The 54,855-nt window shown below is 74.0% G+C and carries 52 protein-coding genes and 1 pseudogene; 24 read left to right on the plus strand and 29 right to left on the minus strand.

Annotated elements, in window-relative coordinates; genetic code table 11:
* The 4 genes and pseudogenes from ACFQ79_RS20685 to ACFQ79_RS20700 form a co-directional block, all read right to left on the minus strand.
* A pseudogene (locus ACFQ79_RS20685) lies at window positions 1-295 on the minus strand (hypothetical protein); the annotation flags it as partial.
* A gap of 161 nt (window positions 296-456) precedes the next feature.
* Window positions 457-792, minus strand: a complete 336-nt coding sequence (locus tag ACFQ79_RS20690; RefSeq protein WP_383585541.1) for a hypothetical protein — start codon at window positions 790-792, stop codon at window positions 457-459.
* An 86-nt stretch (window positions 793-878) separates the two neighbouring features.
* Complete coding sequence (locus ACFQ79_RS20695; RefSeq protein WP_383585543.1) at window positions 879-2,708, minus strand: bifunctional serine/threonine-protein kinase/glutamate ABC transporter substrate-binding protein; 1,830 nt, start codon at window positions 2,706-2,708, stop codon at window positions 879-881.
* A gap of 189 nt (window positions 2,709-2,897) precedes the next feature.
* Window positions 2,898-3,506 (minus strand): methyltransferase domain-containing protein, encoded by a 609-nt coding sequence (locus ACFQ79_RS20700; RefSeq protein WP_383585546.1) that lies wholly within the window; start codon window positions 3,504-3,506, stop codon window positions 2,898-2,900.
* 177 nt (window positions 3,507-3,683) lie between these two features.
* On the opposite strand from ACFQ79_RS20700, the gene ACFQ79_RS20705 reads away from it, so the two are divergent.
* Genes ACFQ79_RS20705 through ACFQ79_RS20725 form a run of 5 tightly spaced genes read left to right on the plus strand, consistent with a single transcriptional unit; the run spans window position 3,684 to window position 9,253 of the window.
* On the plus strand, window positions 3,684-4,511 hold the full coding sequence (locus ACFQ79_RS20705; protein WP_383585549.1) for an MHYT domain-containing protein: 828 nt from the start codon (window positions 3,684-3,686) through the stop codon (window positions 4,509-4,511).
* A 54-nt stretch (window positions 4,512-4,565) separates the two neighbouring features.
* Window positions 4,566-7,781: a nitrate- and nitrite sensing domain-containing protein gene (locus ACFQ79_RS20710; RefSeq protein WP_383585552.1), complete on the plus strand. Its 3,216-nt coding sequence runs from the start codon at window positions 4,566-4,568 to the stop codon at window positions 7,779-7,781.
* Window positions 7,778-8,212: a roadblock/LC7 domain-containing protein gene (locus tag ACFQ79_RS20715; protein ID WP_073905453.1), complete on the plus strand. Its 435-nt coding sequence runs from the start codon at window positions 7,778-7,780 to the stop codon at window positions 8,210-8,212. The genes ACFQ79_RS20710 and ACFQ79_RS20715 overlap by 4 nt, the downstream gene beginning before the upstream one ends.
* Window positions 8,213-8,226: 14 nt before the next feature.
* Window positions 8,227-8,643, plus strand: coding sequence for a DUF742 domain-containing protein (locus ACFQ79_RS20720; RefSeq protein ID WP_030316908.1), 417 nt, complete (start codon window positions 8,227-8,229; stop codon window positions 8,641-8,643).
* Window positions 8,624-9,253 (plus strand): ATP/GTP-binding protein, encoded by a 630-nt coding sequence (locus ACFQ79_RS20725; RefSeq protein WP_383585555.1) that lies wholly within the window; start codon window positions 8,624-8,626, stop codon window positions 9,251-9,253. Before ACFQ79_RS20720 ends, ACFQ79_RS20725 begins: the two co-directional genes overlap by 20 nt.
* Window positions 9,254-9,278: 25 nt before the next feature.
* On the opposite strand, the gene ACFQ79_RS20730 is transcribed toward ACFQ79_RS20725, so the two are convergent.
* A complete protein-coding gene (locus tag ACFQ79_RS20730) occupies window positions 9,279-9,704 on the minus strand; it encodes a PPOX class F420-dependent oxidoreductase (RefSeq protein WP_383585557.1) in 426 nt (141 codons plus the stop codon).
* A 152-nt stretch (window positions 9,705-9,856) separates the two neighbouring features.
* Here ACFQ79_RS20730 and ACFQ79_RS20735 point away from each other — a divergent pair, with 152 nt between their 5' ends.
* The 7 genes from ACFQ79_RS20735 to ACFQ79_RS20765 all read left to right on the plus strand — a co-directional run bounded on the left by ACFQ79_RS20735 (window position 9,857) and on the right by ACFQ79_RS20765 (window position 16,190).
* The gene (locus ACFQ79_RS20735) at window positions 9,857-10,270 is read left to right on the plus strand and encodes a roadblock/LC7 domain-containing protein (RefSeq protein ID WP_073905463.1); all 414 of its coding nucleotides are present in this window, start codon (window positions 9,857-9,859) and stop codon (window positions 10,268-10,270) included.
* A gap of 161 nt (window positions 10,271-10,431) precedes the next feature.
* Entirely contained in the window at window positions 10,432-11,622 is a 1,191-nt protein-coding gene (locus ACFQ79_RS20740) for a DUF6397 family protein (RefSeq protein ID WP_383585560.1), read from the plus strand.
* Between the two features lie 50 nt (window positions 11,623-11,672).
* On the plus strand, window positions 11,673-13,220 hold the full coding sequence (locus ACFQ79_RS20745) for an ATP-dependent DNA ligase (protein ID WP_383585562.1): 1,548 nt from the start codon (window positions 11,673-11,675) through the stop codon (window positions 13,218-13,220).
* Between the two features lie 41 nt (window positions 13,221-13,261).
* The gene (locus ACFQ79_RS20750) at window positions 13,262-13,714 is read left to right on the plus strand and encodes a hypothetical protein (RefSeq protein WP_383585564.1); all 453 of its coding nucleotides are present in this window, start codon (window positions 13,262-13,264) and stop codon (window positions 13,712-13,714) included.
* A gap of 229 nt (window positions 13,715-13,943) precedes the next feature.
* Window positions 13,944-14,729 (plus strand): polysaccharide deacetylase family protein, encoded by a 786-nt coding sequence (locus ACFQ79_RS20755; protein WP_383585566.1) that lies wholly within the window; start codon window positions 13,944-13,946, stop codon window positions 14,727-14,729.
* A 379-nt stretch (window positions 14,730-15,108) separates the two neighbouring features.
* Window positions 15,109-15,822, plus strand: coding sequence for a hypothetical protein (locus tag ACFQ79_RS20760; RefSeq protein WP_383585568.1), 714 nt, complete (start codon window positions 15,109-15,111; stop codon window positions 15,820-15,822).
* Window positions 15,819-16,190 (plus strand): peptidase inhibitor family I36 protein, encoded by a 372-nt coding sequence (locus ACFQ79_RS20765; protein ID WP_383585570.1) that lies wholly within the window; start codon window positions 15,819-15,821, stop codon window positions 16,188-16,190. The genes ACFQ79_RS20760 and ACFQ79_RS20765 overlap by 4 nt, the downstream gene beginning before the upstream one ends.
* Before the next feature lie 94 nt (window positions 16,191-16,284).
* Here ACFQ79_RS20765 and ACFQ79_RS20770 read toward each other — a convergent pair whose 3' ends face one another.
* The 4 genes from ACFQ79_RS20770 to ACFQ79_RS20785 all read right to left on the minus strand — a co-directional run bounded on the left by ACFQ79_RS20770 (window position 16,285) and on the right by ACFQ79_RS20785 (window position 19,426).
* Window positions 16,285-17,472, minus strand: coding sequence for a globin domain-containing protein (locus ACFQ79_RS20770; RefSeq protein WP_383585572.1), 1,188 nt, complete (start codon window positions 17,470-17,472; stop codon window positions 16,285-16,287).
* Between the two features lie 70 nt (window positions 17,473-17,542).
* A complete protein-coding gene (locus ACFQ79_RS20775; protein ID WP_383585574.1) occupies window positions 17,543-17,986 on the minus strand; it encodes an RrF2 family transcriptional regulator in 444 nt (147 codons plus the stop codon).
* Window positions 17,987-18,064: 78 nt separating this feature from the next.
* Window positions 18,065-18,991 (minus strand): hypothetical protein, encoded by a 927-nt coding sequence (locus ACFQ79_RS20780; protein ID WP_383585575.1) that lies wholly within the window; start codon window positions 18,989-18,991, stop codon window positions 18,065-18,067.
* A 36-nt stretch (window positions 18,992-19,027) separates the two neighbouring features.
* Entirely contained in the window at window positions 19,028-19,426 is a 399-nt protein-coding gene (locus ACFQ79_RS20785) for an SHOCT domain-containing protein (protein WP_383585577.1), read from the minus strand.
* Between the two features lie 189 nt (window positions 19,427-19,615).
* Between ACFQ79_RS20785 and ACFQ79_RS20790 the strand changes: the two genes are divergently transcribed.
* Window positions 19,616-19,783 (plus strand): SHOCT domain-containing protein, encoded by a 168-nt coding sequence (locus ACFQ79_RS20790; RefSeq protein WP_383585579.1) that lies wholly within the window; start codon window positions 19,616-19,618, stop codon window positions 19,781-19,783.
* Window positions 19,784-19,873: 90 nt separating this feature from the next.
* Here ACFQ79_RS20790 and ACFQ79_RS20795 read toward each other — a convergent pair whose 3' ends face one another.
* Together ACFQ79_RS20795 and ACFQ79_RS20800 are read right to left on the minus strand one after the other, a co-directional pair.
* Complete coding sequence (locus ACFQ79_RS20795) at window positions 19,874-20,323, minus strand: peroxiredoxin (RefSeq protein WP_030316940.1); 450 nt, start codon at window positions 20,321-20,323, stop codon at window positions 19,874-19,876.
* A gap of 126 nt (window positions 20,324-20,449) precedes the next feature.
* Window positions 20,450-21,079: a PadR family transcriptional regulator gene (locus tag ACFQ79_RS20800; protein ID WP_383585580.1), complete on the minus strand. Its 630-nt coding sequence runs from the start codon at window positions 21,077-21,079 to the stop codon at window positions 20,450-20,452.
* Between the two features lie 147 nt (window positions 21,080-21,226).
* Here ACFQ79_RS20800 and ACFQ79_RS20805 point away from each other — a divergent pair, with 147 nt between their 5' ends.
* Both ACFQ79_RS20805 and ACFQ79_RS20810 read left to right on the plus strand, forming a co-directional pair.
* Window positions 21,227-21,712, plus strand: a complete 486-nt coding sequence (locus ACFQ79_RS20805; protein WP_383585582.1) for an SRPBCC family protein — start codon at window positions 21,227-21,229, stop codon at window positions 21,710-21,712.
* A gap of 229 nt (window positions 21,713-21,941) precedes the next feature.
* Window positions 21,942-23,300 (plus strand): Ig-like domain-containing protein, encoded by a 1,359-nt coding sequence (locus ACFQ79_RS20810; protein ID WP_383585584.1) that lies wholly within the window; start codon window positions 21,942-21,944, stop codon window positions 23,298-23,300.
* A gap of 202 nt (window positions 23,301-23,502) precedes the next feature.
* Here the strand turns inward: ACFQ79_RS20810 and ACFQ79_RS20815 are convergent, their stop codons facing one another.
* Window positions 23,503-24,909 carry a threonine/serine exporter ThrE family protein gene (locus tag ACFQ79_RS20815; RefSeq protein ID WP_383585586.1) on the minus strand — a complete coding sequence of 469 codons (1,407 nt, stop codon included), beginning with the start codon at window positions 24,907-24,909 and terminating at the stop codon, window positions 23,503-23,505.
* A gap of 68 nt (window positions 24,910-24,977) precedes the next feature.
* On the minus strand, window positions 24,978-26,588 hold the full coding sequence (locus ACFQ79_RS20820; RefSeq protein ID WP_383585588.1) for a PHB depolymerase family esterase: 1,611 nt from the start codon (window positions 26,586-26,588) through the stop codon (window positions 24,978-24,980).
* Window positions 26,589-26,757: 169 nt separating this feature from the next.
* Between ACFQ79_RS20820 and ACFQ79_RS20825 the strand changes: the two genes are divergently transcribed.
* On the plus strand, window positions 26,758-27,276 hold the full coding sequence (locus ACFQ79_RS20825; RefSeq protein ID WP_383585590.1) for a tetratricopeptide repeat protein: 519 nt from the start codon (window positions 26,758-26,760) through the stop codon (window positions 27,274-27,276).
* Between the two features lie 119 nt (window positions 27,277-27,395).
* Here the strand turns inward: ACFQ79_RS20825 and ACFQ79_RS20830 are convergent, their stop codons facing one another.
* A complete protein-coding gene (locus ACFQ79_RS20830) occupies window positions 27,396-27,713 on the minus strand; it encodes a cupin (RefSeq protein WP_187624761.1) in 318 nt (105 codons plus the stop codon).
* Window positions 27,710-28,984 (minus strand): MFS transporter, encoded by a 1,275-nt coding sequence (locus ACFQ79_RS20835; RefSeq protein ID WP_383585592.1) that lies wholly within the window; start codon window positions 28,982-28,984, stop codon window positions 27,710-27,712. Before ACFQ79_RS20835 ends, ACFQ79_RS20830 begins: the two co-directional genes overlap by 4 nt.
* 129 nt (window positions 28,985-29,113) lie before the next feature.
* On the opposite strand from ACFQ79_RS20835, the gene ACFQ79_RS20840 reads away from it, so the two are divergent.
* Complete coding sequence (locus ACFQ79_RS20840; protein WP_383585594.1) at window positions 29,114-30,004, plus strand: LysR substrate-binding domain-containing protein; 891 nt, start codon at window positions 29,114-29,116, stop codon at window positions 30,002-30,004.
* 10 nt (window positions 30,005-30,014) lie between these two features.
* Here ACFQ79_RS20840 and ACFQ79_RS20845 read toward each other — a convergent pair whose 3' ends face one another.
* The 7 genes from ACFQ79_RS20845 to ACFQ79_RS20875 all read right to left on the minus strand — a co-directional run bounded on the left by ACFQ79_RS20845 (window position 30,015) and on the right by ACFQ79_RS20875 (window position 38,956).
* Entirely contained in the window at window positions 30,015-31,355 is a 1,341-nt protein-coding gene (locus ACFQ79_RS20845) for a M20 family metallopeptidase (protein WP_383585597.1), read from the minus strand.
* A gap of 108 nt (window positions 31,356-31,463) precedes the next feature.
* Window positions 31,464-32,828 carry a VWA-like domain-containing protein gene (locus ACFQ79_RS20850; protein ID WP_383585600.1) on the minus strand — a complete coding sequence of 455 codons (1,365 nt, stop codon included), beginning with the start codon at window positions 32,826-32,828 and terminating at the stop codon, window positions 31,464-31,466.
* A complete protein-coding gene (locus tag ACFQ79_RS20855; RefSeq protein ID WP_383585602.1) occupies window positions 32,825-34,081 on the minus strand; it encodes an AAA family ATPase in 1,257 nt (418 codons plus the stop codon). The genes ACFQ79_RS20850 and ACFQ79_RS20855 overlap by 4 nt, the downstream gene beginning before the upstream one ends.
* A 110-nt stretch (window positions 34,082-34,191) precedes the next feature.
* Window positions 34,192-35,655 carry a hypothetical protein gene (locus tag ACFQ79_RS20860; RefSeq protein WP_383585604.1) on the minus strand — a complete coding sequence of 488 codons (1,464 nt, stop codon included), beginning with the start codon at window positions 35,653-35,655 and terminating at the stop codon, window positions 34,192-34,194.
* Between the two features lie 194 nt (window positions 35,656-35,849).
* Window positions 35,850-37,505, minus strand: a complete 1,656-nt coding sequence (locus tag ACFQ79_RS20865; protein WP_383585606.1) for an acyl-CoA dehydrogenase family protein — start codon at window positions 37,503-37,505, stop codon at window positions 35,850-35,852.
* Window positions 37,489-38,106 (minus strand): TetR/AcrR family transcriptional regulator, encoded by a 618-nt coding sequence (locus tag ACFQ79_RS20870; RefSeq protein ID WP_383585608.1) that lies wholly within the window; start codon window positions 38,104-38,106, stop codon window positions 37,489-37,491. Before ACFQ79_RS20870 ends, ACFQ79_RS20865 begins: the two co-directional genes overlap by 17 nt.
* Before the next feature lie 265 nt (window positions 38,107-38,371).
* Window positions 38,372-38,956, minus strand: a complete 585-nt coding sequence (locus ACFQ79_RS20875; protein ID WP_015038477.1) for a TMEM165/GDT1 family protein — start codon at window positions 38,954-38,956, stop codon at window positions 38,372-38,374.
* A gap of 298 nt (window positions 38,957-39,254) precedes the next feature.
* On the opposite strand from ACFQ79_RS20875, the gene ACFQ79_RS20880 reads away from it, so the two are divergent.
* The 4 genes from ACFQ79_RS20880 (at window position 39,255) to ACFQ79_RS20895 (ending at window position 44,598) form a co-directional block, all read left to right on the plus strand.
* The gene (locus tag ACFQ79_RS20880) at window positions 39,255-39,908 is read left to right on the plus strand and encodes a TetR/AcrR family transcriptional regulator (RefSeq protein WP_383585611.1); all 654 of its coding nucleotides are present in this window, start codon (window positions 39,255-39,257) and stop codon (window positions 39,906-39,908) included.
* Entirely contained in the window at window positions 39,905-41,380 is a 1,476-nt protein-coding gene (locus tag ACFQ79_RS20885; RefSeq protein WP_383585614.1) for an MFS transporter, read from the plus strand. Before ACFQ79_RS20880 ends, ACFQ79_RS20885 begins: the two co-directional genes overlap by 4 nt.
* Before the next feature lies 1 nt (window position 41,381).
* Complete coding sequence (locus ACFQ79_RS20890; protein WP_383585616.1) at window positions 41,382-42,494, plus strand: PP2C family protein-serine/threonine phosphatase; 1,113 nt, start codon at window positions 41,382-41,384, stop codon at window positions 42,492-42,494.
* 178 nt (window positions 42,495-42,672) lie between these two features.
* Window positions 42,673-44,598: a CocE/NonD family hydrolase gene (locus ACFQ79_RS20895; protein WP_383585618.1), complete on the plus strand. Its 1,926-nt coding sequence runs from the start codon at window positions 42,673-42,675 to the stop codon at window positions 44,596-44,598.
* A gap of 115 nt (window positions 44,599-44,713) precedes the next feature.
* Here ACFQ79_RS20895 and ACFQ79_RS20900 read toward each other — a convergent pair whose 3' ends face one another.
* Together ACFQ79_RS20900 and ACFQ79_RS20905 are read right to left on the minus strand one after the other, a co-directional pair.
* Entirely contained in the window at window positions 44,714-46,078 is a 1,365-nt protein-coding gene (locus tag ACFQ79_RS20900; protein WP_383585621.1) for an NtaA/DmoA family FMN-dependent monooxygenase, read from the minus strand.
* Window positions 46,075-47,199: an LLM class flavin-dependent oxidoreductase gene (locus ACFQ79_RS20905; protein ID WP_383585624.1), complete on the minus strand. Its 1,125-nt coding sequence runs from the start codon at window positions 47,197-47,199 to the stop codon at window positions 46,075-46,077. The genes ACFQ79_RS20900 and ACFQ79_RS20905 overlap by 4 nt, the downstream gene beginning before the upstream one ends.
* 517 nt (window positions 47,200-47,716) lie before the next feature.
* On the opposite strand from ACFQ79_RS20905, the gene ACFQ79_RS20910 reads away from it, so the two are divergent.
* Window positions 47,717-48,886, plus strand: a complete 1,170-nt coding sequence (locus ACFQ79_RS20910; protein WP_383585627.1) for an alpha/beta hydrolase family protein — start codon at window positions 47,717-47,719, stop codon at window positions 48,884-48,886.
* A 56-nt stretch (window positions 48,887-48,942) separates the two neighbouring features.
* Here ACFQ79_RS20910 and ACFQ79_RS20915 read toward each other — a convergent pair whose 3' ends face one another.
* The 4 genes from ACFQ79_RS20915 to ACFQ79_RS20930 form a co-directional block, all read right to left on the minus strand.
* Entirely contained in the window at window positions 48,943-49,527 is a 585-nt protein-coding gene (locus ACFQ79_RS20915; RefSeq protein ID WP_383585630.1) for a nucleosidase, read from the minus strand.
* Window positions 49,528-49,592: 65 nt separating this feature from the next.
* Window positions 49,593-49,802: a DNA-binding protein gene (locus tag ACFQ79_RS20920; protein WP_383585633.1), complete on the minus strand. Its 210-nt coding sequence runs from the start codon at window positions 49,800-49,802 to the stop codon at window positions 49,593-49,595.
* A gap of 62 nt (window positions 49,803-49,864) precedes the next feature.
* Window positions 49,865-51,280 carry a VWA domain-containing protein gene (locus ACFQ79_RS20925; RefSeq protein ID WP_383585635.1) on the minus strand — a complete coding sequence of 472 codons (1,416 nt, stop codon included), beginning with the start codon at window positions 51,278-51,280 and terminating at the stop codon, window positions 49,865-49,867.
* On the minus strand, window positions 51,277-52,146 hold the full coding sequence (locus ACFQ79_RS20930) for an AAA family ATPase (RefSeq protein WP_383585637.1): 870 nt from the start codon (window positions 52,144-52,146) through the stop codon (window positions 51,277-51,279). Before ACFQ79_RS20930 ends, ACFQ79_RS20925 begins: the two co-directional genes overlap by 4 nt.
* A gap of 181 nt (window positions 52,147-52,327) precedes the next feature.
* Here ACFQ79_RS20930 and ACFQ79_RS20935 point away from each other — a divergent pair, with 181 nt between their 5' ends.
* A complete protein-coding gene (locus ACFQ79_RS20935; protein ID WP_383585640.1) occupies window positions 52,328-53,746 on the plus strand; it encodes a PP2C family protein-serine/threonine phosphatase in 1,419 nt (472 codons plus the stop codon).
* Between the two features lie 102 nt (window positions 53,747-53,848).
* Complete coding sequence (locus tag ACFQ79_RS20940) at window positions 53,849-54,214, plus strand: luciferase family protein (RefSeq protein ID WP_383585643.1); 366 nt, start codon at window positions 53,849-53,851, stop codon at window positions 54,212-54,214.
* Window positions 54,215-54,266: 52 nt separating this feature from the next.
* Here the strand turns inward: ACFQ79_RS20940 and ACFQ79_RS20945 are convergent, their stop codons facing one another.
* Window positions 54,267-54,782 carry a PaaI family thioesterase gene (locus tag ACFQ79_RS20945; protein ID WP_383585646.1) on the minus strand — a complete coding sequence of 172 codons (516 nt, stop codon included), beginning with the start codon at window positions 54,780-54,782 and terminating at the stop codon, window positions 54,267-54,269.
* Window positions 54,783-54,855 lie beyond the last annotated feature (73 nt).

The following is a 54,855-nucleotide window of genomic DNA, read 5'->3' on the forward strand; positions in this document are numbered from 1 at the left end:
CCTCGCCGGGGGAGAGGTCGTAGGCCATGCCGCAGTCCCAGGAGGAGATGGCCACCGCGACGAGCGACACGTCGTCGACGACGACCGTCCACCGAGCGCCGAGCCCGTCCTGGCCGAACACGAGCCCGTACCCCTCGGCGTACGGCTCGAGCCCGAGGGCAGCGCACGCCGCCGGGTAGTCGTCGCCGAGCACGCTCGGGAAACGCGCGGGCGTCAGCAGTGCCGCGGTCAGCACGAACAGCGCGTCGGCAGCGCCTTCGGCCTCGGCCTCGGCGATCGGGTCCGTCCCAGCCACGCATGCCTCCCCATCTGGTTGTCGGCGCACCTTAACCAGTGAGTAGGGAGGCCTGTCCATAGCCAGGCGCCGTGACCTGCATCGCCGTACGCGCGCGGGCCTGGCGGCAGGCCGCGGCGCCGCCGCGTCCGCCGTGCTCCGGCCCGCCCGCACCGCCGGTCCTAGGCGTCGGCCGCGGGTCGCCGCACCGGGTCCTCCCGCAGGCCCAGCAGCGAGCGGGCCACGGCCCTCGGCGACTCGTCGCGTTCCCGGGCGAGGGTGAGGAGGGCCCGGCAGGCCAGTTCGTTGACCCCGAAGGACAGCATGCCGGGAGAGACCCGGCTGGCCGCCTCCTCCGCCCGCGCCGGATCGTCCTCGGCGCACGCGGCCACGTACTCGGCGGCCGCCTCGAAGAGGTTGTGCCCCTGCCGGGGGCGCGGTGGCGCCGGCGCGGCGGCCTCCGGTGCCCGCCGGGCGGACGGAAGGAGCCTGCGCAGTCTTTCGGATACCCGTGCCACGCCGCACCGCCTTTCCCGGGCACGACTGCCCGGCACATCCACGGTAGTCAGTGAAGTGCCGGGAAAGAAGGGTGCGTTGGGGTCGGCTAGGAAGCCCCGCCGCTGGTGGACCACTGCTGGACCGGCGGCGAGGCGTTCTTCAGGAGCGGGAGGTTCCTCTCGACGGCCTGCTTCCAGGCGCCGTCGTCGATCATCTTCCGGAGCGCCCGACTGACGGCGCCGTTCGCATCGCCGCCCTCCGGAACGCCGATGCCGTAGGGCTCGTCGCTGACGCTGAAACCGGCGAGCCTGAACCGGCCCTTGTACGCGTCGCGCGCGGCGTACCCGGCGAGCAGCGTGTTGTCGGTGGTGACGGCGTCGACGGCCCCCGAGGCCAGGTCGTCGATGCACCGGGCGTAGCTGTCGTAGGTCACGACCTGTGCCTGGGGGGCGAGCTTCGTCCGGATCAGGAGCGCGGTGCTGGAACCCGTGGCCGTGCAGACCTTTCGGCCGTCGAGATCCGTCGGGCGCTTGACCGTGGTGTCGTTCGCGGGGAGCAGGACGTCCTGATGGGCCATGAAGTAGGGACCGACGAAGTCGACCTTCTTGTCCCGCAGGGAGTTGAAGGTGTACGTGGCCACGACCAGGTCGACATCACCACGGGTGAGGAGCGACTCGCGCGTGGAGCTCCGGGCCTCCTTCCAGACGATGTCGGCGGGATCGTGCCCGAGGACCCGGGCGACGTAGGTCGCCACGTCCACGTCGAGGCCCGCGTACGTGCCGTCCGGGTTCTTGAAGCCGAGTCCGGGCTGGTCGAACTTGATTCCGATGGTGATCCTGGGCCCGCCGCCGGTCGGGGTCGCCCCGGAGGCGCCCGTGGAGGGGGTGGCGGGTGCCGACGGCGAGGAGGACCCCTGGCCGCTCGGCTTGCCCTCGACGCGGTCGCCGCCTCCGTCGTCCTTCCCGCCGCCGAGCGGGAGGAGGTTCCAGACGAGCACACCGCTGAGGACGACGGCCGCCCCCGCCACCGCCGCGTACACCCCGCCGCGCCGCTTGTGCGCCGTGGGCGGCCCGGACGGTACCGGGGGTGCGAGGGGGAAGGCGGTGGCGGTGTCCGCGCCGGATTCCTCCTGAACCCGGGCGAGCATCCGGTCCAGTGCCTCGCCGTCGGGGCGCGCCGCCGGATCCCGTACCAGCACACTCGTCAGAACCCGCGTCAGCGGCCCGGCCCGCCGGGGCGGCGGCACCTCCTCGCCGAGGACGGCCGCGAGCGTGGCGAGCGTGTTCGCCCGGCGCAGCGGATGGTGGCCTTCCACCGCGACGTACAGCGTCATGGCCAGGGACCAGAGGTCGGCGGCCGGCCCGCCCTCCTCGCCGCTGACGCGTTCGGGCGCCATGTAGTCGGGCGTGCCGATGATGGACCCGGCGGCGGTGAGGGCGGTGGCCCCGTGGATCGCGGCGATGCCGAAGTCGGTCAGGACCGGCTGTCCGTCCGGCCGCAGCAGGACGTTCGGCGGCTTGATGTCCCGGTGCTGGATGCCCACCGCGTGGGCCGCCCGCAGCCCCGCGAGGATCCCGCGCCCCAGCGTCGCCGCCTCGCCCACGGTGAGTCCGCCGCGGTCGAGGCGGTCCTGGAGGGAACCGCCGGGGACCAGTTCCATGACGAGCCAGGGGTACGTGCCCTCGCCGCCGTCCACGATGTGATGGATGGTCACCACCTGGGGGTGGGCCACGCGCGCGAGTGCCCGGGCCTCACGCAGCACCCTGGTACGGAGTTCGCGGGCGGCCCAGGGGTCGTACTCGGCCAGCGCGGGATCGGGCGGGCGGACCTCCTTGAGGGCCACCTCACGGTGGAGCACCAGGTCCCGCGCGCGCCACACGGTGCCCATGCCGCCCCCGCCGAGCCGCTCCACCAGCTCGAACCGATCGTCGACCACCCGCACCACTCGCAGCCCCCAGTCACGTCGCAGACCCCGACCCGACTCTGCCACACCCGGCCGAGGGATCCGGCCGGATCAAGGACGGGCCATAGGGGGCCGGGGGAGGGCCGCGCGACGGCCGGTCGTCGAGGGCGGTGCGGGGCACGATGATCCGCGAGGGCGGTGCGGGGCACGACGATCCGCGCCTCAGTCCTCCCGTACGCCCATGGCCAGGTAGCGCGCGTCCTCGTCGACGTAACCGACGAGCCGCCAGCCCGCCTCGGCGAGCACGGGGCGCAGTCGGGGTTCGGCGCGCAGGTCGTCCGGGGTGATCTGCCGGCCGTGGCGGGCGGCGAGGGCCGCCCGCCCGATCGGGTGGAAGAGCGCGAGCCGGCCGCCGGGACGTACGACACGGGCGAGTTCACGCAGACCGGCGACGGGTTCGGCCAGGTGCGAGACGAGTCCGGCCCCGAAGACCGCGTCGAGCGCGCCGTCGCGCACCGGCAGGCGTCCGACGTCGGTGAGCAGCAGCGTCGCCGTCCCCGCCGTGCCGCCGCGCCCGGCGGCGACGGCCCGCTCGAGCATCTCGGGGGTGAGGTCGGCGCCGAGCACGGTTCCGGACGGGCCGACGGCGGCGCGGAGGGGAGTGAGGGCACGCCCGGTCCCGCAGCCGGCGTCGAGCACCGCGTCGCCCGGGCGAAGGCCGAGCTCGTTCACGGCGGCCGCGTACGCGGGACCGTCGTCGGGGAACCGGCTGTCCCAGCCGGCGGCGCGGGGGCCGAAGAACTCTCGGACGTGTGTGGGGTCGTCGCTCATGCGCTCATGATTCCGTACCCGGAGGAGTGACCGTCGTGTGTGAACATTTTGTGTGCATCATCTGCGTGCGCGTTCGAGCCCGGTGCGATCGTTCGGGATCATCTCTCTGTCATATTCCATCAGCTTTCGAAATGCGCCCCTGGTGCGCCCCCTGATGCGCACTAGCGTCCGGGAGCCATGGGACACCTGGACCACGCCACCTTCGGCTGGCTGACACCTGCACTGTCGTACGCGATGGCCTGCGTCGGCGCCGCCCTCGGGCTGCGCTGCACCGTACGCGCCCTCGACGCGACCGGCCGCTCGCGGCGCAACTGGCTGCTCACGGCGGCCTCCGCGATCGGCACCGGCATCTGGACGATGCACTTCGTGGCGATGCTCGGCTTCGGCGTGACCGGCACCGACATCCGCTACAACGTTCCACTCACCATCCTGAGCCTGGTCGTCGCCATGGCCGTCGTCGGAATCGGAGTGTTCGCCGTCGGCTACGGACGCGACCGGGTCCGCTCCCTCCTGATCGGCGGACTCACCACGGGTGTCGGCGTGGCGAGCATGCACTACATGGGAATGGCCGCCCTCCGGCTCCACGGCGAGGTCCGCTTCGACCCCCTGCTCGTCGGCCTCTCCGTGCTCATCGCCGTCGTCGCCGCCACCGCGGCCCTGTGGGCGGCCCTCAACATCCACTCACCCGCCGCCGTGGCCGTCGCCTCGCTCGTGATGGGCGCGGCCGTCAGCAGCATGCACTACACCGGCATGTTCGCCGTACGGGTGGACGTGGCCCCCTCGACCGCCACCCTCCCCGGCGCCACGGTCATGCAGTTCATCTTCCCGCTCGCCGTCGGCCTCGGCTCGTACCTCTTCATCACCTCCGCCTTCGTCGCCCTCTCGCCGACGGCCAGGGAGCGTGCGGCGTACGCCTCCGCCGGCCGCCTCACCGACGAGCGCGCGGTGGACGTGGCACCTCCCGGCTTCCGGACCGCCGAATCCGCCCGTACACCCGCGAGCTGAACCGAACCCCCCACACCACGCACCAGAGACCGTCGCAGCCGGAACGAGGAGGCCATGCGAACTCCCCGCAGGACCAACGACGCCAAGGCGCCGGCGCCGCCGTCGGCGGCCGCGCGCGGGCGGCGCGCACATGCAGGGCCGCCCGCCGACGAGCCGGGCGAGCCCACGCCCGAGGCCTTCCCCGGCAACGGACACCCGGCCTCCGCCGGCCACCTGGCCGGCACGGGACACGCGGCAGGGGGCCACACGGCCGGCACGGGACACGCGGCCGGCCCGGGACAGGCGGCCGGCACCGGTCGCAAGGACACCGCCGGCCGTCCGGCCGCCACCGGACACCACGCGACCGTCCACGGACCGTCCGCGAGCCACGCCGCCGCGGCGCGCGGACCCGGCGCCCCGAGTCGCGGCCTGCGTCCCCGCACCGTCCGCGCCAAGATCGTCTCCCTCCTGATGGTCCCGGTCGTGTCGCTCCTCGCGCTGTGGGGCTTCGCCACCGTCACCACGGCCCAGGACGTCGCCCGGATCCGCCAGCTCCAGCGCGTCGACGCCGAGATCCGCGAGCCCGTTACGGCCGCCCTCGCCGCGCTCCAGGCCGAACGGCGCGCCGCCGTACGGCAGATCGCCGCACCCGGTACCGCCCGGGCCGCCGAACTCAAGGACCGGATACGCCGTACGGACGAGGCCGTCGACCGCCTCCGTCTGGACGACACGCACACGGTCGGCGACACCGGGGACCTCCCCGGCGACGTCGGGCAGCGGGTCAGCGCCTTCGTCGGCAAGGTCGCCGGCCTCGCCCGGCTCCGCACCGCCGCCACCGACGGACGCGCCGACGGGAACCAGGTGTACGAGGAGTACACCGCGGCGGTCTCCGCCGCCTTCGCCGTAGGCGGCGCCCTCACCGGCATCCAGGACACTCGGCAGGGCTCCGACGCGCGCGTACTCCTGGAATTCGGCAGGGCCGGCGAGATGCTGTCCCGCGAGGACGCCCTCCTCACCGTCGCCCATCTCACCGGCCGGTTCTCGGAGGAAGGGCTCCGCGCCTTCTCCGGGGCCGTCGAGACCCGACGCACCCTCACCGCCTCCGCCACCGCCGACCTGCCCGCCGCCGAGCGCGCCGCGTGGGACCGGCTCGCCGCCGGCGGAGACCACGCACGGCTCACCCGGGCCGAGGACCGCATCCGCGCCGAGAGCCCGGGCCGTACCGCCGCCCAGGCGGTCCCCAGCGCCGACTGGGACGACACCCTCGCGGCCGTACGGAACGGACTCACCGCGATCGAGACCGACGCCCGCACCGCCGCCGCCGACCGCTCCGACCCCTTCGCCGGCGGTGTCCTCACCGCGGGCGGCGCGGCGGTGACCTTCGGCCTCGCGGCCGTCGCCGCCTCCCTCGTCATCTCCGTCCGGATCGGCCGCGGCCTGGTCGTCGAACTCGTCAGCCTCCGCAACACCGCCCTCGGCATCGCGCGCGGCAAACTCCCCGACGCGATGCGCCGGCTGCGCGCCGGGGAGGAGATCGACGTCCAGGCCGAGACACCGCCCGGTCCCGTGTCCCAGGACGAGATCGGCCAGGTCGGCGAGGCCCTCACCACCGTCCACCGCGCGGCCCTCTCCGCCGCCGTCGAGCGCGCCGAACTCGCCAGCGGCATCTCCGGCGTCTTCGTCAACCTCGCCCGGCGCAGCCAGGTCCTCGTGCACCGCCAGCTCAACCTCCTGGACAGCATGGAGCGGCGCGCCGACGACCCCAACGAACTCGGCGACCTCTTCCGGCTCGACCACCTCACCACCCGGATGCGCCGGCACGCGGAGAGCCTGATCATCCTCTCCGGCGCCGCGCCCGGCCGTGCCTGGCGGATGCCCGTCCCCCTCACCAACGTCGTCCGCGCCGCCGTCTCCGAGATCGAGGACTACGCGCGCGTGGAGGTGCGACGACTCCCCGAAACGGCCGTCGTCGGCGGCGCCGTCGCCGACCTCACCCACCTCCTGGCCGAACTCATCGAGAACGCGGCCCAGTTCTCCCCGCCCCACACCAAGGTCCGGGTCAGCGGCGAGCCCGTCGGCAACGGGTACGCCCTGGAGATCGAGGACCGGGGACTCGGCATGGGCAAGGACACCCTCGCCGAGGCCAACGCCCGCATCGCCCAGTCCGAGGCCCTCGACCTCTTCGACAGCGACCGGCTCGGCCTCTTCGTGGTCAGCAGGCTCTCCTCCCGCCACGACATCAAGGTCCAGCTGCGGACCTCCCCGTACGGCGGCACCACGGCCGTCGTGCTGCTTCCGACCGACCTCCTCCAGGGCGCCCTGCCCCCGGGGCGCAGTGCGGGGGCGACCGGCCACGGAGCCGACACGCCCCATGCCGGAACCCCGCAGGTACGCGATCCCCGGACGGCAGCCCCCGACCGGGGAGAGCCGGGCGCGGACCACCGGCAGAGCGGCGACGACCGGACGACGGGCGACCGGTTCGGCGCGGACGGACCCGGCTCCCACCGGCTCGGCTCCGACCGGCGCACGGACGAAGCGCGCGCCGCACGCGAACGCGAGGAGGCGCAGCGCGCCGAGGCCCGCCGCTTCGGCCGTCCCCAGGCACCCCGGCCGCCGGCGCAGGCCGGTCCGCCCGCCCCCGCCCTGGGGGGAGGCGCCCCGGCCGGGACCGTCCCGGCGCCCCGCAGGACCGCCCCGCAGCCACCGGGCGCCGCGCGGCCCGGGATCCTGCCCAGGGAGACGAGCGGCGCCCGGCCGCCGGTCCCGCCGCATGCTCCCGCCTCCCCGCGCCCGCAGTCCCTGCCGCGCCCCACCGCCGTGCCCGCGCTCGCGCCGCCCGCGGAGCCCGCACCGCCGCCGGCCGGGGTCACCGAACTGCGCCGCCGCGGCCCCTCCGTACCGCCCCGGGGGCCCTCCGTACCGCCGCCGGCGCGGCAACAGCCGCCCGGCACGCACGCGGGTGCCACGGGTCCCGCGGGCGCCGCCCGGCACGCCGGACACGGCGACGACGCGGAGGGCGAGCTGCCGCGCCGGGTACGGCAGGCGAGCCTGGTCCCGCAGCTGCGCGAAGCACCCGCCTCGGCGCCGGTGTTCGTACCGGCCGAGGCTGAGACGGACGCCCGCACCCCGGAAGCGGTACGGGACCGCATGGCGGCCTACCGCGACGGCTGGCAGCGGGGCGGCGGCGCGGCCCCGGGCAGTAGACGCCCCCTCGGCACCGGCACAGGTCACGAACCCGGCCGCGGCACGACCCCCCTCGACGACCCCCGCCCCGAAGGAGACCAGCGATGATCGACCACGAGAGGATCTCCCACCACCGGTCCGGCGAGCTCGACTGGCTCCTCGACGACCTCGTCATGCGGGTCAGGGAGGTCCGCCACACCGTGGTGCTCTCCAACGACGGACTCGCCGTCGGGGCCTCCAACGGGCTCAGCCGCGAGGACGCGGAACACCTGGCCGCCATCGCCTCCGGATTCAACAGCCTCGCCAAGGGCGCGGGCCGCCAGTTCCACACGGGCGGCGTCCGGCAGACCATGGTCGAGATGGACGACGGCTTCCTCTTCGTCGCCGCGGCGGGGGACGGCTCCTGCCTCGCCGTCCTCGCCTCGGTGAGCGCCGACATCGGCCTCATCGCGTACGAGATGGCCCGCCTCGTCAAACGCGTCGGCGAGCACCTGCACACCCCGCCGCGGCTCACGGTGACCCCGCCGGCCGTCGGCTGACCCGGAGAAGGCCCATGAACGAGGACAGCACCGGCGGCGGCCCGTCCGTGCCGGGCAGTCAGTGGTACGACGCCGACGCCGGACCGCTCGTGCGCCCGTACGCGATGACCGGTGGCCGGACCAAACCCGGGCCCAGCAACGTACGGTTCGACCTCATCGCCCTCGTCGTCGTCGACGACGACCCGCCCGGACCGGCCGAGGAGTCCCTCCTCGGCCCCGAACACCGGTCCCTGCTCGCCCTGTGCCGGGCCGAGACCCAGTCGGTCGCGGAGCTCTCCGCCGACGCCGACCTGCCCGTCGGCGTCGTCCGGGTCCTCCTCGGCGACCTCCTCGAATCGGGCTTCGTACGCGTCAGCCGGCCCGTACCGCCCGCACAGCTCCCCGACGAAAGAATCCTGAGGGAAGTAATCGATGGCCTACGAGCGCTCTGAGAGCACCGGCGCGGACGACAGCGGGGACGACGGCGCGGACACCACCGCCCTCGCCCTGAAGATCCTGGTCGCCGGTGGGTTCGGCGTGGGCAAGACCACCCTCGTCGGCGCGGTCAGCGAGATCCGGCCGCTCCGCACCGAGGAACAGCTCAGCCGTGCCGGGGAGTCGGTCGACGACACCGGGGGAGTCGACCAGAAGACGACCACGACCGTCGCCATGGACTTCGGCCGCATCACCATCCGCTCCGGGCTCTCCCTGTACCTCTTCGGGACGCCCGGCCAGGACCGGTTCTGGTTCCTGTGGGACGAGCTGTCACAGGGCGCCCTCGGGGCGGTCGTCCTCGCCGACACGCGACGACTCGAGGACTGTTTCCCGGCCGTCGACTACTTCGAGCACCGGAAGATCCCGTTCGTGGTCGCCGTCAACTGCTTCACGGGCGCGCGTACCTACGGCGCCGCCGACGTCTCCCGCGCACTCGACCTGGACCGGGGCACGCCCGTCGTCCTGTGCGACGCGCGCGACCGCGACTCCGGGAAGGAAGTACTCATCCGGCTCGTCGAGTACGCCGGGCGGATGCACACCGCCCGGCTCCTCGACACGGTCGGCTGAGCCGCCGCACCGCGCCCCGGGCCGGTCAGTCGGCCACGCCGGCCTGGGCGATCACCTTCTGGATGCGTACCCGGACGAGCAGTTCGCCCGGGACCGCGTTGCGCTCCCCGAACTCGTCCGCCCGGTCCTCGCCCATGTAGCGGGCGCCGATACGGCCTGCCCAGTGGCGCAAGTCGTCAGGGTTCTCGGTGAGTTCGGCGTGACCGCTGAGTGAGACGAAGGCGAACGGCGGCGTGTCGTCGTCGACGCACAGGGAGACGCGTCCGTCGCGTGCGAGGTTGCGGCCCTTCACCGTCTCCTTGCCCGTGTTGAACACGAACTCGTCCCCGTCCAGGAGGAACCAGACCGGTACGACGTGCGGACTGCCGTCGTCGCGCACGGTCGCCAGCTTGCCGGTACGGGTCCCCTCGGACACGAAGGTCCGCCACTGATCATCGGTCATCCTCGTCATGTCCCCATCCTGCGGCACGCGCGGGCGTGGTGCAGTGCTTGCCCCGTTCACGACAGTGCGTAAGGCTTGCGGGGATACGGCGGACCACTGCGGCACGGGGACCACGGGACAACCGGGTCGTCGGGGCGCACCACCCAGGGGGAGGACCACTGATGGCGTTGGACAAGGGACTGGACTGGCTGCTCGACGACCTGACCCAGCGAGTCGGGTTCATACGGCACGCGCTCGTGCTGTCGAACGACGGCCTGGTGACAGGCGCGAGCAGCGGACTCGCACGCGAGGACGCCGAACACCTCGCGGCCGTCTCCTCGGGACTGCACAGCCTCGCCCGTGGCTCGGGCCGGCACTTCAGGGCGGGCCGGGCGCGCCAGACGATGGTCGAGTTCGACGAGGCGCTGCTCTTCGTGACGGCGGCGGGCGAAGGCAGCTGCCTCTGCGTCCTGAGCGCGGCCGAAGCGGACGTCGGCCAGGTGGCGTACGAGATGACGCTGCTGGTCAACCGCGTCGGCGAGCACCTCGGCGTGGCAGCCCGGCAGCCGGGGCGCCCGGAGGGCGGCCTGATCTGACGCCGCGGCCGCCGTCCTGAGGGCGTTGTCTAAAAGGGGTTGTCCACAGGGCGTTGTCCACAGGCCGTGCGGGAGTCGTCACTCTGCGTTACGTTCTCGGTGGTGGGTCGGAGAGATCCGCGACACGGAGAGAACACGGACGTACGGGGGAGGGCCACGCGATGACGGTGGACGAGGGGACGCGCACGGTGACGGTGACACCGGGGCGGGCCGCGCAGGAACTGGAACTGGGGCGCGACGAGTTCCGGCTCGCGGTCCAGCTAGGCCTGGTCAGGACGGTGCCGGCGGGCGAGGGCGGACGACGGCGGGTCGAGCGGCGCGAGCTCGACCGGCTCAGGGCCGCGCCCGACTTTCCCGTCGGGCTGCGCGACCGGGTGCGCGCGGTCGGCACGGCGGAGGCCGCGGCGCTCCTGGAGATCACCCCGGAGCGCTTCACCAGGCTGGCCCGGACGGGGCACGTCAGTCCCGTGCGGTTCTCCCTGAACCGCTACCGGGCGGTGGTCTGGACGTACCTCGCGGAAGACGTCGCCGAACTCGGCCTCACCTGCCCGGCGCTGCTCACCGGGCGACTGCCCGTGGACCTCCGCGAACGGCTGGCCGCGCACGAGGACCTGCGCCCCAGGAACTGGCGGGCGCGACGGCTCGGCGCGCTCCTTCGCGCAACGGACGAACCCTGGGCCCAGGCCGCCGCCATGGCGTCCATGCTCGACCCGGTCCAGGTGGCCGAGGTCGTCGACGACCCGTACGAGCGCGCCCACCTCGACAGGCTGCGCCCGCCGGCGCCGCCGGGCATGCCGGTGCGGGCGGCGGGCCGCGACATCGCCGAGCGGATCACCCGGGCCGACGACCCGGACGAGATCCTCTGGCACCGCCTGAGCCTGGCGCTGGCGCTCGACGAGGCCCGGACGGCGCAGCCCGCGCCGTATCCGGGTGATGCGGGCCGCTCGGGCGCGGCCGGGGCACGGCACGGTGCCGGAACGCCCGAGCGGGGGCGGCGGCGGTCGGCTCCCTCGCCGGCGCCCGAACCGCCCCTACTGTCTGGATCGCCCCTGCTGCCCGTACCGCTGCCAGCCGTACCCCTGCCGCCCGTACCCCTGCCGCGCGTACCGGCCGTGCCGGCCCTGCCGTCAGCGGTGCCCGTGGGTCCCGGTCCGGCTCCGGCTCCGGTTTCAGCTCCGGCTCCGGCTCCGCATGTCGCTCCGGCTCCTGCGGCGGCGAGGCGGCCGACTGCGATGGACCGTCCGCCCAGCCGTCCGGCCGCCCGCACCGGGCTTCTCGACCGGCTGCGGCGCCGGAGGGCCGCGGGCGGCGGGCGGGCCGGTGGACGGAAGCGTCCGGCGTCCTGGCCCTGACGGGCGACGCGTGGCGTGCGGCGCGGGCGCGAGGTGGGGAGGATGGGCTCATGCTGCTCGCCCGTGTTGCGGAGGTGTCCCGGGAGATTGCCGCCGCCTCGGCGCGCTCGCGCAAGATCAGGCTCCTCGCCGAGCTGTTCGCGGAGGCCGAGGCCGAGGAGAGCCCCCTCGTCATCGCGTATCTCTCCGGCCGGCTCCCGCAGGGACGGATCGGGGTCGGCTGGAGCGTGCTCAAGGAGGTGGTCCCACCCGCGGTCCCGCCCGCCGAACGGCCCGGACTCACGCTCGGGCGCGTCGACGAGACGATGACGGAACTCGCGGCGGTCGCGGGAGCAGGCTCCCGGGCCGAGCGCACCCGGCTCGTCCATGCCCTCTTCGCCGCGGCCACCCACGACGAACAACAGCTCCTGTTGCGGCTGCTCACCGGGGAGGTGCGCCAGGGGGCTCTCGACGCCGTCGCTCTGGAAGGCGTCGCCCAGGCCGCAGCCGTGCCCGCCGCCGAGCTGCGGCGTGCCGTGATGCTCGAAGGCTCGCTGCCCCCGGTCGCGCAGGCTGTGCTCGCCGAAGGTGCCCCCGCGCTCGACCGGTTCACCCTCCGGGTCGGCAACCCCGTACAGCCGATGCTCGCGCACACCGCGGCCTCCGTCACCGAGGCGATCGGCGCTCTCGGGCCCTGTGTCGTCGAGGAGAAGCTCGACGGCATCCGGGTCCAGGTGCACCGGCGGGGTGAGGACGTCCGGGTCCACACCCGTTCGCTCGACGACATCACCGACCGGCTGCCCGAAGTGGTCGCGACCGCGCGCGCCGTCCCGGCCGACGGCTTCATCCTGGACGGGGAGGTGATCGCGCTCGACCCCGGCACTGGACGGCCCGTGTCGTTCCAGTCCATCGCCTCCCGGGTCGGATCCCGCACCGACGTCGCAGGGGCGCACGCCGCCCTCCCCCTCACCGCGGTCTTCTTCGACGTGCTCGCGGCCGACGGCGAGGGACTGATCGACCGGCCGGGCCGGGAACGGCACGCGGTCCTCGCCCGACTGCTCCCCGAATCGCAGCGCGTCCGCCGCCTCGCCTTGACGGATCCGGCGGACCCCGGGCAGGTGGAGGCAGCCGAGCGGTTCTTCACCGACACGCTGGCCAGGGGACACGAAGGCGTCCTGGTCAAGGCGCTGGACGCGCCCTACGTGGCCGGCCGCAGGGGACGCACCTGGCTGAAGGTGAAGCCCGTCCACACCGTCGACCTCGTCGTCCTCGCCGTCGAGCGGGGCCACGGGCGCAGAACCGGGCTGCTCTCCAACCTGCACCTCGGCGCCCGCGGGGCCGACGGCGGTTTCGTCATGCTCGGCAAGACCTTCAAAGGACTCACCGACGACATGCTGCGCTGGCAGACCGAGCGGCTGCGTGAACTGGCCGTGGAGGACGACGGATTCACCGTGCGGGTACGGCCCGAGCTCGTTGTCGAGATCGCCTACGACGGACTCCAGGCCTCGACGCGCTACCCGGGCGGTGTCACCCTCCGCTTCGCCCGCGTCCTGCGGCACCGCCCCGACAAGCGGGCCTCCGATGCCGACACCGTCGAGGACATCGTCGGCCGCTCCTGAGCGGAGGCCGTCGGCCCTCGCGGGACGACGCCCCGCGAGGGATGCTGGAGACGTGGCACGACGAGTGCCGGCACGACGAGCGCGGGGCGCCACGAGCGACCGGCGGCCGCGAGGAGATGAGCGACGTGTACGACTTGCACATCGACACCGACGTGACCGTGCAGCTCAGTGGCTGCAGCCGGGAGGACGCGCAGGCCGTCTTCGGCGTCCTCGACGGTGTCTACGAGCTCGAGGACATGACGGCCCCGGGGCCCCAGGCGGCGGCCGCACCGTCGCCGACCGTCTGGACGGCCACCTTCGACACGGCGGGCGGACGCCACCAGGAGGTGCGTCCCACCCATCTGACCTCCCCGGTCGGCGCCACGCTCAGCGGCGGATACCACGCCGTCAACGAGGTCGAGAAGGTGCTCGCCGCCGGCTTCGACATCCAGTCCCAGCAGTCCGTCTCCGGTGACCAGGAGACCGAGGCCCGACTGTTGCTCGCCTCCCGCTGAGCCCGAGGCGCTGAGCCTGAGGCGCTGAGCCCGAGGCGCTGAAGCGCGAACTCCCCGGACGGAGCGGACGGGCGCCGTCCGGGGTTGACGTGTGCCCGTGCGCTTGAAGGACCCCCCTGCCTTCCTCGGTATACACCGTGTGTAGAGTTCTCCGTCTGCCGTGAGTGCCGCCCTGACCAGGCGGTTTCCGGCCGTACCGAAGACATCACCGGGGAAAGCGGGTTCCACCATGTTCCGATCCAGGCTGGGCCGACGCAGGGGGACGGCCACTGCCCTGATCGCCGCGGCGTCATTGATGCTGACCCTCGGCGGCTGCGGGGTCGACACCGTCACTCCGCAGGACGCCCGGGCGGAGGGCGGAACGGACGACAAGGCGGGCGCCGCCGCCCGCCGCGTCGACTGCGCTCAGGTGAAGTGCATCGCGCTGACCTTCGACGCCGGGCCGGGCAAGGACACTCCCCGGCTGCTCGACATCCTCAAGGAGAAGCAGGTCCCCGCGACCTTCTTCCTGCTCGGCAGCAAGCACGTCGACCGCTATCCGAAGGTGGTCAAGCGCATAGCCGACGAGGGGCACGAGGTCGCCAACCACACCTGGACCCATCGGATCCTCACCGATCTCGACGAGTCGGAGGTCCGCGAGGAGCTGTCCCGCACCCAGGACGCCGTCGAGAGGATCACCGGCCGGAGGCCCACCCTCATGCGCCCGCCCCAGGGCCGCACCGACGGAGCCGTGTCCGACGTCAGCAGGGAACTCGGGCTCGCCCAGATTCTGTGGAGCATCACCGCCAAGGACTACTCCACCACCGACTCCGCCCTCATACGGCAGCGCGTGCTCGAGCAGGCGCACGGCGACGGGATCATCCTCCTCCACGACATCTACGACGGCACCGTCCCGGCCGTTCCGTCCATCATCGACGAGCTCAAGCGGCGGGGCTTCACCTTCGTGACCGTGCCCGAACTGCTGGCCCCGGGCGAGGCCGAACCGGGTGCCGTGTACCGCCCCGAGAAGGACTGACGAGACCACCCGAAAACCGGGTGAGGTGACTCACACCGCCCACGGGGGCATGCTCGGAACATTCGGGAAACGTTCATCGTTCATACGTATGTGACACCGAAGGGGCCCGGTCCCCTAGGTCCCCCCCATGTGGTGACCGCCCTTCGCGTCACGGCAGATCGGCCCCGGTTGGAATCCCCCGTCCAACCGGGGCTCTGTCGTTCCCGGTCACCCCTGCGCACGGCATGACAGCGGCGCGTGAGCGGCGCGCACCCCGGCGCGTTCGACCCGTTCGAGTGAGCCCCGGCATGGTGGCTCAGCCCTCGGGCAGTGATCATCCCGAGCGCCGATTCGATCACCCGCCGGCCGCTCCGACCAGGGACGATCGAAGGGGGACCCCATGTTCCACACGACCTCGCGCACTCGCCACGCGCTGCTGACCGCGGCCGCCGCGCTCCTGCTGTCCGGCTGTACCGCCGTCGGGACCGGTGCCCCCGCGACCTCCGGCGTCCCCTCCGGCAGGACGGCCCAGGACGCGCTCCTCAAGGCCGCCGAGCACCGGCTCGTCGTGGACTGCCTGAGCGGCCGGGGGCTCTCCCTGACGCCCAGGCCCCGTGCCCCGGACGAGGAGCGCGAGCTCCAGGCGGCGCTGTTCGGTGCCGGTCCCCGAGAGCTCTCCGTCACGCTCTCCACGGGCGCCACCGTCACCGCGCACGAGGACGGCTGCGTCGCAGGTGCCCGGCAGCGGCTCTACGGCGACCAGCGCCGCTGGTTCCGGGCCCAGGTCGTCATCGGCAACCTGCGTGCCGAGGCCCAGGCCCGGATGCGCGCCGACCCCACCCACCAAGCGGCACTCGCCCGGTGGACCCGCTGTGTGACGCCACCCGAAGGCCCCCGCCCCGACCGCCCCGATCCGGCCGTCGCCGCCCGCTGCTCCCGCGAGAGCGGACTCGACGAGGTCCGCGCGCGGCTCGAGGCAGCCGAGCTGGCCACGGTGCGTGCGCTGCGGCGGGACGAGCTCACCACATACCGGCAGCTGCGCGACCGCGCACTGCGGCAGGCAGTCGAACTGCCCGCGCCCACCCACCCGCAGAAAGGCACCACCCTCTCGTGAAGCGACTTCTCGTCACCACCGCCGCGGCCCTGTTCGCCGCCACCGCCGGTCTCGCCCTCGCGACCTCGGCCGGCGCGGCCGAATGTCCCAGCGGTGAGTTCTGCGTCTGGCAGGACTCGAACTTCGGTGGCCAGCGCGCCAACTGGAGTGGGGACGACGGCTGGTGGGAGAGCTGGATCTCCGACACCGACTCCTCCTGGGCCAACCACGGCATCTCGGGACCCGGCATCAAGGACCACGTCAAGGTCTACGAGAGCGCCTGGCAGGGCGGCGGCATGACCATCTGTCTCGCCCCGGGCCAGGAGGTCGGCTACAACGGTGCGGCCAACGACCGGGGTGATTCCCACACCTGGTCGATGGGCTGCTGACACCCGCTCCACGCGCCCTCCCCGCGTCGTGGAACGGCCGCCCGTGCCCCTCCCCGCCGTTCACCGGGCGGGGAGGGGGCGGTGCGGCTGCCCGTCAGTTCTCGTGGCCCAGCCACAGATCGGGGCCGAAGACCTCGTAGTGGATGTCGGCTGCAGCGACGCCCCGGCCGACGAGATCGCCGCGGACCGCGCGGAGGAAGGGCAGCGGTCCGCAGAGGTACGCCGTGACGCCGGTCGGCAGGTCGAGCGCCGTGACGTCGGCGCGGCCCGCCCGGGCTCCGGACTCGCCCGGCTCCTCGTACCAGAGGTGCAGCGCCCCCTGCGGCAGCGCGTCCACGAGGCGGCGCAGTTCGGCGGCGTGCGCGTGGGAAGCGGGCGTGCGGTCGGCGTGGACGACGACGACCGGCCGGGTCGACCCCGTGGACGCCAGGTGGTCGAGCATCGCCAGCATCGGGGTGCTGCCGATCCCCGCGGAGGCGAGAAGCAGCGGGCTCTCGCCCTCGGGCAGCACCAGGTCGCCGAACGGCGCGGAGACCTCCACTGTGTCGCCCGCGCGGGCGTGATCGTGCAGCCAGGACGAGACCTCGCCGGCCGGGTCGCCGTCGACCCGCTTGACGGTGATCCGCCACTGCGGGCGGCCGGGCGCGGCGGACAGGCTGTACTGGCGGATCTGCCGGGCGCCGTCGGGCAGGGCGACCCGGACGCTCACGTACTGGCCGGGGCGGAAGGCCGCCGTGGGCGTCCCGTCGGTGTGCCGCAGCACGAAGGAGACGGTGTCGGGCGTCTCCTCCCGCCGCTCGGCCACCTCCATCGACCGCCAGACCTGGCCCTCGGCGACACCCGCCTGCTGGTAGAGCCGGGTCTCCACCGCGATCAGCGCGTTGGCCATCAACCAGTACACCTCGTCCCAGGCCCGTGCGACCTCGGGCGTGACCGCGTCCCCGAGGACCTCGACGATCGCGGCGAAGAGGTGCTCGTGCACCGTCTTGTACTGCGCGGAGGTGACGCCGAGCGAGGCGTGCTTGTGAGCGATCCGCGACAGCATCACGTCGGGACGCTCGTCGGGCCGTTCGAGGAGGGCCACGGCGAAGGCCGCTATGGAGCCCGCGAGCGCCTGCCGCTGCTCGCCGCTCGCCTGGTTGCCCCGGTTGAACAGGTCGCGCAGGAGCTCGGGATGGGCGGCGAAGAGGCGGCCGTAGAACCGCTCGGTGATCCGGTCGAGCGCGCCGCCGACGACGGGCAGAGTGGCGCGGACGACCGGGACGGCCTGCTCGGACAGCATGGGTACTCGCAATCTGGTAGATGATCTACGTATTTAAAGGTGTGCGTGCGCGCCGTCGGGCGCGTACGGCTCAGAGGGTGGGTCGTGGGCTGAGGGAGAGCAGCAGGGGGCCGGTGGGGGAGTCGACCAGCTCCGCCACGGTCAACGGGTCGAGCGCGCGGTAGAACGCCTCCTGCGCCTCGCGCAGCGCCCCCCGCAACCGGCAGGCCGTCCGCAGCGGGCACGGGGGATCGCCTTCGCAGGCGACGACCTCTTCCTCGCCCTCCAGGGTGCGGGCCAGCCAGCCCACCGAGGAGCGGCGACCCCGTTCCGTGAGGGCCAGCCCGCCGCCGCGGCCGCGCCGCGCCTCCACCACGCCGAGGTGCTGGAGCCGGGTGACCACCTTCGCCATGTGGGCGTAGGGCACGTCCATCGACTCCGCCACCTCGCGGGTGGTGACGGATTCCTCCGGTGCGGTGACCGCCAGGCGCATCACGGCGCGGAGTGCCAGGTCGGTGAACTTCGTCAGCCTCACGCCATGACCGTATCAAAGCGGTATCCCGCATGCGTATTAAGGGTCCCCCGTGTGGATGCGAAGGATGCCGTGCACGAGTCAGGGGCGTCGCCGGTAGTGCCGCCACAGCCACCAACCGCCCGAGACCAGGCAGCTGGTGGTGAGGACGATCCCCACGACCGGCCACCGGCCGCCCGCGATGTGGATGTCCGTGACGACCACCAGAAAGAGGGCGACCGCCGGCAGCACCATGGAACCCATGGCCTTCAGGCCCGCACGGGCCATGACGGGGTCGAGCCGGACACCGCGCGAGGAGCGCGGGTCGGGCGACCCGGCGTAGAAGACGGTGGCCCGATCGGTCACGCGCGTGGTGCCCCGGTAGTACCCGACGGCCATGTACGGGAGCCAGACCAGCGGTGCCACCAGGCCGACCAGGAACACGGCGCCGAGGAGCGCCCACCTGCCGATGCGGACCCATCGGCCGGCCTCGTCGCCCGGCGTGACGAGGCCGAGGAGCTTCGCCATCCGGACGATCAGGTCCCGGAACGCCGCCACGCGTCCCCGGCCGCCTCCGCTTCCCGGCCGGGTGCCGGCCGGATCGAGCGCGACCCGCGCGGTCTCGGTGTCCCCGTACACCCCCTGCAGGACGAGGAGTTCGGCACCGCGCTGCGGGTCCGTGGAGTCCAGCCCGTCGACGGCGGCGATCTCGAGGACGGTGCGCACCTGGGTGAGGAGCGCGCCGCAGAAGGCCAGGGGGATGAGCAGCAGGAAGGGCCCGCCGACGAACGCGCCCTCCGCCGTCACGGCCCGTCGTCCACGGGTCACGACCAGGGCGCGCAAGGCGGCCGCGTCGGCCTCGGGGTGGGCCTCACGGAGGCGGGCCACGCTCGGACCGGCCCCGGGGCCCAGATGGCGCAGAGCGAAGGACGCGAGCGACTCCGGAAGCCTGCCGGGCTCCGCCAGGACCTCCTTCAGAAGGGATCCGGCGAGCCCGGCGGCCGGTGCCGCCCGCGTCCTCTTCCGCACGTCCGGGTGCGCCTTCCTCTCCTGCGCTCCGGAAGCTCAGGCCAGGACCTTGGCCTTCGCCTTCTCGAACTCCTCTGGCGTGATCGCGCCCTTGTCCTTCAGTTCCGCCAGCCGGGCCAGCTCGTGGGCGGCGCCGCCACTGCCCTCCTGCGGGCCTGCGGTCTTGCGGATGTAGTCCTGGAACGCGGCCTCGCTGTCCTTGGCCCGCTTGACGTCACGCTCGCCCATGCCCTTGCCCCGGGCGATGACGTAGATCAGCACGCCGAGGTACGGGAGGACGATGCAGAAGATCAGCCAACCGGCCTTCGCCCAGCCGTTCAGGGAGTGGTCCCGGAAGATGTCGCCGATCACCTTGAAGAGCAGGAACAGCCACATGATCCAGAGGAAGAACCACAGCATGGTCCAGAAGAGGTCGAGGAGAGGGTAGTCGTCCATACCGGCGCACTCCGTTCCCGCACCGGCCGGGGAGGCCGGGCATGGAGCGAGTTTCACCCAGCCCGGCCGCCTCCGCATGTCGTGGCCGCTCCACGTGCGGGCCCCCGGCGCGTGTGGCCCCTCCACGTGCGGGCTCCCGGCCGCCGTGTTCGGATGGAGGCCGCCTGCCGCACGAGGGATCGGAGCGCCATGGGGCCGGTGGAATGTGTCGTGCTCGCCTTCCCGGGGGAGCGCACGGCCTCCGGCGGGGCGCCCTCGGTGAGCGATCAGCTCGTCCGGCTCGGCGAACTCGCCCGGCAAGGGCTGCTCACCCCCGAGGAGTTCGCGGCCGCCAAGGCCGGCCTCCTGGGCATCTGAGGGATTCAGGGAGTCCGAGGGATCCGGGGCGCCGGAGGGATTGGGGGCGCCCGAGGGATTGGGGGCGTCCGAGCGGTTCGGGGTCGCGCTTCAGGCGCCGCGCAGGGCCGCGAGCGCGCGGTCGGCGTGGGCGCTCATGCGCAGTTCGCTGCGTACGACCTCCCGCACCCGCCGGTCCTGGCCGATCACGAACGTCACCCGCTTCGTCGGCGCGAGCGAGAACCCGCGCTTCACGCCGAACCGGTCGCGTACGGCGCCGTCCGGGTCCGACAGCAGGGGATAGCCGAGGGAGTGGCGCTCGGCGAACTCCTGCTGCCGCTCCACCGGGTCCGTGCTGATGCCGACGGGCAGGGCGCCGACGGCGCGGAACTCGGCCGCGAGATCCCGGAAGTGGCAGGCCTCGGCGGTGCAGCCGGGGGTGAGTGCGGCCGGGTAGAAGAAGAGGACGACGGGTCCTTCGGCCAGCAGGCCGCTCAGGGAACGTGCGGCTCCCGTCTCGTCCGGCAGGCTGAAGTCCTCGACGAGGTCACCAACGTTCATAGAGGCCCGTCCCCGATCCGTACGTGCTCCGCCACCAGCGCGTCCGGTGGCCGGGCGGTGACGTTACCGCACGGTAGGACGCGCCGTCACCCTTTCGGGTGCCCGGTCGAGCACCGTCGGGCACGGTCAGGCCCGGGGCGCCGCAGGGACCGTCGCGGCAGCCGTCCCGGCCGCGGCCTTCTCTGCCGCCGCTCCGCCGCGGGCCCTGACGCGCCGGTCGAGCACGGTGAGGGCGCGTTCGCCCCAGCGCAGGTTCTCCTCCTCGAAGAACCGGCCGCGCATCAGCGTCAGGTACGGGCCGACCCGCTCCGCCTCGTCGAGGTACGTCTCCTCGTCGCGACCGGCGAGCATCCACTCCCGCAGCCGGTCGTAGCGGGCCAGCTTGGCCCGCGACGTCTCCATCCGCTGGGCCACGAACGCGCGGACGGCCGCCGTGTCACCCCCGTCGCAGGCCTGGACCTGGACCAGCAGCTCGTCCCGTACGGCGCTGGGGCGCGGCGGCGTGGCGGTGTAGGCGGCCAGATCCCGCATCCCCGGCTCGGTGAGGCTGAACATCCGCTTGTTGGGACGCCGTTCCTGCTCCACCACACGCGCCGTGATCAGGCCGGCTTCGGCGAGCTTGTCCAGCTCGCGGTAGAGCTGCTGCGGAGTGGCTGCCCAGAAGTTGGCGACGGACACGTCGAAGATCTTGGCAAGGTCGTATCCGGATGCCTCGCCCTCCAGGAGAGCTGCGAGGACGGCGTGCTTGAGCGACATTCCGACACGCTAGCAGCACGTTGAATAGTTTCCTCCGCACCTATTCAACCGGCGATCCCCAGGCCGGACGGGGGTCCTAAGCTGGCACGTCCGTCCGGCGCCTGCCTAGGCTGGAGGGAGGGGACGGCAGATCCGAGGGGCAACGCGATGGACAGCCACACGTTTGTCTATACCACCTATATCCGGACCACCCCCGACGAGCTCTGGCAGGCGCTCACGGACCCGGCTTTCACCCGGCGGTACTGGGGTGTGGCCTTCGAGAGCGAGTGGACCCCCGGTGCCCCCATGGTCTGGGACGAGGTGGGCCGCCGGACCGTCGACCCCGATCAGGTGGTCCTGGAGGCCGAGCCCGGCCGCCTCCTGTCGTACACCTGGCACACCTTCACGCCGGCGTGGGCGGAGGCCGTACGGCTCGGACGGGAGGTGTACGAGCGGCTCGCCCGGGAGCCCCGGTCCAAGGTGACCTTTCGGATCGAGCCCTCGGGTGACACGGTCAAGCTCACGGTCACCCACGGCGACCTGGACCCCGACGGCCTGATGAAGGGGATGATCGGCGAGGGCTGGCCCGCGCTGATCTCCAGCCTCAAGTCCCTTCTGGAGACGGGCGAGGAACTCCCTGAACCGCCCCGCTGAGCCGGTCGCCTTCCGCTTCGCCGGGCCGGTGGGAACCGCTTCGCCGAGCCGGTGGGAACCGCTTCGCCGGGCCGGTCGGCATCCGCGTCGCTGACCCATTCGAGTCGTCTCGGCCGCCACTCCGGCGCCACGCCCGGCCCCTTGATCATCTGTTTCTCCTTTCATCCGATTTGATGCTGCGGTCGGCACCGCCTGCCGACGTCCTGGCCCTCGTCGGAAAGGGAAGGGTGTGTCGGACGCGTCGTCACGCAGACATGTACGGGGGTGGGGAGCGCTCTCCCTGGCCGTCGGAGCCGTTCTCGTCAGTACGGCGGCCCAGTCGCCGGCCGATTCCGACGCGCGTTCCCTCGCGGCACCGGAACCCACCGCCCTCGTCACGGTGGACGGCTGCGTCGCCGCGGGAGGGCTCTGCTCCGCACCCCGCCACACCGTCGAGCTCCGGGGCGGACGGGTTCTGGCAGGGAAGGCGGTCACCCTCGGAGACCGGGTCTCCGGACCCGTGGAACTCGCCCTGCGCACCCCCGGCGTACTCGCCGACGTCACCGTCACCGATCAGCGCGGCCGCCGCGTCGCAGGGGCCCCGAGCGTCGACGGCACCCGCTGGACCAGTACCACGTCACTCCCCGCGGGCGCCCGGTACGCGGCCCGCCTCGTCGTCGAGCGGGCCGGGGCCCAGGGCCGCGAGCGGCACGTGGCGCGCCTGGACCTCCGTACGCTCGCCGCCCCCGCAGGGGAACGCCTCACCGTCGCCTTCGGCCCCGACGACGGAGGCACGTTCGGCGTGGGCCAGCCGGTCACCGCCGAACTCAGCCATCCCGTACCGGCGGACGAGACCCAGGCCCGCCGCGTCGTCGAACGCGGCCTCCTGGTGCGGACCGAACCCCATGTCGAGGGCGCCTGGTACTGGGTCGACTCCGACACCCTCCACTACCGGCCCCGCGCTTACTGGCCCGCCCGCACCACGGTCCGGGTGCGCAGCGGCCTGGACGGGGCCAGGGTCTTCGGCGGGCTGTACGGCGGCCGCTCACGGCCCGTCACCTTCACCACCGGGGCCCGGATCGAAGCCGTCACCGACGTCGCCGCCCTCACGACGACCGTCTTCCGCGACGGCGAGCCGCTCCGCAGCTTCCCGGTCACCACCGGCAAGGCCGGTTACCGGACCCGGGGCGGCACCAAGGTCGTCCTCGGCAAGGAGCCGCTCGTCCGGATGCGAGGCGACTCCATCGGCATCGCCCGGGGCAACAGCGACTACTTCGACCTGAAGGTCCGCTGGGCCACCCGGGTGACCTGGAGCGGCGAGTACCTGCACGCGGCGCCCTGGTCCCTCGACGCGCAGGGCAGCGAGAACGTGAGCCACGGCTGCACCGGCATGAGCACCGAGGACGCCGCCTGGCTGTTCTCCACGGTGCGTGAGGGCGATCTCGTCCGTGTGGTCAACGGGTACGGCGAACCCATGACCCCCTTCGACAACGGCTTCGGCGACTGGAACCTCAGCTGGCCCGACTGGCGCCGGGGCAGCGCCTTCGCCTCCGGCGCCGCGGCCCCCCGATCCGGAAGTGACGGGTCCGCCCTCCGCCCGGCACTGTGACCCGACCCGACCCGACCCGACCCGACCCGACCCGACCCGACCCGACGCGACCCGACCCGACCCGACGCGACCCGACCCGACCCGACCGGACCCGACCCGACGCGTCCCTCCCCGTCCCCACGCGATCCGGAAACCCGGACCGTCCCCCCGACCGCCCCCCGACCGCCCCCCCGCCCGGCCCGCTCGGCGGCCCGGCACCGGTTCAGCGCCCCGGCGTCGGCCCGCCCGCCTCGGGCGACCTCTCCGGCGCGGTGGGAACCGACGCCGGTGAGGGCTCACCGATGCTCAGCCTCGGGCGCCGCTGCAGCCCCGCGCCGACCAGGACGCCCAGGGCGATCGCGGCCACGGTGATCACCGTGGTCACCAGACTGTCCAGGCCGCCCCCGGTGTCCCCCTCCACGATGATCTCCGAGACGCTCGTGAGTCCGATGGCGCCGGGCACGAGCAGCCAGAAGCAGGGCAGGAAGATCACCTGGTCCGGAGTGTGCGAGTGGCGAGAGATCCAGCGCGCCATCAGGGGCAGCAGCATGCCGGCAGCGAAGGCGCCGAAGGTCACCCCGGCGAACTCGGAGGCCGCCGACTGCACGAACCGTTCGGCGACCAGGGCGCCGAGCAGCCAAAGGGTGACCCGTGGCGGGGCGGAGAAGTACAGCAGGAACCCGAAGCCGAGCAGCAGGACCCCGACCCAGGGCGCCCAGGTGCCGAGCGGTCCGGCCGCCGTCCCGGACGACGGGTGGGGCGTGACGAGTTCGGTGCCGACGAGGATGCCGAGGGCCAGGAGCAGCAGCACGTTCAGGGCGCCGGCCAGCCGGGCGATGCCCGACAGCGCGGCACCGGTGGCGAGTTCGATGGCGCCGAGCGTCAGCGCGGCTCCGGGCAGGAAGGCGATCAGCGGCGGGACGTACAGCACGGTCGGCGCCTCGTGCAGCAGCGGGCCCGCCCAGCGCAGCGAGGCCGCCGTGACGAGGATCGCGGCGACCACCGGCAGCGCGGTACGGGCAGCGGGGAGCCGGTCCCCGAAGAGGCGCAGCAGACCGACGCCCGCGCCGAGCACCGTGTAGCCGACGACGGCCGGGACGGTCGCGTGCCGCATGACGCCCAGACCCACGGTGAGCAGGACGTAGCCGAGTACGGTGGCCGCCGGACTGAACGGCTCCGGGCGTTCCCTGAGTTCCCGGAGCGCCCGTGACACGTCCTCGAACGGCACGGCCTCCGCGCGCATCCGCTTCACCAGCGACTGCAGCGCCTCCACCTGGTCGAGCCGCAGGTCGGGCCCTTCGACCGGGGCGAGGTCCAGCTCGCCGCCCCGGCCGTCGGGGCCGCCGCCGACCCGGACGAAGAGGCCGGTGGGGACCACGAAGGACCGCACCCGCATTCCGTAGCGCGCGGCCACGTCGTGCAGCGCGCGCTCCACCTCGGCCGTCTGCTCCCCGGCCCGCAGCAGCTCGGCGCCGAGCTCGCAGAGGAGCGAGGCCAGGTCCCTCAGCCGCTCCCGGCCGGCGTCCTCCGCCTCCGGCACGGTGAGGGCGTCCCTGCCGCGTCGCCGTGGCCGCAGGGCGGCCGCCCTGCGGCCGAGAGCACGCACGTCGAAGCGGGACAACAAGCGCATTCGGGAAAAACTAGCAGCGCCTCGGCGCTCACACCCGACCGCGAACGCCGTGTCCGCCGCAGGCCCTCCTACCGGTACTCGACCGTCAGTGTCACCGGCGTCGCCTGGTTCACGAAGAGGTACGCGGTCCCGGTCGGCGCCGACGAGAAGCCGAGCCGGAACTGCGTGACCCCGCCCCGGTTCAGCGCCGCGAGCGCCTCGGCCGAGAGGTCCGTCGACACCGCGCTCCCGGACGAGAACGCGTCGACGCGCGCCGCGCCCGCCACCGTCGGCGCCGCCGACCAGTCCGCCGGCTCGACCGCGCAGCCGCCGAAGCAACCCGTGCGCAGGTCCACCCGCAGCAGGTTGCCCGAGGGCGACGCCCACGGGTCACCGGAGCCGCTCGACCTGGTGACGGTCAGCCAGGCCCGGGTGACCTCCCTGCCGGCCGGGATCCGGGAGGTGTCGAAGGAGACCACCGACCGGTTCACCTTGCCGTCCGTGCCCCGCCCCAGGGCGAGACCGTACGCGTCCTCCAGCGTGCCGACCGCCGCGCCCGAACCGTCCGCCGCCGCCTTCACGTACCCGTCCTCGGCGTCCGCGCTCGACAGGACCGTCCGGTCGCCCGTGGGCGGAGGCGTGCCGGTGCCGCGCAGGGCCCGCACCATGCCCATGATCGCCTCGATCTGCTTCCCGCCGTGCCGGGCGTAGGCCGTGTCCCCGAGGTAGCCCCACCAGTTCCAGCAGCCGTTCGGGTTCTCCAGGGTCGTGGTCGGTGCCGCCTGCGGATAGAGCACGATCATGTCGTTGGTGTCGGCGTACTCGTTCAGGTACGCGTTCTCCACGAAGCGGGTCCCGAAGCCCTGGTACGCGTACCCCTGCTTGCAGCCGTGCAGCGCCACGAGGAGTGTGCAGCGGGCCCCCTGGGCGCACGACGCCGGGACGTACGCGAAGCCCTCCGCGCCCATCGAGAGGGCCGCCGCCGAGCCGCCCGGCGCGTACGCGTTCTGGTCGAAGCGGATCAGCGAGCCGCCGGTGCCGGAACCGGGCGCCGCGACCGAGCCCAAGAGATGCCCGAGCAGCGCCCCCTCCGCGTCGATCCCGCAGTTGTTCAGGAACGGAGTCTGCGTCACCGTGCACGAGTTGGGGCCGAGCGGAGTGATCCAGGCGTGCCCCGCGGCCGTCGACCGGTTGTACTGGACCCGGGCGCCGAAGCGGCCGTAGTAGTCGGCGAGCGCGTCCGCCACCGGCCGCTTCACCGTGCTGTCGCCCGAGCCGCTGAACACGTACACCGGGTCACCGGCCAGATTCGCCACCGGGTCGACCTGGCCCTGCGCCGACCGGTCGCGCGTGGCCTGTTCCAGCGCGGCGAGCTGAAGGTTCTGGGTGGTGTCCATACAGGCGTTGAGCGCGGTGGCGAGCTGGCCGCGCGCGCAGTCGTACGGCCCCGAAGCGAACGCCGCCGAGCCCTCGAAGGTACCCGAGTACGCGACGTGCAACTGGGTGGCCATGTACCCGCCGGACGACACCCCGGCACTGAACACGGAGCCGATGTCGTAGCCCTGGAGCGTGCCGGGCACGGGCGGGGGAGCCGCGGCCCCGGCGGGGGACGCGGTGGGAGACAGGGTCGCGGCGACGCACAGCAGCAGCGCCGCGAAGCGGCGTGGCCCGCTGCGACGGGTGGGACGGGGTGAACGCATGGGATCTCCCGGGCGGCTCGTTCCTGACGGAGGGTCGGCCGGGAGGTTATGGGCGGTCCGCGGCCCTCCTCCATGGGCGAGGACGCCACAATCCGGCCGCTCCGGTATGGCGGCCCATCACCTGGCAGCCGCCTTGGGGCCGCCGGACCCGAGCTGCGAGGATGCGGTCATGGCAGATCACGAGGACAGGGACGGCCGGCTGGCCGAGGCGGTCGCGCTGCGCGGACAGGGCCACCGGGAAGAGGCCCGCGAGCGGCTCGTCGCCCTCGCCGCCCGGCACCCGGAGGACGCGGAGGTCGCGTACCAGACGGCGTGGGCGCACGACGTCCTCGGTCGGGAGAAGGAGGCCGTGCCGTACTACGAACGCGCCCTCGCGGGCGGCGGGGCCACGGGCACCGGGCTCACCCCCGAGGACCGGCGCGGGGCGCTCCTCGGCCTCGGCAGCACCTACCGCGTCCTCGGCCGCTACGACGACTCCGTCGCCCTCCTGACCGGCGCCGTCGAGGAGTTCCCGGAGGACGGCTCCCTGCGGACCTTCCTCGCGATGGCCCTCTACAACACGGGCCGGCACCACGAGTCGACGCGGCTGCTGCTCCGGCTGATCGCCGCCACCAGCGAGGACCCGTCCGTACGGGCGTACCGCAGGGCCATCGAGCACTACGCCGGGGACCTCGACGCGGTCGAGTGAGGCGAGGTCGATCGAGGCGAGGGCGGTCCCGCGCGCGGGGGACCGCTCACCGTCGCTGGTTCACCGCCGGGGTGGGTCGCGCCGGTCAGGCGTCACCGCCGCGGTGCGGTCGGTGCCCGTCAGTCGTTCACCGCCGTCAGGAGCACCACCGCGTCGTCCAGGGCGGTGATCCCGTGCCGCTCCCTGAGCATCCGCAGCGTGCCCGTCGACAGCTCCTCCGCCCGGCCCGCCATCGTCAGGTTCACCCGGCCCCGCAGCACCTGGAGGCTCGCCGCCGGCGGCGCGTTGTGCTCGTCCAGGGACGTGCCCGCCGTGAGGGCGATGACGGACTGCCGGAGTACCCCGTCGTGCATGATCAGATGGGCGCTGCGCCCGTGCGGCGCGGTGCGGGCCGCGGCCATGTGCTCGTCGGCCAGGGCGGTGAGGTCCAGCTTCATGACTCTCCCTGCGGGATGCGCGGGCGGATACCCCCAGCCTCCCGTGTGACGTCCGGGACGCAACTCGGGGCCGTCTGTCCGGAACGCGCCGCCACGATCCCGCCGGCGGCGACGAACACCCCGCCGGCGAGCAGCGCCGCGGACCAGCCGTGCTCCGCGTACAGCCAGTTCCCCGCGAGGGAGCCGAGCGCCCCGCCGCCGAAGGTGGCCAGCATGAAGACCGTGTTGACCCGCGCGGCCACCTCCCGGCCGATCCCGAAGATCCTCGCCTGGTTGGCCACCTGGCAGGAGCTGACCCCCGCCACCAGCAGATTCGCCGCCGCGACCAGGCCCACGGGGGAGTGCGGGACCAGGCCGGCCACACCGAGCCCGAGCCCCGCGAGCCCCAGCCCTCCGGCGCTCACAAGGGCTGCCCCGTACCGGTCGGTGAGCGGCCCCGCCGTCGCCGAGAGCAGCGCGGCGGGCAGGGTCAGCACCCCGAAGAGCCCGGCCGCACCCGGTCCGTACCCCAGCGGCGGCGCCGCCAGGTGGAAGGCGAGCACCGCCCAGAAGACGCTGAACGCGGCGAAGACACAGGCCCCGAGCAGAGCCGAGACCCGCAGCGCGCGATGGGACGCCAGGAGCCCGGGCAGCCCGGCGAGGAGCCCGGCGTACGAGGTGCGACCGCGCGCCCCAAGCCGCTCGGGCAGCCTGCGCGGCAGGACGCACAGCAGGGCCGCCGTCGCCGCGGCGGCCACGAGGTAGGCCGCCCGCCAGCTGCCGCTCGCGTCGGTGACGGCGCCGGAGACCGTACGCGAGAGGGTCGAGCCCAGTGTGAGCCCGAGACCCACGAGCCCGACGGTCCGGCCCTGCCGTCCCGGGCCCGCGAGCACGGCCGCCACCGGAGTGAGGATCTGCGGAAGCACCGTCGTCGTGGACAGCGCGAGCGTCGCGAGCGTCAGCGTGACCATGCCCGGCGCCGCCGCCGCGACGAGCAGCGCGGCCGTGGTGAGGGCGAGCAGCACCGAGGTCAGGCGTCGGAGCCGCGCGGTGTCGGCCAGCGGCACCAGGAGCAGGATGCCGAGCGCGTACCCGATCTGCGCGACCGACGCGATGAGTCCCGCCGTCCGCTCCGTCACGTCGAGGCCCCGGGCGACAGCGGCGAGGAGCGGCTGCGGGAAGTAGATGTTGGCGACGGTGACGGCGCCGGCGACGGCGAACAGAGGGACGTTCGCCTTCATCGGCCGCTCGGGCGCGGTGGAGGGGGCCGGGGCGGTGGTGCGAGGGTCCACGAAGTCTCTTCCGTACGGGGGAGGGGGACGCCTCCAGGCTCCCCGCCCCCGCCCGGGCGGAACAAGGTGTCATCATGAAACCGGCGTTGAGCCGCACTCAACGATCGCGGCGGCCGTATGGGAGGTCCGGTGCTCGAACGGTACGAACTGGAAACCTTCCTCACGCTCGCCGAGGAGCTCCACTTCGGACGCACCGGCGAGCGCCTCGGCGTCTCCACCGGCCGCGTCAGCCAGACCGTGAAGAAGCTGGAGCGCCGCATCGGCACCCCGCTCTTCGCCCGCACCAGCCGGAGCGTCGCCCTCACCCCGGTCGGTCTGCGCCTGTACGAGGACCTCCTGCCCGCCTGCGCACAGCTCCGCGCGGCCCTGGAGCGTGCCACCGGGGCCGGACGCGGCGTCCGCGGGAGACTGCGGGCCGGCTTCGGCACGCCGTGGGACGCGGAACTGCTCACGGCGGCCGCCGACGCGCTCCTCGGCCGTCATCCCGGCTGCGAGATCACCGTCCGCGAGGTCCCCCTCGACGGTGGAGTGCGGCTCCTCCAGGACGGCGCGCTCGACATCCAGATCGCCGCCTTCCCCGTGCGCGAGCCGGAGCTGACCACCGGCCCCGTCGCCGTCCGCGACGACCGGGTCCTGCTGCTGCCGGCCGCCCACCCGCTGGCCGGACGGCCCTCCCTCTGCCTCGAGGACCTCGCCGGACTGCCGCTGATCACCACCGGCGGCGACCACCCGCGCCACTGGCTCGACCACCACTACCCCCGGCACACCCCGTCCGGGGCCGCCATCCCCAGGGGCCCGGTCGCGGCCACCTGGCAGGAGGTCCTCTCCCATGTGACGGCGGGCCGGGGCGTCACCCCGGGCGCGGCCAGGGGCGCCCGCTACCACCCCCGACCCGGCATCGCCTACGTCCCGCTGCGGGACGCCCCGCCCCTCGAGTACGGCCTGGTCTGGCCCACCGCCGCCGACTCCGCCCTGATCAGAGCGTTCGTGGCGGAGGTCGGCACCGTACGGGAGGCCTGACCCCGGGCGTTCAGTCGCCGTCGCGGGGGACGAGCGCGCCCGTCAGATGGTCGTACGCCACGTGCGCGTGCAGCCGGACGGCGGTGACGAGGGTGCCGTCGTCCGCGTAGAAGTGCGGGTTGTGGTTGGTCACCAGACCGCGGCCGCCGGGCACCGGCACCGGCCGCCCGGACGCGTCCAGGGCGGCGTCCTGGACGCCGAGCATCACGTACAGGCCGCCGAAGCGGCCCACCAACTCGGAGACGTCGTCGTACCCGAGCGTCCCGCCCGTCTCCACCACACGCTCCTCGCCGACCACCCGGCGGAAGGTCGGGAGGCCGGCCTCCACCCACGGCCCGCTGTTGTGCACGGGCGGGACCGGCTGCAGGTACTCCACCGTGGCCGTCGCCCCGAACGCCGCCGCCGAGTGCTCCGCGAGCACCGTGAGACGCCGCTCGACCCGTGCCATGTCGGACTCGACGGCACACCGGACCGTGCCCCACAGCGTCACCGTCTGCCCGACGATGTTGAAGCGGCCGACGTCCTCGATGTGCCCGATGGACACCGTGACCGGGTCGAACGCCGACACCTGCCGGTACAGCTGCCCGATGCCCGTCAGGACCGCCCCCACCGCGGGCATCGGATCGATGCCCTCCCAGGGCGTGGAGCCGTGGGTCTGTCTCCCGGTGACGACGATGCGGACGAGGGCCGAGGCCCCGTACTGGTTGCCGATCCGGTAGCCCACGTACCCCTTCGGATGCGGAGTCACATGCAGCCCGAACGCCATCGTCGGCACCGGGTCGGCGAACGCGCCCGCATCGACCATCGCCCGCGCCCCGCCCTCCTCGGTGACCGGTGGGCCCTCCTCGGCGGGCTGGAAGACGAGGAGCACGGTGCCCGGCAGCCGGTCGCGCACTCCCGCGAGCACCGTCGCCGCGCCGAGCAGCGCCGCCGTGTGGCAGTCGTGCCCGCAGGCGTGCGAGACGGGGAACGGACCGCCCGGGTAGTCGGCGTCGACCACTTCGGAGGCGAAGTCCGCCCCGCACAGGTCCTGGACCGGCAGCGCGTCCATGTCCGCCCGCAGTGCCACGACCCGCTCGCCCGCGGCCCCGCCGCGCAGAACGCCCACGACCCCGTGACCGGCGATGCCGGTACGGACCTCGTCGAGGCCGAGGGAGCCCAGGTGGTCCGCCACCAGGCGGGCCGTGTCCACCTCACGGTTGGGCAGCTCCGGGTACCGGTGCAGGTGGTGCCGCCAGGCCACCACCTGATCCGCCACCTCGGCCGCCCGCTTGTCCAGTTCCTCGTGGATCGCCTCGCCGCCCAACGTGACTCCCTGTCGTTCCGGCCGGTGCCGATCGGCCGTGGTCATGGGGTACGTGCTCCACCAGGCTGCCATCCCCGGCGGCGCGCGGCACCGTCCCTGCGCGCACCTGCCGCCGCACGCTCACATCGCCGAGCCGGTCGCCGAGCCGGTCGTCTAGCCGATCGTCACCACGCGCGCCCAGTCGGGCGGGGTGTCCGGCTCGTAGTCGGGATCGTTCTCGATCCACGAACCGCCGCGCGACCCGGCACGGGGGAACAGCCCCACCACGGTCCGGCACGGCGGCCGCTCGGACGGCCAGGGCGTCTGCCCGTCCGTCAGGACCACGACGACGTCGGGCCGGGGCATCGTCCGCAGCGCCCGGGAGAAGCCCGTACGAAGATCCGTACCGCCGCCGCCCACCAACGGGATGCCCTCGGCACGGCACAACGGGTGCACCGTGCGGGCCGCCGCGTCGCACGACATCACGGTCACCAGGTCACGACGCCCGCCCACGGCCCGGGAGATCGCGGCCACCTCCAGGAGCGCGCCGCCCAGCTCCGCGTCGCTCACCGACCCGGACGTGTCCACGATCACCGTGACCCGGGGCGGTCTGCGCCGAAGACTCGGCAGCACGGCGCCCGGCAGCCCCGCCGAGCGCCGCGACGGCCGGCCGTACGAGTAGTCCTCCCCCGCGCCGGAGGCGGAGGCCGCCGAACGGACCGCAGCCCCCAACAGGTCCCGCCACGGCTGCGGCGGGTGGAAGACCTCCTCCGCCCAGCGCTTCCACGCCCTCGGCGCGCTTCCCGGGGGCCCCTTGACGGCCTGCGCCACCCGGAACCGGACGGCGTCCTGCTGCTGCCCGCTGAGGCCGTCCGCGCCGTCGGGCCCCAGATCCCACTCCCGTTCCAGACCGTCGGCACCGCTGCCGCAGTCCAGCCAGGCGAGGTGCTGCATCCCGGAGCCGAGGCCGATCCGGCGCAGATAGTCCTCCATCAACTCGCCGGAGGAGAGCCCGAGGGAGTCCGGAGTGACCGCACCCTCGGGCATGACGAGCCCGTCCCCGAACGCGTCGTCGTTGATCTCGCAGTCCGCCGCGATGTTCATCAGCAGCCTGGCACCCGGTCCGGTCAGACCGCGCTCCCGCGCGACCCGGTCACCGCGCCCGTGGTGGTCGCGCAGGAGGTGCGACACCTCGTGGACCCACACCCCGGCCAGTTCCTCGACCGGTGTCCGGTTCACGAAGACCGGTGAGACGTAGCAGCGCCAGTGCCGGTCGACCGCCATCGTCGGCACCCGCCGGGACTCGACGACGTGCAGGGCGAACAACGCGGTCGCCAGATAGGGCCGGGCCCGGACGGCGTACAGCCGGGCGGCGAAGAGCTTGTCGAGGTCGAGCGCGTTCCCCGCACCGGAGCCCGCGCCTTCCCCCGTGCCCGCGCCCGCCCCCGCACCCGCTCCGGCCCCTGTACTTGCTCCCGTGCCGGTGACGGTGACGGTGCCGGTGCCGGTGTCCGTGCCCGTGCCCGTGGCGGTGCTCATCGTGCGCCCGCGGCGGAGGCCGTGCCGCTCACGCGTCGCGCGCCGTTCGCGACCAGGGTCGCCGCCTCGTCCGCGCGCCGGGACATCGAGACCGCCCCCGCGAGCCGTTCGATGGTGGGCGGCACGTCCCACTCCGTACGGCGGAGCGCGGCGAGCGTGGTCGCCGGGACGACGACGAGATCCGGCGCTCCGGTCTCCGCCGCCCTGGCGAGCAGCGCCCAGGCGGCCTCCCAGCGGGCCTTCTCGGGGCGCGCCGCGACCGCGGCCACGACTCCCTCGAGCGCGGCCTGGCGCAGATCACCCCGCTCCGGAAGCTCGGTGCCGGACGGGTCGGCGAGCAGTGTCTCGGGGTCCGGGAGGTCCATCCGGTCCAGGCTCGCAAGGAGTTCGAGCCCCGGGCCGTCCCCGACGGTGCCCCTGACGAGGAGCGAGATCACCTCGCGGGATGATCCGGCGGCGGTGGCGAAGGCGATGAGACGCAGGCTCATCTCCCAGCTGCGGGGCGAAGGCCATGCGCCGCCCCGCCGGGTCTCCCCGCCGGGCAGCCGGTGCACGAGCGTGGGGCGGGTGGCGAGGAGACCGCACACGGCGCGCCGGGCGTAGTCCACGGCGTGCGGCAGGAGTTCCGGGTCGAGCCGGGGGAGGGTCGCCCGCGGCCAGATGCCGCCGAGGCCGCGGACGACGACGTCGTGGTCGTGGGTCCACTGGAGGTGGACGAAGCGGTTGGCCAGCGGCGGACTCAGCTCCCAGCCGTCGGCGGCCGAGGCACGCGGGTTGGCGGCGGCCACGATCCGCACCCCGGACGGCAGCCGCAGGGCGCCGACCCGTCGTTCCAGGACAAGTCGGAGCAGAGCCGCCTGCACCGCAGGTGGGGCGGTGGACAGTTCGTCGAGGAACAGCAGTCCACGGCCTGCCTTCACGAGCCGTACCGCCCAGTCCGGCGGGGCCATCGGGACGCCCTGCTCGGCGGGGTCGTCCCCGATCACGGGGAGCCCCGAGAAGTCGGACGGCTCGTGCACGCTGGCGATCACCGTCGTCAGAGGGAGGTCCAGGGATTCGGCGAGCCGGGTCAGCGCGGCCGTCTTGCCGATCCCCGGCTCACCCCAGAGGAGTACGGGCAGGTCGGCGGCGACCGCGAGGGTCAGGGCCTCCAGCTGGTCGTCGGGGCGCGGCTCGGTCGTGGAGTCGCGCAGCAGGGCGAGGAGTTCGTCGGCGACGTCGAGCCGGCCGCGGGAAGGGGTGCTCAAGGGCATGGGTGATCACCTGTGGGTTCGTCGTCGGTGCGCCGGTACCGGCGTGACGGCCGGTACCGGCGAAATGGGGGATGCCGGTGGTACCGGTGCGCGGGCCGGTACCGCTTCGATCAGCGGGTGTGGCTGTGGCGAGGGCGTGCGCGATGGCCCCGGGGGCGTTCCTGCCCGGGCAGCACACGTCCCGGTCCCGGGCCGTAGAGGTCCGCCCGGTAGAGCCCGTACGCGATCCGCCGCCGGGCGGCCGACTCCAGCGCCTCCCGCAGCGCGCCGTTGCGCAGCGCGGCGCCGGGGCCGAGCAGGCCCTCGACGACGGCCAGCGCGCCGACGGTGTCGCCGTGGTCCAGACGCTCGCGGACACCGGTGAGGCAGTCCGGACGGCGGTGGGCGTCGTCGATGGCCTGGAGGCAGGGGAGGGGAGGCCCGCCCAGCGCGACCAGGAGCTCCTCCCGCCGGATCTCGGCGGGGGCGTGGTCGAGCGGGGCGAGGACGCCGTCGGACAGGCCGATCCGGTGCGGGACTCCCCGGCAGTCCACCAGGCGTGGCTGCCCGGCCGGATCGGCGGTCCTGGCCGGCCCGGCGGGACGGTGGTCGGGTACGAGCGCCGAGGCGACCAGCGGATGCAGCCGTCCCGCGTCGATCAGACCGGCGCGCAGCAACTCCAGATCGGGCGGCACCCAGGTCGCGGCGTCGGGCAGCGTGGGCAGCGCCCGCACCGCCGACGGAGGGGTCCCAGGGGAAGCCGATGCCGGGCCGCCGCCCGCCGGCACGTCGAGGACCAGCTGTCGACGGCCCCCGAGCCGTACCCGGACGCGCCCGGAGTCCCGGCCGTCGGCCCGGAGCAGGATCGCGGCCTCCGCCGCCCAGCGGTCGACGGCGCGGCCGGCCGCCTCTTCGGTCAGCGGTGGCGGATCGGCGGAGAGCCCCGGCGACGGACCGGTGGAGAGCCCCGGCGGCGGACCGTTGGAAGGCCCCGCGTCGGCCCCGGAACGGACCCGCAGTTCGTCGCTGCGTCGCGCGTCCCAGAGATGGCGATGGAGATCCAGGCGGTACCGCCGACTCGGGCGCGGATGCGGATGGCGTCGCTCACCGCCCGCGGAACGGGAGCCGTCCCACAGCGCGAGGCTCATCCGCTGCCCGGCGTCCGCCCACGCGGGTGCGGTCCGCACCACGAGGTACACCGTGGGGGAGCCGAGGTCCCCCGTGGGGGAGGCGAGGTCCCCCACGTCGTCGTCCCCCGCGGCGTTCCCGGGGACGGCGTAGCGTGCCAGCGGGACGGTGAGCCCCGGGCGGAGGACTCCGTCGGGAGCGATCCGAGGCATGTGCCAGCGCAGCAGGTCGGGAGCGAGTCGCCGGAGATCCGCCCTGACCAGGGCGGCGAGTTCCCGCCCGTACGCGCGGGCGGTGGAGCGCAGGTCGAGATCGACGTCGATGCCCGCGGCGGCACAGGCCCCCGCCCAGTCACCGGCGGTGCGCCGGAGCCCGGCGGTCTCGATCATGGAGGGCGGCACGGCGAACTCGCGCACGCGCAGCCAGAGGGAAAGGCGGGTGTCGCCGTTCGCGGCATGAGTGAGCATCAGCACTCACCTTGCGCGGACGGGACCCCCGATCTGATAGCGGAGTAGGTCGTCATCAGGATGATCGTATCGAGGGGTACGCGGCGCGACCAGTGGTTTTTCTCCCTGGGGAGTGGGCGCCGGACCGCCCACCGGGCGCAGGCCTCGCCGGCCGGCCCGGGAGGCCGGGCCGGCGAAGCCCCGTCCGATGCTTCCTAGGCCGCGCTCACCGCGTCAGGACCGCTCCGCGCGATGATCGCCGCCGTGTCCACCCCCGTGGGCAGCGTGCCGAACGCGAGGCCTCGGTCGCCGTCGAGCCGCGACGCGCAGAACGCGTCCGCGACCGCCGGATTCCCGTGACGTACGAGCAGGGAGCCCTGCAGCACCAGGGCCAGGCGCTCGACGAGACGCCGCGCCCCGTACGCCGCCGCCTCCGGGTCGCCGAGCCCCGCGAGGTCCTTGCGGAGGCCCGCGACGGCCGCGTCCAGACGCCGGTCGGCACCCGCGCCCAGGTCGACCTCCGCGAAGAAGGCCTCCACCGCATGCGGCTGACGGGCCATCGCCCGCAGCACGTCGAGCGCGGCGACGTTGCCCGAGCCCTCCCAGATCGACGGCAGGGGCGACTCCCGGTAGAGCCTGGGGAGGCCCGAGTCCTCCACGTAGCCGTTGCCGCCCAGGCATTCGAGGGCCTCGGCGGCGTGGGCGGGCGCCCGCTTGCACACCCAGTACTTGGTGACCGCGAGCCCGAGCCGCCGCAGCTGCTCCTCCTCCGCGTCGCCGCGCGTGGCCCGGTCGACCGCGCCGGCCAGGCGCAGCGCCGCGAGCGTGGCCGCCTCCGCCTCCACCGCGAGGTCGGCCAGGACGTTCCGCATCAGCGGCTGGTCGACGAGCCGCGCCCCGAACGCCTCGCGGTGCGTGGCGTGGTGCACCGCATGGACGAGCCCGAGGCGCATCCCGGACGCCGAGCTGATGGCGCAGTCGAGCCGCGTCATGTTCACCATCCGGATGATGGTGGCCACCCCGCGCCCCTCCTCGCCGACAAGCCGGCCGAGGGCACCCTCGTACTCGATCTCGGAGGACGCGTTGGAGCGGTTGCCCAGCTTGTCCTTGAGCCGCTGGAGGCGGATCGCGTTGCGGCCGCCGTCCGGCAGGACACGCGGCACCAGGAAGCAGGAGAGCCCGCCCGGCGCCTGCGCGAGCGTGAGGAAGACGTCCGACATCGGCGCCGAGGTGAACCACTTGTGGCCGGTGAGCGCGTACAGGCCGGGCTCGCCCGTCGGCACGGCCCGGGTCGTGTTCGCCCGGACGTCCGAGCCGCCCTGCTTCTCGGTCATCGACATTCCGGCGATGATCCCGCGCTTCTCCGTCGGCACCCGGAGACCGAAGTCGTACGACGAGGAGGTCAGCAGCGGCTCGTACACCTCGGCCAGCTCCGGCTGCGCGCGCAGCGCCGGCACCGCCGCGTACGTCATGGAGACCGGGCACAGGTGTCCCGCGTCGGCCTGTCCCCACACGAACACCTTCGCCGCGCGGGCGACGTGCGCGCCGGGCCGCTCGTCCCGCCAGGGAGCGCCGTGCAGTCCGTGCCGGACGGCCACGTCCATCAGGTCGTGCCAGTGGGGGTGGAACTCGACCTCGTCGATCCGGTGGCCGTACCGGTCGTGGGTGTGGAGCACGGGGGAGTGGCGCTCGGCGAGCCGCCCCCACTCCTGGGCCTGTCCGCCGCCGGCCCGCGCGCCGAGCTCGCGGACCTCGGTCTCGGCCCAGCCCGCGCCCTCCCGGCGCAGCGCCTCCAGGAGCGCGGGGTCGGCGGAGACGTCGTAGCCGGTCAGGGGCGGTACCTGGTTGGTGACCTCATGCGTGGTCGGCATCGGGAACTCCCAGTGCTCGCAGGGTGAAGGTGACGAGTGCGGGTACGGTGCCGGGCCCGACGGACCCCTCCGCCAGCGGGCCGACGAGTGCCTCCGCGCCCGCCCCGACCAGTGCCGAGGCGGTGAGGACCGGGTCCTGGGGCGGCAGTTCGCCCGAGCGCACGCCCTCCTCGACGCGCGCGGCGAACACGTCGCGGAACGCGCGCCGGAAGACCAGCCGCTCGGCGTCCACGGCGGCGTCGACCGGCTCGGCGAGCAGGGCGTAGGCGAGGCGCGGCGACTTGAGGGCGCGCAGGGCGAAGGTCTCGATGACGGCGACCACCCGCTCGGCGGCGGAACGGTGCCCCGGGTGTCCGGCCGCCTCGGAGACGGCCGCGACCTCCCGGCTCACCACGGTCCGGAAGAGCTCCACGGAGAGCTCTGTCTTGCCGGGGAAGTGGCGGTACACGCTGCCCGTGGCGATTCCGGCGCGGGCGGCGACGGCGGCCACCGTGCAGCCCGCGTATCCCTGCTCGGAGAGCAGCGCCCGGGCGGCGTCCACGACGGAGGCGCGCTGGGCGTCGAGTCGGGCCTGGACGGCGGGGGTGCGTCGGTAGGGCATGGAAGAAGTGAAGCAGTGATTCACTGCTTCATCAAGGCCCGCGATACGCCGGGTGCGGGTGCGGGTGCGGGTGCGGGTGCGGGTGCGGGTGCGAGCGGGTGCGAGCGGGTGCGTGCGGGTGTGGGAGCAGGCGTCGGGGCAGGCGTGGCTGCGGGAAGGGGCGCGGGTGCCGGAACGGCGAACGCCCCCACCCTGCGGGGGTGGGGGCGTTCGCAAATGCGTGTGGCCGTGTGGCCGGGTGCGCCGCGCGGCCGGACGGCCGGTCTCAGCCGGTGAAGACCTCGGTCAGGGACCAGATCGCGAGGCCCGCCATGCAGATACCGCCGATGCGCTGCACGGTCTTGAGCGGAACGCGCTTCGCGATGAAGCGGCCCGCGACCAGGGCGAGCGCGGAGACGCTCATCAGCGCGGCGAGCGAGCCGATCGCCGTCGACCAGGTGCCGTTCGTGGCGGCCAGGTTGGCGGTGGTGATCTGGGTGAGGTCGCCCCACTCGCTGATGAACACGGCCATGAAGGCCGTCGAGAAGACGGGCAGGAAGCCGGTGACGGTCTTGCCGCCCTCGTCGGCCTCGTCGTCGTCGCCCCCGCCGCGCAGCAGCATGAACGCGCCGAAACCGAACAGCAGGGCGGAGACGAGCTTCACGGACCAGCCCGGGAGCAGCCCGAGCAGGCTGCCCGCGCCGACCGCGATGGCGACATGCGCGAGGAAGGCGGTCGAGGTGCCGATCCATACGTAGAGAGGACGCATTCGCGTGCCCATGGCGAGGGACGCGAACATCGTCTTGTCGGGAAGCTCGGCGAGGAAGATCAGCCCGAAGGCGGTGAGGATCGCCAAGGGGTCGAGGTGCATACCGGGGCTCTCTGCTCGGTCCGGGCCGGTGGACTCGGCACGGCACCTCGACGGGCGACGGGAGGACCACTCGGCCCGGCATGACGGACCACGCCCACGGAAGCGCGGACGCGGTTGATGCCTGGCCGAAGGTCTCGCCCGTCCGCGTCGAACGCGGACCCGGTCACCGGGAACCCGGGGGTTCCAGTATGTCGACGACCGATTTGCAGGGCTACTCCCCTTCGCTGTCCCTCAGTGTAGCGGACCGGGGCGCGCGAGTGAGTAGACAGCGTCTACTCGATCTTGGTAGACAGTGTCTATGCATGACGAATCCGAAGACCACCAGGCTGAAGACCACCAGGCGCACGGGAGGACCGGGAGCGAGGCCGACGACCGGAGCGACGGCGGGCTGCGCGAGCGGCTCGTCCGCGTCGGCGTCGAACTCGTGAACGCCGAAGGCGCCCAGGCCCTCTCGCTGCGCGAGATCGCCCGCCGCGCCGGCGTCTCCCACGGCGCCCCCCGCCGCTACTTCCCGACCCATCTCGAACTCCTGTCGGCGATCGCCCGCCAGGGCTTCACCGAACTGGCCGCCCGCGTCGCCGCCGAGGACGAGGAGACCAGCGCGCCGCGCGAGCGGATCGAGCTCCTCGCCCGCGTCTACCTCGACTACACCGGCACCCGGCGCGGCATGTACGAGCTGATGTTCCGGCACGACCTGCTGGAGAGCGGAAGCCTCGGCCTGCGGGAGACGAGCCTGCCGCTCTTCGCCCGGCTCACCGAACTCGTCGGCCGCGTCCGTCCCGGCGCCGCCGACCCCGCCGTCCTCGCCGGCGCGCTCTGGGCCAATCTCCACGGCATCGCCCAGCTCTGGCACTGGGGCAGCCTTCAACTCGCGACCGGCGGCGACGACCCCGCCCCGCTCCTCGCGGCCGCCCTCGACGCGCACCTCGGCCCCGCGGGGCAGGCCTCATGAGCCCGCGCCGTGGCCCGGTCCTGGCGTGCAGCGTCGTCGGCGCTGCCGTCGTCGCCCTCGACGGCACCGTCCTCACCGTCGCCCAACCCGCCCTCCAGCGCGATCTGCACGCGGACGTCGGCCTGGTCCAGTGGACCAGCACCGGCTACCTCGTCGCCGTCGCGAGCCTCCTGGTCTTCGCCGGCCGCCTCGGAGACCGCTACGGCCACCGCCGGGTCTTCGCCGTCGGCGCCCTCGGCTTCGCCGCAGCCTCCACCGGGATCGCCCTGGCCCCCGGCATCGGGACCGTGATCGCGCTCCGGGTGCTCCAGGGGGTGTGCGGGGCGCTCCTCCAGCCCGCCACCCTCGGCATGCTCCGAACCGCCTATCCGCAGGATCGGCTGGGAACCCCGATCGCGATACGCACCGTCGCCATCGGCCTCGCGGCGGCGGCCGGCCCGCTCATCGGCGGCGCGCTGGTCTCCGCGTACGGCTGGCGCTCGGTCTTCCTCCTCGGCGTACCCCCGACCCTCGCCATCGGCCTTCTCGCGCTCGCCACCAGGGAACGCCCGCACGAGCCGAGCCGACCGCACGAACCGGGCTCGCGGTACGAACCCGTTCCCGCCGCCCGCCCCCGGGCCGCCGGCGGCCCTTCCGCGCTCGACCCCGTCGGCGCCCTGCTGCTCGCCGTCACCCTGGGGCTGCTCGTCCACGGGCTCGTCGAGGCCGCCCGTCCCGGCGGCGCCCCCACCGGTCTGCCCGCCGTCGCCGGGGCCGTCGTCACCGGCGTCGTCCTCGCCCGGCACGAGCGCCGCGCCCCGCGCCCCCTGCTGCCTCCGGAGCTGCTCCGGAGCCTGCCCGTCGTCGCCGGCCTCGCCGTCCTGCTCGCCGCCTCTGCCGCCCTCTCCGGCTCGCTCTTCGTCGCGACGTACTTCCTGCAGGACGTCCAGGGCCTCGACCCCCTCGACTGCGCGCTGCGCGTCCTTCCGCTCGCCGTCCTGATGGTGCTCGGCGCGCCCCTCTGCCCGCCGCTCCAGCGCCGCTTCGGCCCGCGGAGCACGGCGACCGCCGGCGCGGCCCTGCTCACGCTCGGGGTCCTGCTGCTCGCCCGGTTCGACGCGACGGCCGGCGCCGCCGCCGTCGGCGTGAGCGCCGCACTGCTGGGCGCGGGGTTCGTCACCCTGATGGTTACCGCGACCTCGGTCGTCGTGCACCGAGCCCCCGAGGCCCACGCCGGAGTCGCTGGCGGCCTCCAGCAGACCGTGATGAACATCGGACCCGCGCTCGGCGTCGCCATCGCGACCCTGCTGCTCGCCCTCGTCCCGGGCGGCGGCTTCGTACCGTCCCGGGGCGCCGCCCTCCCCGCCCTCGTCCTGATCGCCGCACTTGCGCTGCCCGCCGCCCTGGCCCTGCCCCGCGCCGCCGGCCGGCGGCGGACACGCCCGGAGCCGCCGTCACCACGGGCCGGAGGCCGACCCTGCGTACGATCATGAAATGCCAGCAGGTCAGCGGGCTCGCCCCGACGCCCCGGCGCGCGCCCAGTTCAACCTCGGTCGCGCGCTGCCCTTCCTGGTCCTGGCGGTGGCCTTCGTCGCCGATCTGCTGACCCCCGACCGGGACCGCTTCGACCGGCTGCTCGTCGCCGCACCCGCGCTCGCCGCCGTCACCTGGAGCGTGCCCTGGACGATCGTCATCGGGCTGCTCGCCGTCGTGGCCCGGCTGGTCCTCAGCCTCATCAGGGGCGAGTTCGCCGCGGCGCCCGAACTCGTCACGAACCTGATCGTGATCGCCGGCGTCACCGCCGCCGCTGCCTGGGTCAGCCGGGTCCGCACCCGCTACGAGCAGGACATGCGCGAACTCACCGCCGTGGCCGAAGTCGTCCAGCGGGTCGTGCTGCGCCCGCTCCCCACCCGCCTCGGCCGCTTCGACCTGCATCTGCTGTACGTGGCGGCCGCGGCCAAGGCCAGGATCGGCGGCGACTTCTACGAGGCCGTACGAGTCCCGGGCGCCGTACGGATCATGCTCGGGGACGTCCAGGGCAAGGGCCTCGGAGCCGTCGAGACGGCCTCCGTGCTCCTCGGCTCCTTCCGTGCCTCTGTCAACGAGGCGCCCGACCTGGCCGTCCTCGCCGACCGGCTCGACGAGGGCCTCGCCCGCTACGGTGCCTGGGACCCGGACTCCGATGCCGCCGAACGCTTCGCCACCGTCGTCCTCGTGGAACTCCCCGACGGCGAGGACGTCGCCCGGCTCCTCAGCTGCGGACACCCCGCCCCGCTGCTCCAGCGCGGCGGCGAGGTCGTGCCCGTGCGGTTCGACGACCCCTCGCTGCCCGTGAACCTCGCGGGCCTCGCCGACTCCCACCACCGCATCGAGGAGGTGCCGTTCGGACCGGGGGACCGGATGCTCCTCTACACCGACGGCGTCAGCGAGACCCGCGACCGGGCCGGCACGTTCTATCCGCTGGAACTGCGCCTGCGCGGCTGGGTGCGGGAACCGGCCGAGGAGGTGCCGGCCCTCCTCCACAAGGACCTGACCGACTACGGCGCGGGCGGCCTCGACGACGACGTCGCCGCCCTGCTCGTGGTGGTTCCGCCCGAATCCCGCTGAAGCCGACCCGTCCTCGTCGTCCCCAAACATCGAGTTCGGGGCGGCTTGTGTCGTTCCCGACCGGTTGCGTGACACGTGCGCTGTTCGTGCGCTCTGGTCGCTCCGCCCCACATAGGTGAGGCTTGCGACCGTCCGCGACGCGGACAGTCACCAGTCCAGTCGAGAGGAACGGGTGCACGTGCCCAAGGAGAACTCCTTCACCACCGGCTCGTCCGAACACTTTCCCGGCTTCCCGGACGTCACGACGGCCCTGACCTCCGCCGAGACCTCCCGGATCACCGCTCGCGGCCTCTGGGCCGCCGACGGAACGGTGGACCCCGGCGCCGTGCGGCTCGGCCAGACCCTCGCCAACGCGCTCCTGAGCGACACGACCGACGGCACCGGCACCGCCACGGCCCTGCTCCCCGCCGAACTCGCCGCGATCGTCGAGGAGGTGCGCGGCCTGGCGCTGCCCGCGTACCACCGCATCGAAGGAGCCGCCGAGAGCGAGGGAGCCGCGGAGAACGTCCGGCTCTCCGCGTTCAGCCTCCGTCAGCTCGGCCAGGGCCCGCACCCGCTCGTCGTCGTGCCCGCCGGCTGGACCCCCTTCGGCTGGCCGCTGTTCCTCTGGTCGTACCTCGTCCTGGCCCGCAAGGGCTACCACGTCCTCGCCTACACCCCGCGCGGCCTCGGCATCCCCGGACTGCCCTCCACCTCCAGCGGCTTCGTCGACGTCGCGGGACCCCACGACTGGGCCGACGGCTCCGCGGTCATCGACTTCGCCGTCGACCGCTTCGCCCCGAGCGTCATCGGCTTCATGGGCGAGTCGTACGGCTCCGGCATCAGCCAGCTCGTCGCCGCCCACGACGACCGGGTCGCCGCCGTCGTCGCCCTCAGCACCTGGGGCAACCTCGCGACCAGCCTCTACGACCACGACACCCGTCACCTCGCGGTCGTGAAGGCCCTCCTCGCCCTCACCGGCGGACCGGTCGAGAGCAAGTTCGACGAGGCCAACCGGGAGATCCTCGCCGACTTCCAGGCCGACCGGAACCTGGACGCCGTCGTCGAATGGGGCCTCAAGCGCGCCCCCGAGTCGTACCTCCCCCTCACCAACGAGAACGGCACGCCGACCTTCTTCTCCAACACGTGGCACGAGAGCCTCTTCGCGGTCAACCAGACCCTGGAGACCTTCAACGGCCTGGACGTGCCCAAGCGGCTCAACCTGTGGATCGGCGACCACGCCGCGCCCGAGGGGCCCGCGCTGATCGGCCCGCCCGCCGTCCGGGGCGAGGTCAACCTCCCGATGGCGGAGGCGTACGCCTGGCTCGACCACCACCTCAGGGGCGAGCGCAACGGCGTGGAGGAATGGCCGCAGGTCTGCAACCAGGTGATGTTCTCGTACGTGACGGAACCCGCCCTCGACCCGGAGACCGGCGAACCCACCGGCGAGAACCGCATCGTCGTACCCGCGCGCCGCGAGACCAGTCCCGGCTGGAACGAGGTCACCGACACCACCGAGGTCTTCGGCCTCACCGGCGACGGCGGGGGCGGCACCGACGGCCGGCTCGTCCCCGCGGGGGCGCCCGGAGCGGAGGAGACCGGCTGGCGGCGTGCGTTCCTCGCGGGCGTGGACACCGAGGCCACCGCCATGGACGCGATCATGAAGACCGGTCAGGCGGAATGGCGGGGCAACCCCAAGATCTACGACACCCGCAAGATCGACCGCCGCCACGCGGTCGTGTGGACGACCGAACCGCTCGTCTCGCCCGGCGGTCAGGAGGGCGTGGGCCGCCGCGTCCGGGGCATTCCGCGGCTGCGCCTCACCGTCCGCTCCACGGCCACGTCGGCGAGCCTCTACGCCCACCTCCTGGACGTCGCCGAGGACGGCACGGCCCGGATCATCAGCCATGAACCGCTCAACGTGTACGGCCTGACGCCCGAACAGGACACCACCGTCACCTGGAGGCTCCAGGCGGCGGCGTACGACATTCCCTCGGGGAACCGGCTGCTGCTGGTCGTCGACAGCAAGGACCCGCTGTACGGGGACGCGTCCGTCACCTGGACGCAGACCGTCATCGGTTCCCCGGAGGCGGAACCGTCCCGACTGGAACTGCCGCTCGGCTGACCCGCCCCGGCTGACCAGCCCGGCTCCCGCCCGCGCCGTACGACGGACGGGCACGCGGTTCTCCCCCGCGTGCCCGTCCGGCAGGGCTGTCACACCGCCGGGGAAGGCCCGGGTGTCACACCACCGGGGCGAGCCCCAGATGCTCCCGGAGCGTCGTGCCCGTGTACGCGGACCGGTACACACCGCGTTCCTGGAGCTCGGGTACGAGCAGCTCCACGATGTCGTCGAGACCGTCCGGCACCAGGTACGGGGAGATGTTGAAGCCGTCGACGGCCCCGTGCCGGACGAACCGGGCGAACTTCTCGGCGAGCCCGGCCGGGGTTCCCACATGGCCGCGCTGCGGACCGAGCTCGATGACCGTCTCGCGCAGCGACCAGCCGTTGGCCTCGGCCCTGGCGCGCCACTCGGCCACCGTGTCCAGGGTCTCGCCCAGCTGACGGGTGCCGAACCTCCCGTCGTACGCGGCGACCACCGGGTCCTCGGCGGGCAGCGGCCCGTCGGCGTCCCGCCCCGACAGGTCGAAGCCCCACAGCCGGCTCGCGATGCCGAGGGCCACCGCGGGAGTGACCTGTTCGAGGCGGACCCAGCGCTCCTTCTCCTCCGCCTCCTTCTCGGTGGCCCCGATGATGATCTCCGTACCCGGCAGGATCCTCAGCGCGTCCTCGGCCCGGCCCGCCGCCCGCAGCCGGCGCCGGATGTCCTCGGCGAAGGCGAGCGCGTCGTCGAAGTCCGTACCGTGCGCCGAGAACACCACATCCGCCTGACGGGCCGCGAAGTCCCGTCCCTCGCCGGAGTCTCCCGCCTGGAAGATCACCGGATGCCCCTGTGCACTGCGCGGCAGCGTGGGAACCAGGTCGACGTCGAAGTGGGCGCCCTTCGACCGTACGCGTCCCACCGCCTCCGGCACCGACCAGGAACGGGCGTCGGCGGACCCGGCCACCGCGCCCTCCGCCCAGCCGTCCCACACGGCCCGTGCCACCGACAGGAACTCCTCGGCGCGCCGGTAGCGGTCGGCGTGGTCGAGGAAGCCGCCGCGACGGAAGTTCTCCCCGGTCCAGGCGTTGTGCGTGGTCACCACGTTCCAGCCGGCCCGGCCGCCCGACAGCAGGTCGAGACCGGCGAGACGCCGGGCGAGGTCGCCCGGTTCGTTGTACGTGGTGTTCGACGTGGAGACGAGCCCGATCCGCTCGGTCGCGGCGGCGAGCGCCGACAACTGGGTGATCGAGTCCGGGCGGCCGGCGACGTCCAGCTCGTGGACGCCGCCCTCCGACTCCCGCAGCCGCAGTCCGTCCCCGAGGAAGAAGGCGTCGAAGAGTCCGCGCTCGGCGGTCCGCGCGACGCGGAGGAAGGAGCCCGGATCGATCTGGGAGCCGCTCCAGGGATCCGACCAGATCGTCCAGTGGTTGACGCCCTGGAAGAACACCCCGAAGTGCAGCAGCGCGTCCGGGCGGGGGACGTCGGCGGGATCGGTGCGGGTCATCGGATCTCCTCCCGTACGGGCGTGGCGGCGGCACCGTCGGTCGTCGTGAAGCGGCTGAGGGGCCGGGGGAGGCCCAGGGAGGCACGCAGGGTGGTGCCGGGCAGCGGCCGGAACGCGACCCGCCGGACGAACAGCTCGGGCAGCACGAGCCGGGAGAGCACGGCGAGGTCCTCGTCGAGCACGAGCGGGTGCAGCCGCACCCCGTCGACGCGCCCGTGCAACTCGGAGAGCAGGGAGACCAGACCCGCCGCGGAGCCGGTGTACCGCAGCCGGTCCGGCCCGGCGGCCCACGGGGCGTACCGCTCCAGGTCGGAGATCCGTTCCCCCGCCGTCTCGTGCGGGGTGTCGAGGGCCACCTCGATCTCGGCGAAGGCGCGCGGTGACGCGCTTTCCCTCGCGGCCGCCGCGCCCACGTCGGCGACGCTGCCGCCGCCGACCAGGGCCACATCGGTCAGCTCGGCCGGCACGATCCCCGGGCGGGCGAGGACCACGGGCCGCCCCTGCGGCGGGCGAGGCACGATGGACGGCCCCTTCACGGAGTACGTCTCACCGGCGAAGTCGATGGAATGGAGCCGCGAACGGTCGAGGTAGCGGCTGGTGGCCACCGACCTGATCACGGCATCGTCCTCCCACGAGTCCCACAGATCCCGTACGACCCGGAGGCCGTCGCGGGCCTCGCGGGCCGCCGCCTCGGGTCCCTCGACCGGCGGTCGCCCCCAGGCGCGGGCGGCGGCGGGGTCCGTCTCGACCCCCACCACCCAGCCGGCCCGACCGGCCGAGACGTGGTCGAGCGAGGCGAGCTGCGAGGACACGTGGAACGGTTCGGCGTAGGTGGTCGCCAGGACCGGAGCCACCCCGAGGACGCTCGTCGACGCGGCCGCGAACGCGGCGCGCTCGACCGCGCCGATCCGGCCCGCGGGACCGGCGCCGGAACCGGGCGGCAGAATCGAGTCGTCCAGGGTGACCAGGGTGAACCCGGCGTTCTCGGCGGCGGCCGCGACCCGGGCGAGCCGACGCGGGGTCAGCAGCTCGCCTGGGGAGTGCGCGGCACGGCGCCACGCGGCCGGATGGGCACCGTCGCCGTCGATCTCGACGGCCAGGCGCAGGGCGGGGCGGGGCATGGGAAGTCCTTCCGGAAGACAGGAGCACGCGGCAGGACCCACGGGCGCGCGGAGGCGCGACCGTGCGAGGCCGGGGCGGCGGGGTGTCAGCGGACGCGCGGACCCACGGGCCGGGGTCGAACGCGGGCGGAAGGACAGATGGCCGAGGAGGTACGGCAGAAGTCGACGTGCCGCCGGCAGACGAGCCGGGCACTCGCCCGGGGGCCGGGACGGAGGCCGAACGGCTTCGCGCTCGCTCCGCGCACATCCGCCTCCCCGCAGGTCCGGGCCGAGATCCCGTCCGGGTTCAGGAAGGGAGCGCTTCAGCTTAGGCAGGCCGCCTTCCGCGCTGTCAAGGCCGTTCCGGGAGATGGGCGGGCGGACGGACGCGGAGGGCGCGGGAGTTCACCCGCGGCGTCGGCAAGTGGCCGGGGCCCGGGGTCGCTTCACCCGCGCCGAGCGCATACGTCCACGGGCTGACGGCACATGGGACCGCAGCAGGACGCGACGGGGCGACGGGGGCTTCTAGCGTGTCCTCATGATCCGATTCACCAGGGCGGCCGTCGCCGCCCTCCTCGTCTGCTCCGTCGCCTTACCCGCCGGTGTGGCCGTCGCGGCCACTCCCGACCCCCCGCCGCCGTCGGCCGCACAGCCGGCGAGGGCCGCCACGCTGCCCGCGCCCACCGGGCCGTACTCCGTCGGAAGCACCGTCCTCCCGCTCGTCGACCGCTCCCGCACCGACCCGTGGGTTCCCACCGCCGACGGACGCGCGCTCATGGTCACCCTCCACTACCCGGCCGCGCGCGCGGGCGGTGGCCGCCCCGCCCCGTACGCCACCCGGGAGGAGGCGCGCCTCCTCGCCGAGCAGCTCGGGCCCGGCGTCTCCGGCGACGTCCTCGCCCGTACGCGCACCCACAGCAGGACCGACGCGCGGCCCGCCCCGGGCCGCCGCCCCCTGGTCCTGCTCTCACCGGGCTTCAGCGTCTCCCGCTGGACCCTCACCCATCTCGCCGAGGACCTCGCCTCCCGCGGCTATGTCGTCGCCTCCGTCGACCACGCCTACGAGTCCTACGGGATCAGCCTCCCCGGCGGCCGCACCCTCACCTGCGTCGCCTGCACGGCCCTCGACGAGGGAGGCGTGCACGGCAGCGTGGTCACCTCGACCCGGGCCGCCGACATGCGCCACGTCCTGGACCGGCTCACCGGGCCCCGGCCCGTGTGGAAGCACGCCGGCGTGATCGACGCCCGTCGGATCGGCATGGCGGGCCACTCCATCGGCGGAGCGAGCGCGGCCTCCGCGATGGTGGCCGATCCGCGCATCGACGCCGGGATCAACATGGACGGGTCCTTCTGGGAGGAACTGCCGGCGCAGGGCCTGCGGGGCCGGCCGTTCATGATGCTCGGGACCCACGACGCCATGCATCTGCCCGGGGGGACCGACACCACCTGGGACCGGACGTGGAACGGCCTCGACGGGTGGAAGCGCTGGGTCACCGTGGCCGGCTCCGAGCACTTCACCTTCTCCGACGGCCCCGTGATATCGCGCCACTTCGGCCTGCCGCAGCCCGAGCTGCCCGCCGACCGCGCCGTCGCCGTCACCCGGACGTACGTCGCCGCCTTCTTCGACCAGCACCTGCGCGGACTCCCGCGGCCGCTGCTCGACGGCCCGTCGCCCACGAACCCGGAGGTCCACTTCCAGCACCGCTGACAGACCGGAACCCGGCGGCCGTCAGGCGACGGCCGCAGGGTTCCTCACCCTCACCCTCAGGCGCGGTACGGGGTGTTCGCCGCCGCCCAGTCGGCGAGAATCCGCGCGCAGTCGGCGACCGACTCGCGCCAGGTGCGCGCCGCGCCTTCACCGGCCTCGTCGCTGACGTGCTTCACGATCCGCAGCGGCACCCCGGCGGTCGCGGCGACGTGGGCCAGGGCGTACCCCTCCATGTCGACGAGAGCGGCCTGCTCCGCGAGCCGGGCACGGGCCGTCTCGTCCGAGATGAACGTGTCCCCGGTCGCCAGGACCGTGTCACCGCCGTCCGGGAGCGTCAGCGGCGCGCCGTACGACTCGCCCGTCAGCGTGGCGAGCAGCCGGCCGTCGAAGTCGTGCTGCACCACGGTGCCGATCACGTGCGTCCCGGTCATGCCGGGACGCAGCGCCCCCGCCGTACCCAGGTTCACGATCCCGGACGGCCGCGGGCCGCGGCCGAGGGCCAGGGCGAGCGCGGTCGCCGCGTTCACCTTGCCCATGCCGGTCAGCAGCACGGGCAGGTCCGTGTCCAGGAACTGCGCCTCCTCCTTGACGGCGAGGACGAGCAGCGGACGGTCGGCGGTGATCTCTCCCAAGAGTTCCATGGGGGCCACGCTAGTTCGCGGCCCCTTCCGCCGTACAGCCGAGGTCCCGGCCAGTGGTGGGGCGCTCACCGCAGCGACAGGCCGCGCGCCGCGAGCTCCTCGCCGAGCAGGCGCAGCGCCTTCGGGCCCACGCCGTGCAGGGCGGCGAGTTCGGCGGTGGGGACCCCGTCGAGCTGATCGAAGCGGGTGTACCCGGCCGCGGCGAGCGCACGGGTGGCGGGCGCGCCGATGGCGCGGGGGAATTCCGTCTCGGGACGGTCGGATCCGGTGGCCATGGACCGATGGTGCCACGTGGGGGAGGGCTCGGGCCCGCTCCCCGCCGCTGTGCGTCGCGCGGTCACACCGGCAGCAGGCGACCGATCAGCGCCCCGAGCTGGCGGGCGTTCCGGCACGGGCGCATCTCGACGAGACCCGCGTAGGCCGGCGCCACGGAATCGCCCGTTCCCCAGAGCGAGGGCTGCTCGGGGTTGAGCCAGTGGACCCGGCGGGCCCGGTCCGCGATCCGCTTCAGGGCCGGGAGGTTCGGGTCGGAGCCGTTGGTGCGGGCGTCTCCGAGGACGAAGACCACCGTGCGCGGGCCGAGGACCTCGGCGTACCGGTCGGCGAACTCGCCCAGGGCCGTCCCGTAGTCGCTCTGCCCGTGCCACCCGGTCAGCTCCGCCTCCGCGAGGATGCGGTCGCCGAGCCCGGCCGGATCGGCGGAACCCCGGGCGATCAGCCCCGTCACCTCGTCCACCCGGTTGACGAAGGCGAAGACGCGTACCCGGCTGAACTGGTCGTGCAGGGCCTGCACCAGCAGCATCGTGAACTGCGCGAAACCGGCCACGGACCCGGACACGTCGCACAGCAGGACCAGCTCCGGCCGTCGCGGGGGGCGTCGGCGCAGCACCGGTCGCACCGGCACGCCGCCGGTCGACAGCGAGCGGCGCAGCGTCCGCCGCAGATCGATCTCCCCGCGCGACGCCCGCCGCCGCCGGGCCGCCAGCCGGGTGGCCAGCTTCCGCGCCAGCGGCCGTACCGTCCGTCGCAAATCGTCCAGCTGCGCCCGCCCGGCCAGGAGGAAGTCGACGGTGTCCGCCGTGCCCCCGACCGCGCGGCGCGCGACCCGGTCACGGCCCTGGCGCTCGGCCACGCGCCGCCGGGCCTCGGTCCGCACCCGCTCGCGGAAGGCCTCGATGCGGCGCCGGATCTCGTCGTCGAGCAGCCGCTCGGTGAACTCGGGCTCCTCCGTCCCCGGCGCGGCCCGGAGCCGCTCCCGCACGCGGGCGAGCAGCGTCTCGGGGCGCAGCCGGGACAGCGTCTGGTACGAGGACCAGCCGTCCGACCCGGGACCGGAGCCGTAGCCGCCGAAACCGCCCACCGCCTCGGCGGCGAGCCGGTCGAGCGCGGCGCCGTCAGCGGTGGTGAGGGCCTCGGCGAGCCGGTCGCGAAGCGCCGCGAGAGCGGCCGGACCGGCCGGGGCGTCCTCGTGGGTCTCCGAGGCCCCGGTGTGGCCGAGGGGGAAGTACAGGTCGAAGACGCGGTCGAACACCGGGCGCTGCGCCTCGCCGTGCAGCAGGGTCGCGGCGAGCGCCTCGCGCACCCGCTCCCGGTCGGTGAATCCGACGGCCTCGAGGGCGTGCCCCGCGTCCACCGTCTCGCCGGTCCCGATCCCGAATCCATGGGCACGCAGTGCCCCGACGAGACCGGTGAGGCGGGTGGTGGCCGTCGTCGGTGCGGAGGCGGCTTCGACGCCGTCGACGGGCCGGCTCACACCGCGTCCAGGTCGAGCTTGGCCGCGGCCCTCACGATGTCGTCCTGATGCTTGAGCAGGACGCCCAGGGTCGCGCGTACGACGTGCTCGTCCAGCCGGTCGGCGCCGAGCGCGAGCAGCGTACGGGCCCAGTCGATCGTCTCGGAGACGGACGGCGCCTTCCGCAGGTCCATCGCCCGCAGCGCCCCCACGACCCGCACCACGGACGCGGCGAGGGCCTCGTCGAGGCCGGGGACCTTGAGCGTGACGATCCGGCGCTCCAGCTCCTCCTCGGGGAAACCGATGTGCAGGAAGAGGCAGCGGCGACGCAGCGCCTCGGAGAGCTCACGGCTCGCGTTGGAGGTGAGCACGGTGAACGGGCGCCGGGTCGCCTTGATCGTCCCCAGCTCGGGGACGGTGATCTGGAAGTCGCTGAGGACCTCCAGGAGCAGGCCCTCGACCTCGACGTCGGCCTTGTCCGTCTCGTCGACGAGGAGCACGGTCGGCTGCTCGGAGCGGATCGCGGTGAGCAGCGGGCGGGGGAGCAGGAACTCCTCGCCGAAGATGTCCGTCCGCGTCTCGTCCCAGGACTCGCCACGCCCGGCCGTGATCCGCAGCAGCTGCTTGGCGTGGTTCCACTCGTACAGCGCGCGGGACTCGTCGACGCCCTCGTAGCACTGGAGCCGGACCAGGCGCGCGCCGGTGACCTCGGTGACCGCCTTGGCGAGCTCCGTCTTGCCGACGCCGGCCGGGCCCTCGACGAGGAGCGGCTTGCCGAGGCGGTCGGCGAGGAAGACGGTCGTGGCGACGGCGGGCGAGGCGAGATAGCCGGTGGCGGCGAGCCGATCGGCGACGTCGTCGACGGAGCTGAAGAAACCGGTCGTCATTGGCTGTCCCCCCGGGGAGCGGAATCTCGTACTGGCCAGTAGCCTCTGCTGTACTTGATCAGATCAGGCACCGCCGCACAACCGTCCCGCGCAAGGTCCGTGCCGCGCGCGGGGCGCCACCCGCTGGTGCAATGGGGGGACCGGGTACGCCACCCGGGGACCGCGCGGCGGTGGAGGTGTCGTGGCGGAACGGGAAGCGGAGCAGGAAGAGGCCCTCCTGACCAGGGTGCGGGCCATGGAGCAGGCGGTCGGCGAGATAGGCACGACGCTCGACGAGACGAGCACCTGCCGCGAACTCGCCGCCTTCGCCGCCCGGCACCTGCGCGCCGCCACCACGGTCGACCTCCTGACGGAACCGGGCGCCCCACCGCGGCGCGCGGCCGAAGCGGGACCTCCGGAGCAGCCAGGGTCCCCGCCGCAGGAGCCGCCGGGATCCCCGCCGCCGGAGCTCCGGGGATCCCCTGAGCCACAGGGGTTGCCGGGGTCCCCGGAGCCGCTGGGGTCGCCGGGGTCCCCGGAGCCGCTGGGGCACATGGGCCGGGCGGAGGCCGAGGCGGAGGTGGAGCCCGAGGCCCCGGCGGAGGCCCCGGCGGAGGCCGAGGCACCCTGCGCGTCTGCCGAGCCGGGCGGTGAGCAGCGGGCCGTGGGATCCGTTCCCGTCCCGGCGGGCGACTCCGCCGTCCACCGGCTCTCCCTCCCCCTCGCCGTCCACGACGAGGAGCCGCTCGGGACGGTCACCCTGACCCGTACCGGCGGCACGCGCTTCTCCGGCGACGAGGTGGCGCTGGCCCGGCACGCCGCCCGCCTCGCTGCCCGGCATCTCGCCCATGCCCGACGACTCGCGGCCGCCGAGGACGCCGCCCTCCACCTCCAGCGCGCCCTCGTCGCCGAACCGGGGCGGCCGCACCCCAATCTGGAGATCGCCGGCGGCTACCTGCCCGCCGGGCCCCGCGCCCTCGTCGGCGGCGACTGGTTCGAGACCGTACGACTCCACTTCGGCCGCAGCCTGCTCGTCGTCGGCGACGTCATGGGGCACGGCCTCGACGCGGCCGTCGACATGAACGCCTATCGCACCGCGCTCCGCGAGGTCGCCGCGACCGACCTGCCCCCGCACCGCGTGCTGCGCCATCTCGACTCCGTGGTCGCCGAGGACGACGCCCGCCGCCCCGCCACCGTCCTGCTCGTCCGGGTCGACCCGGCCCGCGGCACCGCGACCTTCGCGAGCGCCGGGCACCTCCCGCCCGCGGTGTTCGGCGCCGACGGCTCGGCCGAACTCGTCGACCTCCCCGTCGGACCACCCCTCGGCACCGGCGTCGGAGGCTACGAACCGACCACGCGTCCGCTCCGCCCCGGAGACACCCTGCTGCTCTTCACCGACGGACTCGTCGAACGCCGCGGCGAGGACATCGACGACTCCCTCGCCCGGCTCGCCGCCCTCCGGCTCCCCCGGGACTCCGGCCCCGACCAGGTCGTCGAAGAGGTGCTTCACCGCCTCGGCGCGCACGGCGCGGAGGACGACGTGGCCGTCCTCGCCGCCCGCATCCGCGCGCGCGTCCACGCCAGTGACGCAGGGTCACATCCGTCCCACGGACCGCCGTGACGCACGGTCACACCACCCCTGCCTCCAGCATGTTTCAGCCCTCAGCGGGATTCTTCCGGCCGGACGCTTGTGCGCGGCCCCGGGGCCCGGCACGCTCCTCGTATGAACACGGCCAGGCATGCCAGTGAACGTCTGATGAGCTGGCCCTCGCTGACCCCCGGCCGCGCCCATTGCGGCGCCGCGCTCGGACTGGGCACGGCGACGGAGGAGATCGTGCACTTCCACGGCGAACACGAGGCCGACGTCCATCTCACCCGCGCCATGGTCGCGAAGCTGCGCCCGGCCCTCCTGGGGTCGAGCGCGGTCCGTCTGCGCGCCGGATCGGGGTGGGTGACGGTCCGCCTGGACATGGGGTCGGACATCGACCTGCTCGCCACCCTGGTGAGCGCCGCCCTCCAGGCCAACGGCGTCCCCGACGTCGCACCGGACGGCTGCACCCGTACCCGCCCGGTCTCCGGACTCCGCTGACCGGACCGCGGGTACGAGGACAGGGCGGAACCAGGACCGGCCTCGGACGGCTCTACGCGCGCGTGCTCCCCGAACCCCCCGCCGGGATCGGGAACAGCATGCACGTGCTGGTCGCGTGGGCGAGCAGCCGGTCCTCCGCGTCGTAGAGGCCCGCCTCCGCGAGCGCGGTCCGGCGCCCGCGCGAGATCACCGTGCCGACCGCCCGCACCTTGCCCGTGTCGACCGTGATCGGCCGGAGGAAGCGGGTCGACAGGTCGAGCGAGGTGTACGCCGTGCCCAGCGGGAGCGTGGAGTGGACCGCGCAGCCTGCGGCCGAGTCGAGCAGGGTCGCGTAGACCCCGCCGTGCACACTGCCGATCGGGTTGTAGTGCTCCTCACCCGGTTCGAAGGTGAACACCGCGCGTCCGTCCTCGACCTCTTCGAGGCCGAAGCCGAGGAGCGCCGCGATCGGGGGACCCGGCAGTCGTCCCGCCACCATCTCCCGCAGGAAGTCGAGGCCCGCCATCGTCCCGGCGGCCCGTGCGGTGGCTCCGGCGTCCTCCCACTCGACCGTGCGCGACCGCCCCATGACCACTCTCCGCCCGACGTGGCCGGCTGATGCTCAGCTGGCTCTGTACTGCGAAGCTAGCTGTCCTGAAAGC

The sequence above is a fragment of the Streptomyces sp. NPDC056480 genome, from assembly GCF_042795405.1.
Classification (GTDB): Bacteria; Actinomycetota; Actinomycetes; order Streptomycetales; family Streptomycetaceae; genus Streptomyces.

Excerpts from the sequence above, each read along its gene's own strand:
- ACFQ79_RS20700 (WP_383585546.1), bottom strand. The coding sequence starts at position 3,506 with ATGAGCGACGACCCCACACACGTCCGAGAGTTCTTCGGCCCCCGCGCC.
- ACFQ79_RS20705 (WP_383585549.1), top strand. The coding sequence starts at position 3,684 with ATGGGACACCTGGACCACGCCACCTTCGGCTGGCTGACACCTGCACTG.
- ACFQ79_RS20710 (WP_383585552.1), top strand. The coding sequence starts at position 4,566 with ATGCGAACTCCCCGCAGGACCAACGACGCCAAGGCGCCGGCGCCGCCG.
- ACFQ79_RS20715 (WP_073905453.1), top strand. The coding sequence starts at position 7,778 with ATGATCGACCACGAGAGGATCTCCCACCACCGGTCCGGCGAGCTCGAC.
- ACFQ79_RS20720 (WP_030316908.1), top strand. The coding sequence starts at position 8,227 with ATGAACGAGGACAGCACCGGCGGCGGCCCGTCCGTGCCGGGCAGTCAG.
- ACFQ79_RS20725 (WP_383585555.1), top strand. The coding sequence starts at position 8,624 with ATGGCCTACGAGCGCTCTGAGAGCACCGGCGCGGACGACAGCGGGGAC.
- ACFQ79_RS20730 (WP_383585557.1), bottom strand. The coding sequence starts at position 9,704 with ATGACGAGGATGACCGATGATCAGTGGCGGACCTTCGTGTCCGAGGGG.
- ACFQ79_RS20735 (WP_073905463.1), top strand. The coding sequence starts at position 9,857 with ATGGCGTTGGACAAGGGACTGGACTGGCTGCTCGACGACCTGACCCAG.
- ACFQ79_RS20740 (WP_383585560.1), top strand. The coding sequence starts at position 10,432 with ATGACGGTGGACGAGGGGACGCGCACGGTGACGGTGACACCGGGGCGG.
- ACFQ79_RS20745 (WP_383585562.1), top strand. The coding sequence starts at position 11,673 with ATGCTGCTCGCCCGTGTTGCGGAGGTGTCCCGGGAGATTGCCGCCGCC.
- ACFQ79_RS20750 (WP_383585564.1), top strand. The coding sequence starts at position 13,262 with ATGCTGGAGACGTGGCACGACGAGTGCCGGCACGACGAGCGCGGGGCG.
- ACFQ79_RS20755 (WP_383585566.1), top strand. The coding sequence starts at position 13,944 with ATGTTCCGATCCAGGCTGGGCCGACGCAGGGGGACGGCCACTGCCCTG.
- ACFQ79_RS20760 (WP_383585568.1), top strand. The coding sequence starts at position 15,109 with ATGTTCCACACGACCTCGCGCACTCGCCACGCGCTGCTGACCGCGGCC.
- ACFQ79_RS20770 (WP_383585572.1), bottom strand. The coding sequence starts at position 17,472 with ATGCTGTCCGAGCAGGCCGTCCCGGTCGTCCGCGCCACTCTGCCCGTC.
- ACFQ79_RS20785 (WP_383585577.1), bottom strand. The coding sequence starts at position 19,426 with ATGGACGACTACCCTCTCCTCGACCTCTTCTGGACCATGCTGTGGTTC.
- ACFQ79_RS20790 (WP_383585579.1), top strand. The coding sequence starts at position 19,616 with ATGGGGCCGGTGGAATGTGTCGTGCTCGCCTTCCCGGGGGAGCGCACG.
- ACFQ79_RS20795 (WP_030316940.1), bottom strand. The coding sequence starts at position 20,323 with ATGAACGTTGGTGACCTCGTCGAGGACTTCAGCCTGCCGGACGAGACG.
- ACFQ79_RS20800 (WP_383585580.1), bottom strand. The coding sequence starts at position 21,079 with ATGTCGCTCAAGCACGCCGTCCTCGCAGCTCTCCTGGAGGGCGAGGCA.
- ACFQ79_RS20805 (WP_383585582.1), top strand. The coding sequence starts at position 21,227 with ATGGACAGCCACACGTTTGTCTATACCACCTATATCCGGACCACCCCC.
- ACFQ79_RS20815 (WP_383585586.1), bottom strand. The coding sequence starts at position 24,909 with ATGCGCTTGTTGTCCCGCTTCGACGTGCGTGCTCTCGGCCGCAGGGCG.
- ACFQ79_RS20820 (WP_383585588.1), bottom strand. The coding sequence starts at position 26,588 with ATGCGTTCACCCCGTCCCACCCGTCGCAGCGGGCCACGCCGCTTCGCG.
- ACFQ79_RS20825 (WP_383585590.1), top strand. The coding sequence starts at position 26,758 with ATGGCAGATCACGAGGACAGGGACGGCCGGCTGGCCGAGGCGGTCGCG.
- ACFQ79_RS20830 (WP_187624761.1), bottom strand. The coding sequence starts at position 27,713 with ATGAAGCTGGACCTCACCGCCCTGGCCGACGAGCACATGGCCGCGGCC.
- ACFQ79_RS20845 (WP_383585597.1), bottom strand. The coding sequence starts at position 31,355 with ATGACCACGGCCGATCGGCACCGGCCGGAACGACAGGGAGTCACGTTG.
- ACFQ79_RS20850 (WP_383585600.1), bottom strand. The coding sequence starts at position 32,828 with ATGAGCACCGCCACGGGCACGGGCACGGACACCGGCACCGGCACCGTC.
- ACFQ79_RS20855 (WP_383585602.1), bottom strand. The coding sequence starts at position 34,081 with ATGCCCTTGAGCACCCCTTCCCGCGGCCGGCTCGACGTCGCCGACGAA.
- ACFQ79_RS20860 (WP_383585604.1), bottom strand. The coding sequence starts at position 35,655 with ATGCTCACTCATGCCGCGAACGGCGACACCCGCCTTTCCCTCTGGCTG.
- ACFQ79_RS20865 (WP_383585606.1), bottom strand. The coding sequence starts at position 37,505 with ATGCCGACCACGCATGAGGTCACCAACCAGGTACCGCCCCTGACCGGC.
- ACFQ79_RS20870 (WP_383585608.1), bottom strand. The coding sequence starts at position 38,106 with ATGCCCTACCGACGCACCCCCGCCGTCCAGGCCCGACTCGACGCCCAG.
- ACFQ79_RS20875 (WP_015038477.1), bottom strand. The coding sequence starts at position 38,956 with ATGCACCTCGACCCCTTGGCGATCCTCACCGCCTTCGGGCTGATCTTC.
- ACFQ79_RS20880 (WP_383585611.1), top strand. The coding sequence starts at position 39,255 with ATGCATGACGAATCCGAAGACCACCAGGCTGAAGACCACCAGGCGCAC.
- ACFQ79_RS20885 (WP_383585614.1), top strand. The coding sequence starts at position 39,905 with ATGAGCCCGCGCCGTGGCCCGGTCCTGGCGTGCAGCGTCGTCGGCGCT.
- ACFQ79_RS20890 (WP_383585616.1), top strand. The coding sequence starts at position 41,382 with ATGCCAGCAGGTCAGCGGGCTCGCCCCGACGCCCCGGCGCGCGCCCAG.
- ACFQ79_RS20900 (WP_383585621.1), bottom strand. The coding sequence starts at position 46,078 with ATGACCCGCACCGATCCCGCCGACGTCCCCCGCCCGGACGCGCTGCTG.
- ACFQ79_RS20905 (WP_383585624.1), bottom strand. The coding sequence starts at position 47,199 with ATGCCCCGCCCCGCCCTGCGCCTGGCCGTCGAGATCGACGGCGACGGT.
- ACFQ79_RS20910 (WP_383585627.1), top strand. The coding sequence starts at position 47,717 with ATGATCCGATTCACCAGGGCGGCCGTCGCCGCCCTCCTCGTCTGCTCC.
- ACFQ79_RS20915 (WP_383585630.1), bottom strand. The coding sequence starts at position 49,527 with ATGGAACTCTTGGGAGAGATCACCGCCGACCGTCCGCTGCTCGTCCTC.
- ACFQ79_RS20920 (WP_383585633.1), bottom strand. The coding sequence starts at position 49,802 with ATGGCCACCGGATCCGACCGTCCCGAGACGGAATTCCCCCGCGCCATC.
- ACFQ79_RS20930 (WP_383585637.1), bottom strand. The coding sequence starts at position 52,146 with ATGACGACCGGTTTCTTCAGCTCCGTCGACGACGTCGCCGATCGGCTC.
- ACFQ79_RS20940 (WP_383585643.1), top strand. The coding sequence starts at position 53,849 with ATGAACACGGCCAGGCATGCCAGTGAACGTCTGATGAGCTGGCCCTCG.
- ACFQ79_RS20945 (WP_383585646.1), bottom strand. The coding sequence starts at position 54,782 with ATGGGGCGGTCGCGCACGGTCGAGTGGGAGGACGCCGGAGCCACCGCA.